This is a genomic window from Aminobacter aminovorans, assembly GCF_900445235.1.
Taxonomy (GTDB): Bacteria; Pseudomonadota; Alphaproteobacteria; order Rhizobiales; family Rhizobiaceae; genus Aminobacter; species Aminobacter aminovorans.
This window is the reverse complement of record NZ_UFSM01000001.1, coordinates 3998854-4056524: the sequence shown is the minus strand read 5'-3', so window position 1 is coordinate 4056524 and position 57671 is coordinate 3998854. Positions and strand designations below refer to the sequence as shown.

The following is a 57671-nucleotide window of genomic DNA, read 5'->3' as shown; positions in this document are numbered from 1 at the left end:
TCATCGCTCGCCTGACACGAGTGGATCGTCATCATCGCGTTGTTCTTCATTCCAAGCTGCGAAGCTGCGGGTAGGCAATCCATCGTCGCCTTGATCCAGGGCTATTCTGACCCCGCGCATCCGGGCATCGAAGAGGCTTAGTAATTCAAGGAGAGCAAGGTGAATGCCAACGATACGCCCTTCTAGATCGCGGTCAGGATCGGAACCGGCCTTCACGGAAGCTGCAAGGCTATCGACGTCGCTAGTAAGGCTGTCGACGAGAACTTTAGCATTGGCAAGCATGTGAGTGACGGCCGGGTGGATCTGATCAGGTCTAGAGATGAAAGCCGAGAACGCGACCGTACATGTCATCGCGCGCTGCTTCCAAACGCGAAGCTTTTCCTCATCGAGTGGCTCGCTTCGGTTCACAAGCTCGGCCGCTATGATCTGGCTTTCAAACTGCGCCTGCGCTAGGGAAAATCTTACGTGCCAGGCAGCCTCTTCATTAAGCTCGCGGCGGACGCGTCTCGCCCGCCGGACTTCGGTTTGTGCAACCCAGGTGGCGCCGGCTATCGCCGCAATCGATCCGGCTGCCTGGACCCACGCAGCTGCCTCGGAAGTCCACCCGGATCGCAGGACGCTGACATATGCCGCCCATGCTGAAGTGACAACAAGCAACATTGCGATAACGTAAAGACCTAGGCCTAGTAAGTCGATCGACTTCCGCCAAATTCGCCCGAATATCAGGCTCGCAGCTCTCTTCCGTCCCGAAAGGTTGGCCACCGATGCTCCGCCAAAGGATCTGTTAGGTAGGAAGTTATCCGCAAGAATTGCGATGGCGTCCAGCAGCTGATTCTATTGTTCACCGTTTACACTGACCAAAAAGGACCCGGCAGTACCTCCATCCCTTCGGGAAGAACCAGATGAGGATGGAGAAGAGGCCGTCGCTGTCGCCCTGTCAGGCGACGCCACTGGGCCGTTTCATCGAAGGCCCAGCTGTCATTAGGTGGGCTCTCGGGCATGAAATAGTGCGTATATACGAAGCGGAGAGGCTTGCCCTTGGTGTCAAACCCCTCGGTGTTCTCCATGATTTTCCGAAAGCGAGCGCGTTCGACAGTCTCGTCCTCCAGTGCTTCCAAGCCGATATGCACGATGGAATCCATATCGTCCGGCAGTTGGGCGTGCGCTTCGACAAGCTTCCTGAAGACATCGCGGGCTTTGCCGCTGATCGCCTTTTCTGAACTCGATTTCCACCTCAAGACTACGGCCTGACGGCAGTCGGAAACAAACCGCGGCGACATCCCGTGCTGGAAATGGCCAACCTGGATTATGTTGGCGTAGCGCACGTACCGTCCGGTCAGCAGTTCTTGAATTCTCGTCCCCGCGGAGAGAACCTCATCTCCCGCCTGGAACACCGATCTTATAGGTTCGAGATCCAGTTCGCCAATGACGCCGTGAGAGATACTGTCCGTCCAAAGGAGAGACGGTAACCGGCTCGTATGCCATTCGAGAGCTTTGCGGAGAAAGTAGTCGTCAGGCACGTCTTCCAGTGGGATTCGGAAATCGACGTCGCAGAAAACGCTCCATCCCTCACTTGTTACCAGACTGCAGGCCTCTCGCCATAGCGCTCGCATCCGCGTCCGTTCTCGCTCGTTGTACTCTCCGGTTTCCATCCGTTTGCACTCGACCGCATAGCGCTTACGAGGAAACTTGACGTCTAGATCCCACGACCGGGCTATGCCCCGCTGCTCTGGACGGAACGATACTTTAGCGCCATGCCTGCGATAGGCCGCCGCCACCAGCAATTCGAAGATCGGCCCGTTGGGCTGTCCTTTTTCCGGGCCGACTATCCTGCTGATACGCTCGCCAATGTTGTCCAGATTCGCAATGAGGGGAAGATTTCGCCCGAGCGATGCGAACACGGGAACAACCCTGGAACCGAACATCGGCTCGAAGTTCCATGGGTGGTCGATGAAAGCTTCGGCGAGGAACAGGTACCAAGCGAATGAATCCTTTGTATCGAAGTAACGCCCCTTGGATTCGTCGTGGCTCACACCGAGAAGGCTCTGGTAGAAGCGGAAGAAGGCATCCTTGCGCCGCTGTTCCCATTCGCCAGGTTCCATAGCCGACTTGAACCAGTCTACGGCAGCCCGGACTTCAGGATGATCCGGCATCTCCGTCCCCCGGTTGATCGGCGGTCCGAACATCCTTTCCGGTAGGCTTGGCCAGTTCCCGGGCTCGGCGGTTTTGATGTCGTCTAGTGAAAGGCGCATGATAATACTCGGGAATTCGCTTAAAGATGATACGAAATTTATTGAAATATACGGATGGAGCAATCAAAATAATTTGGTGCGTGCTTGCCTGTTAATTCAATCAATTTCGCAGGGATATACATTGGTAAAGTAGACAAATGTGTTGTTGTGGTTTTGTCCGTCAAGGTGGGTTGCCGTCAACTAATATCGATGGTCAAGTTGGCTGTCGTTCGAGCAACAAGCTATCTTGGGTACGATTTTCGCGATGCACCTTCTCGCGGCTAACGTTGAAAACTTTGTTCGAATTGGCCTAGTATGCGTCGTTGCAATCCTAGTATCGGCATGAAAGTCCGCATCACAATCCTTTGATTGTCTACAGTGGTCCTAATTCGAGACATAGGCAAATCGCCGCTAAAGGCGATGCGTCATCCTGACCCGTTTGGGATCCATCGCTTGGATGTTCGCTCTTGGTCTATGTCGGGTGGCGCACTCGCTTTTAGTTTCGGCGGGCCTAGAAAATCCATGAGTCTTCGCTCCCAGTTGACCCCGCCCTGGATCTCGCATTCCCAAACTACACAGCAGTTCCAACCGGCCACCGCCAAGACTTGTTTAGCAGCGGCATCCCTCTGCTTATTGTATCGAAATTTGGCTGCCCAATATTCAGTGCGTGACTTTGGTAGGTTTGCAATTTTGCAATTGTCGTGACCGTGCCAAAAACACCCGTGAACGAAGATTACCTTGCGCCTACCGATTAGGCATATGTCTGGGCGGCCCGGAATATCTCGGCGATGCAACCTATAACGATAGCCTAGGCGGTGTAGGACGGACCGTACGGTCAATTCGGGTTTGGTGTCTTTGCTGCGAATGGCTGCCATACGCCGACTTCGCTGCTCAGGTGTGAGGGTGTCGATCAAACGGTTGCGCTTTCTAGCAGTGCAAACAAAAAACGATGCATGCGCTGCTTTATGGCAATGGCCGGAGACGGTGCAGGTCTTGTTGTGCACCTAAAGGCGCACGCTCTGAACTGCATCATGCTATCTTATTCCAACTGCCATCATTGCAATAGGTCGCCCGGTAGCGGCGGCAATCTCGTCCGGCCGCCCAAGGGCGGTCTGTCAATTGCTCGGGGAAATGGATCATCGTTATCGCCGCAAATCAAAAGGGCGAACGGTGCCAACGTCAACAGGATGTGGATCACGCCATCGAAGCGGCGCTCCCGTCCTGCGTGTTTGAAGGGGTGGTTTCAAGGCGCTCGAAGCTGCCTACGCGGCCATCTCGAACTCGGCGGTGCGGTTGGCAATGATGTCCTGCACTTGGGCGATGCCCTGTCGCTCCTCCTGTCGAGGCGCGGCTGTCCATATACTACCCGTTCGCCCAACAAGCCGGCCCGGGATGGTTCAAATACGACTACGACATCGCCGCTCGCGGCGATGTCGTAGTCGTGGCGCGAGCCCGTTTTTGATGTATATTATTTCGTTTGTCTCGCTCAAGCGCCTGGCGCCCGCGAACTGTTTCTGGCATAGTCATGTAGAATGCACTAACTAGGTTAGTCTCTGATTCGCATGCCAGCTACCTTGCCGTCCCCTTGTTTCGTCGACGTCTTTGCGGGGTGCGGTGGCTTAAGCCTCGGCCTCAAGCGAGCAGGCTGGAAAGGCCTCTTTGCCATTGAGCGAGACGAGTCGGCATTCGAAACGTTGAGTGCGAACTTTCCTGACGGCGGCTCCCTATCATACAACTGGCCCGAGACTATTGAGCGAAAGGCTTGGGACATAAGAGAACTATTGTCCGAGCGCGGCGAGGTGCTGACGACCTTCGCTGGCAAGGTAGACATGTTGGCTGGAGGGCCGCCTTGCCAGGGCTTCTCTCACGCCGGAAGGCGTCGTTCTGAAGACCCTCGAAATCGGTTGTTTGAGGCCTACCTTGATTTGGTTGCAGCTATTCGCCCCAACATCGTCCTGATCGAAAATGTCAAAGGCTTCACCTCCGATTTTGTCTCAAACAAGGGGGAAATAAAAAACTTTGCACAGGCGCTAAAAGACAGGCTGGATGCAGACTACGACACCACAAGCGCAATTCTTAGGGCGAGTGATTTCGGCGTCCCTCAGGTGCGACCTCGCTTTTTCCTGATTGGCGTGAGGCGTGAACTTAGCGCGGCAGAGCATCTTGGCGCCCTTTTTGCGCAGATGCGGGGTCGAACAGCCGAATTTCTCAGGGCCAGGAAAATGCCTCTTGCACCCTCATCTAGAGATGCCATCAGTGATTTGGAAGTAGCGCACAATAGCACGTCTGAAAGCACTGAAACTGCCGGCTTCCGACAGACCAACTATCGCGCCCCTCGGACGCCATTTCAGATTGCGATGCGCGACGGACATAGCGGTGCACCCAGCGATTTGCGTCTCGCTCGGCACAGCCCAGAAATTCAGGAGCGCTTCTCGTCGATCATCAAAAGTGCGAATGAGGAGGGGCGCTTGAACGTATCAATCTCTGCGGAGGTTCGGAGAGCGCACGGCTTGAAAAAGATGGCTATTCGGGTACTCGATCCCCTTAGCCCCGCGCCGACGATAACGAGCCTACCAGAAGACCTGCTCCACTATGCAGAGCCAAGAGCATTAACCGTTCGTGAGAACGCGCGGCTGCAAACCTTTCCCGACTGGTTTCAGTTCAAGGGCAAATATACCACTGGCGGCCTCCGGAGGCGCACAGAGGTGCCTCGATTTACGCAGGTTGCAAACGCAGTCCCGCCGATCCTAGCAGAACAGCTAGGAATTTCCCTTCTCAATCTTTCTCGGTCACTTGCGCAGGCCGAACTCCTCACGGATAGCGTCGCAGAGCTTGCCTAGGGCCTCTTTTTGAATGCGAAGCTTGCTTCGAAAGTCTGCCATCCAGGCTTCATCAATAACGATTGGCTCTCCGCCATGCTTGATTGAGCGCAACGAAATGACTCCCCTTTCGTCACTGTCAGATTTGGCGTGAGCCAACGTATTCCGATTGTGGATGATGTCGGCTTCGTAGGTATTTAGCGTCGCAAGGGCGTCGTCAGGTTTGTTTTTCAGAACCTTCGCAATGCGACGCATAGTCATGTATTTGCCGGCAGAGCTGAAGTGACGACTATTGGAGACGACAGCCATTATGTCGTTGGCAGACACCAGCGGCTCAAGCCCAGTCACCGCGCTCTTTGCGGTGTCTAGAAGTTTCGCCAACGTTTCTTTCGCCTGATCGGGAAACTGGCCTTCCGAGAATGCAAGCACAATGGTGTCGCCCATGAGAACATCCATTTCGGCGACCTCTGCCATCGCGATGCCTCGCATATGGTTTAGGTCAACGGCCTTTCCAATGATCGTATCAGCCAGACCGACAAAGGCTGCGTCTAAGTCGCGAGTGCGGTCGGCAATGAACACCCCCACGACTTTCTTTTTGGCAAGTTCATTAAAGAGGTCCAAGGTGGAGTCCGACGAGTAGAAGACAATGTCGGTGTACAGCAACTGTCGGCGAATTTGTGCTGCTGCCATGACGCCGTTATTGTCCGTTCGACCCAAATTGTAGTCGACCACGACCAAGTCGAAGTCTTTTCCCGACTTTTTTGCGAGCGTCTTGATGCCTGCTTCTGATAAGTCGGTTGCTATCGTCGTTGATAGCGTAAAGCCCATACCATCCAGATAATCTTTGAGAATGAGGATCGCATCGCTAATGCTATCAGGATGATCGTCGATAATGAGAAGGCGAAAGTCCAGGTTCATGAAGGGACTCTGATCCTCAGGTGTGCGCCATCAAGCTTTTCTGAGAGAGGCTCGGCATGTGCCTCGATGACTCCTCTCATTCCTTCGATTACTTGCTTCACATGATACAATCCTAAGCCCGATCCGTCAGTCGTAGTAATGCCCTTTTCAAAGACACGCTCCAAAGCGTCAAGGCTCTCTGGCCAGCCGTTTCCATCGTCAGCGACCTCTATGACCAACTCTGGCCTTGTTCCGGCGGTGGCGGAAAGACCGAACGATACGATACTTGCCTTTGCCTTCGCGGCGTTCGTGACCAAATTGTCCACGACGATTCCAATTTCGATTGGCCTAAATGTACGAACGACTTCTACTTCATCGCTGCTCACTTGAACCTTGAGCCCTTGCGGCGCCCATAGGTTGGTGATGATTTCGATATAGTCGCGTATGTATGCTGACAGGTCTGCCTTTGTCTCAGCAGACTGCTGCTTGTAGCCTCCTTTGGTAGCAAATCTTGCGGCGGTCAGTATTTGACTGTTTCTGAAGGACATGCGCTCCAGGAAGTCTGTCCAGTCAGCGTTTGTGATAGCCTTGCCCCCTCGCAGGAGCCCCATCATCCGTTTGACCCCGTGATGGACGCTAGATGCGTGGATGATGATCTGGTGGTGGAGGTTCAGGATGGTGTCATGGTCGAGCGACCCAGCTGCGACTAGGAAGGCGTTTCGCTCACGTTCTTCCCCGTATCTTGCCTCCGCTACGCTGGCTGCTGCCTCTGCTGCCTCCGCCCTACTCTCAGCGCGACGCTCTGCCTCACGGGCAGTGGCTTCTGCCTCTTGAATCGCCTTGATCCGAGCACGAGCTTCATCAACCTTCTTAAGGAGCTCAGGATCGCCCGTCCTGTCTGCTAGCAGTTCGAGCGCACCAAGAGATGCTTCAAACTCGCTCGATTTTTCGTCGACAATTCTGACCAGGTCAGGATTGTACTCAATAAGCGTAACCCCATCTGTCGCGGCTAAACGTGCTACGAGTTGGCCAATGAGCGAACTGGATTCGTCCCTCATCATGCGGGAGAGGTCGCCAACCTCCTTATCGAATTTGTCCTTCCAAGTGATGTCGACTACGTATCGTTCAAGTCGACGTATGCACTTGTCCCTTACGCACGTTATCAGCTCCTCAACTTCCGGGGTGCGAATAAGTCCCCCGTCTCTGCTTGTGGCCTCATCGAACCCCTGTACACCTAGGACGTCCACGCGGCCAATAACGTCACGGCCGCCGAGGAAACGCCGCTGGCCTTGTTGCTTACGCTGGTTGAGGCTAAAGAAGTCATCGTCTTCCGCACCTATGGGGAAGACTCGAAATCCGTTTCGGAAGACAAAGATGGAGCCAAACTGAACGGACGGTATCCCCATTCTATGGGCGAAGGTCGATTTGGCGCTGCGATTCAGAAAGTAGATGTCGGCACGAAACCCGGCAGCGGTTAATCCTGGATACGGGCTCGGCTCCTGTATTCGATAGATTAGCTCTCCCCGATCCTCAAGGGAAGTCTCCATGATGTCTCCATGGAGTATATTTACATGTATAGATGTCGTCTTGCGTCCAACGACGTCAATTATATTGTTTTCTATCGGGCCGTTAACAATTGTTCTGGCCGGGCTATCGCTATTGCGAACTTTATTGTATTTTTCATCGACGGTATCGGCGTCGGATTCTTCGGGTGCGAAGAATGAAATCTGAAATCGCGATCCATCACGCCCAAAGGGATCGATAAGCTTGGCAAGCTCACGCTTGAGGCTTTGAAGTTTTGACCGATCCCAAGCGCCCCGTAGTCCGCTGATGTTGAGTACGGTGCCGGTGTCTCCTGGTGGCATAAGTTTCGCATCCGGAAACTCACCTATCTCCGAAAGTTCAACAAGTATCGTCCCAAACTCGTCGCGAGGGCGACCTTCATATTGCTTCCAGTCTACCTCTAGGAGTTGAACTGGGTGGCCGGCAGCGCGAGAGCTTAGTGTCAACGTCGAACCAAGTCGGTCGCACGAGAAACGCCCCACGCCTTTTGCCCCTGCGAAAGTGCGGGCAGCAGTGATCTTATCTCGATAGTTCTCGTCTTCGGTTCCCTCGCGCTTCGCTGAATACGCGACAAACAGCCAGCGCTCGAGAATGGCGTCGCGCGACATGCCCTTGCCGTTATCGGCGATTATGATGGCATCTTGGGAAAAATGGAGGTGAACCCTTGTCGCGTGAGCATCGTACGCGTTCTTGACCAGCTCGAATACCGCAACAAAGTCATTGGTGATGAGATCGCGCCCAATAAGGTCCTTAAGGCCTGAGCTAACCCTGAAGGGTTGAAGTTCTTTCGTCGACGCCATTACCTATGTGTCTCGCCCTAGTGATGCGTGAAACGGCTCTTGCGCTGGGCCGTTACGAGGTAGCCAGAGAAGATGCTAATAAATCCCTCACCACAATCGGACGCCGATCCACAAAAAAATGATTCGATTGTGCGTCGGGCTCAAGCATTCGCAGAAAATGCGCATGGTTCAATCGGTCATCTAAGAAAATACACCGAAGATCCCTACACCATCCATTTGCATGGGGTGGCCGAACTTGTGGCTAGTGTCCCTCACACCGAGGCAATGGTGGCGGCGGCGTTCTTGCACGATGTCGTCGAGGATGTTGCCTCTGTAAAAATTTCGGACATTGAGAACGCCTTTGGTAAAGAGGTGGCAAGCCTAGTATGCTGGCTAACCGATGTCTCAATTGGTCATCCTGGCAACCGCAGAATCAGAAAGACCCTTGATCGGGAGCACATTGAGAGGGCGCCTGCCGAAGCGCAGACGATTAAGCTTGCAGACATAATTGACAACGCTGCTTCAATCCGAGCGGGCGATCCAAAATTCTGGGTAGTGTACCAGGGGGAGTGCCTCCAGTTGCTATCAGTCTTGTCAAAAGGTGATCCTGTTCTCCGACAACGCGCCGCTAGCGCGCTCATCGATAACCTTTAGCTCGGGGAGGGGCGCCAGCTATTGATGCAAGTTACTCGCGTCGCAGTTCATCTCCTCTCCTTAGGATGTGACGCTTTGCATTGCTTCCAGATCAACGTGTGTGCAACCTTCCTTGGACCTGGGTCTCAACGCAAGTGCGATCGAGCCAGCTCCATCGATGTTAGCGGTCGGCAGTGCTTGGCTGCTTCGCTTCTGTCTTTCCAGATGCTCAAGGGCGCACTCACGGGCCGGGCCAGACGTATTGGCCAGACGTATTGGAATGACTTTCCATTGCGCCACGCGAGGCCAAAACCGTTTGTCAGTGCCAGTTGTGCGTCTTCGGAGGTCGGTTCATCGTCGATCACGATCAGTAGCGCGTGCCGGCCTGACGGGCTGCCGATAGTCGAGCAATTGTCCCATTGCAGCTCGGAGGGCAAACCTGACAGTTGCCGGCTCAGTCGGCTTCACCTCACAAGCACTGAACCTCGTTCGGGGTCGCGGTAGCGCAGGTTCACTCGGCCCATGTTCTCCTGCACTCCGGGCATGCCCTGGTTCGCGAGGGGCCCGCGAATGCTCCCTGGAGCCTGGCATGGAGCGGCGAGAGGACAATCTCGTTCTCTTCAAAGGGCGGGGCGGCGTTGCCTTTTGCGACCCGCACGAAGACTTGGGCAGGCCCGCACTTCGTCTGGACCGTGAGCGGCCAGCCCTGTTTTGAACCCAGCCTATTAGCCGCTCACTTGCCGGGCAGTGGCAGCGGTGTCTCGCTCAGGGTCCGGAGATAGGCGATGAGGTCGGCGCGCTGGGTTTCGTCGGCCAGGCCGGGGAAGGTCATGTCTGTTCCAGGCAAGGTCAGGGCGGGGTTGGCGATGAAGGAATTGAGCTCCTCGAAGCCCCAGACGCCTCCGGCCTGCTTCAGGCTCGCCGAATACGCGACGTCGCTCTCCGAACCCTTCTGCCGTCCGACGATGCCCCACAGATTGGCGCGTTTCGGAACCTTGAGCCCGGGCGCAACAAGATGGCAGGCCGCGCAGGTCGTGCCGAAAATGTCCTTGCCCGCCTGCGCATCTGCCGAGGCAAGTCGGGGCGAAATCGGCACGACTGTCGGTCCTTGGGCGCCGTGGCTGTTGAGATAGGCGACGACGTCGTCGTGGCCGGCGAGCTTGGCCAGATGGATCGGCGGACTGCCATTCGACGTCAGGGCATTGACCTCGGCGCCGGCCTCGACGAGCGAGGTCACGCAGGCAAGGCAGCCGGCCTCGGCCGCCACATGCAGCGGGGTCTGCCCTTTCGCCAGCTGGTTTGGATCGGCGCCATGGCCGAGCAACAGCGTGACGATGTCGGCGAAGCCCGCCTTGTTGGCGGCGTAGAGCGGCGTTCGCTGCCAGCTGACGGGCAGGTTGACGTCGGCCCCACGCTTGACCAGAAGTTCCGCCAGCGCGGCATTTCCGGTTTCGCAGGCGATGTAGAGCGCCGTGACACCGTCGATTTCGTCGATGGCCGCACCCTTGTCGAGGGCCGAGGTCACCGCCGCGACGTCGCCGCTCCTGACAAGATCGCCGAGCTCGTTCGCCTGGGCCGGCAGCGCAAGAAGACACAGGAGCGGAACGGCCCCGATCACCGACAAGGCCTTTGTTACCGGCCAGGCCCCGATTGCCAAAAAGCGTGCCAGCTTGATCATCGCATCCTCTGAGCTGAGGAGTTCCATGACGGGCGCATCTTAGGCCAACGGCCTGCCGGCGACAACGCCGGTGCCGGCGGACGAGGTTGCGGATTGCCGGAAGTCGGATGGCCGGAAGTCGGATGTTTGGAAGTCGGATGGCTGGAACATGACCGTTCCGCAGGCGGCGCAGCCGCCGGCCGGTCCGGTCCGGAAAGGCGCGCCGGATCCGGTCGGCCGCGCGCGCCGGCTGTTGCCGTCGCTCAGCGCGCCGCCGGCCTCAGCGACCGGCGCTCGGCTCGCCGGCCCCGATCTTTCCATTCAGCATGGTTGCAAGGCGCGGCCCGCCCCTGGACAGGGGCGGGCCCGACGCCGTCAGCTACCAGTGGCGATACCAGACCCAGACACGCCGCCTGTAGCAGCGCGTCACGCGGCGGCCGCGGTACCAGTGGTGGCGGCAGAAGCGGCGCCAGACGCGGCGCCGGCGCGGCCGGCGGTGCCAGCGGCGGTGGTTGACGGGTGTCGCTTGCTCACGGTTTTCCTCGCGCTCGGGCTGAGCATCGAGCTCGTCAAGGATGCCGCCGCGCGGCGTGGAGCGCAGCGGCAAGGCCTGGATCGGCTGGGCGAAGCTGGTTGCGGCGGCGACGCCGGCCACGGCGAGCATGCCGGTCAAGAACGATCGACGGTCCATTGGAACCTCCTGAAAAGTCGACATGACATGCTGGTCAACCGGATTTCGGGCGGATGGTTCCTTGACGGGGGCACGCCGGCGGTGCGTCGGCCGGTGAGAGGTGCAGGGTTTCGTGGCTGAAATCGCGACGCTGCCGGCGGCTCGGTGGGCCGGCCGCGGGGCGCGGCCGAGCGCGCCGACATCGCCGCGATGTGGGGGATGCAGATGGTGCGGCGATGCGGGGCGCGCCAGTCGGGGGCGGGTGCGACCGGCTGCCTTGCCATCCCGGACAATCGGCAACGCGGCTTGGGGCACCATGGCGGCCTCGGCGCGACCCGGCCCATTGCAGGCCGTTCGGCGGCCCCGCCCGAACGACCGGACCGGCGCGACGGGCTGCGGTTCGCAGATTTCATTAGCGCCAACGTCCGCTCCTGATATCAATAGGGCATAGTCGTTCGAGGAGCGATCTTGCAGCGATGACGAGCGCGCATGACGACAGGTTCGGTTTCGCGTCTGCCGATGATGCGCCGATCCCTTACATGCAACGAATCCGCGATTATTATCTGGCGCTTGGCTATGGCGAGCCATACCGGTGGGCACACTATGCCGCCGTGCCGTTTCAACCGCTGCAAAAGCCGCTGAAGCACTGTCGCGTGACCATCGTCACCACGGCAGCGCCCTATCAGCCCGGCAAGGGAGACCAGGGACCCGGCGCAGCCTACAACGCTGCGGCGAAGTTCTACACCGTCTATTCCGGCGATAGCTCCCAGGACCACGATCTGCGCATTTCGCACGTCGCCATTGACCGCAAGCACACCACGGCGGAGGATTCCGGCACTTACTTTCCGTTGCCGGAAATGCGTCGCGCGGCGGAGCGCGGCCGTACCGGGCCAGTGGCGCCGCGTTTTCACGGGCTTCCAACCAATCGCAGCCATCGCACGACACTTGAAGTCGACTGTGCGGAAATCGTAACGCGCTGCCGCAGCGATGCCGTCGACGCGGCCATCCTGGTCGCCAATTGCCCCGTGTGCCACCAGAGCGTCAGCCTTGCCGCCCGCGCGCTGGAAAGCAACGGCATCGCCACCGTCGTGATGGGCTGCGCCAAGGATATCGTCGAGTTCGTCGGCGTGCCGCGTTTTGTGTTTTCGGATTTTCCGCTTGGCAATGCCGCGGGGCGGCCCAATGATCCGGCTTCTCAAGCCGCAACGCTGCAGCTTGCCCTTGACGTGCTCGAGCGCGCGCCCGCTGCCCGCACGACCGTGCAATCGCCGCTGGTGTGGGGCGCAAGCCCCGACTGGAAGCTCGACTATCAGAATGTGGACCGCATCTCCGCCGAGGAGATTGCGCGCCGTCGCGCCGAGTTCGACAAAGCCAAGGCCCTGGCCAGGACGCTGCGCGAAAACGCCAAGCCGGACCCATCTGCCGTGCCCACGCACGATCCGCTTGCCTGACCAAGCCGTCTGCAACGCCTGGCCCGCCTCTGCGGAGCGGCGTGAGCCGGGTTCGACGTCACCGAAAGAGTCGGTCGACGCAGCCGGCCATGTCGGCCGCGCCAGCTACGGACCGTGATGCGAAGCAAGCGATCGGCCCGGGCAATGGCTGGGCCGACCCTGGCCGTGCTGCTGGAGCGCTATTCCTCGAATCGCGGAAACTCTCCATCTTCTTGTTTTGCGCAATTACTGCGGAAAACCGCGACACGCTTTTCGTGGATTGCGCCGGTCCTGGAATAGCTCTGGTCCTGGAATAGCGCCGGTCCTGGAATTGCTCGGGGCAACTACCGGTGGGCGAGCATGGTGTCGCCGGGCGAACTGATCGACTGGCTTATTTCTCTCACCATCTTCCACCTGAGCGCCAACGCATAGTCGCGCGCGGTGGACAGCGGCATGACGAAGGCGTTTGGACCGCCAATCACACTGTCGGCGAAATACCGGGTGAGATCGCGTGGAATGCCGCGTATCACTTCCGGCAGAGCGATTGCGTTGATCGTGCAGCCATTGGCGATCGCCCGCAGCCGGCTTTCTTCAACCGGCACGCCATCGTTGTTGGTGCCATTGGCCGAGATGTCGATGATCTTGCGGGCGGCATGCCCAGGGTAGCTCTCAAGCAGCAGAACGCCCAGATCGATTGCGAACGAAATGGATGTCGCACAGTAGGTATGACATCCATAACCCCTGTCGCCCTCGTTGCGGATGCCGGATGCGACAGCTTGCGCGTCCGCGCCGCCGCAGACGCTTGTCCACGGCACCACCAGGCGCATTTGTCCCTGGCTCGACCATTCGACATAGGTGATGGCGATGCAGCCGCTGCGGCTGCGGGCAATGGTCGCGACAACCTCGGGTGAGGAGATCGCTGCGGCATGGCCGTCGCGCTGCAGGACGGCCGTGCTCGGATCGATGGATGCCGAGACATCGACTGCGAACACGATCGCTGTGTCCACATCGGTGGCATGTGCCGGCGGAGCCCAGGCCAGCGTCATGCCTGCGAGTATCGCCACTGACCGGCCCAGGGCGTTCGCGGCCGCAACTGGAACCGCAACGACGCCCGCCGGTCGAAACCCGTCAACGCCCATCTTGCCCCCCAATCCCTCGGGTGACCAGGTCGGATGCTACGCCACATCCTTGGCGCCTGACAGGTGACCGAAGGAGCTAGCTGCAAGCGGATAGCGGGCAGGCGGATGGCGGGCAGGCGGATAGCGGGCGGCGCGTTGCGACCACACGGGGACGCAGGCAGGCAGAGTGTTCGTCCCCTGGCCGCAGCCTTGTTTTCGCTTTCCAGGCAGGCGTCATGATGTGCCGATACGCCATGTGGGCCGCCATTCTGAACGTGCCGCTTGGCTCAAGCCGACAAGGCCCATCTCTCCAATCGGCTTGAGCCAAGCGCGGCCATCCTCGCGCTGGCACAGGCGTTGCAACCGCTGCGCCACCATGCGGGATCGAACCGAAGCGGCTATGGTCGTGGCGGGGAGCATGGCGGTCGCAGTTTCGTGTGCCGAAAGGCCGTCATGACCAGCAGCGGGAGAAGTTCGAATTGACCCTGACCAATCACGACCTTGTCGAACTGACGGCCTGGCGCAGGCAGCTGCATCGGCATCCCGAGATCTCCAATGAGGAAAAAGACACCGCAGCAGCCGTGGTGGCGTTCCTCAGCGACAGCGGGCCCGACAAGGTGCTGACCGGGATCGGCGGGCATGGCGTCGCTTTGGTCTATGACGGTGCAGCACCAGGGCCGACGGTGCTGTTTCGCTGCGAGCTCGATGCACTGCCGATCGAGGAGCTGTCGGGCGTAGCCCATGCCTCGCTGGTGCCTGGCAAGTCGCATATGTGCGGCCATGACGGGCACATGGCGATCGTTGCCGGGCTCGGCCGACGCTTCGGGCGGCAACGCCCGGCACGCGGCCGCGTCGTGCTGATGTTCCAGCCGGCCGAAGAAACCGGCGACGGGGCGGCCGGCGTCGTCGCCGATCCGCGCTATCAGCAGATCGCGCCCGACTTCGCCTTTTCGCTGCACAATCTGCCCGGCGTGCCGCTTGGCGAGGTGCGCCTCAAGGCCGGCACGGTCAACTGCGCCTCGCGCGGCATGCGGGTGCGGCTGAAGGGCAAGACCGCGCACTCCTCCATGCCCGAGACCGGCACCTCGCCGCGTCTCGCCGTGGCCGAGCTGATCACCGCATTTCCCGGCCTCGGTGTTGCGACCTTCGCCGACGATGGCTTTCGCATGGTCACCGTCACGCATGCGGCGATGGGCGAGGCGGTGTTCGGCATCGCGCCGGGCTATGCCGAGGTCTGGGCGTGCCTCAGGACCCGGCAGGACGACAACATGGCCAGCCTGTGCGCGGCCGCCGAACAGATGGTGGCGACGACGGCAGCAGTGCATGGCCTCGACCACGCCATCAGCTATCACGAGATTTTCGTCGCCAGCGTCAATGCCGCGGACGCGGTCGAACATCTCAGGCAGGCGCTGGACGAGGAGGGCATCCGGCACTCGGAAGAGGCGCTGCCGATGCGGGCATCGGAAGATTTCGGGCTGTTCGGCCGCTCGGCCAGATCAGCCATGTTCTTCCTCGGCGCCGGCACCACGCACCCGTCGCTGCACAATCCCGATTATGACTTTCCCGACGACCTGATCCCGATCGGCGCGCGCGTCTTTGCCCGCGTCGCCGACAATCTGCTCGGCTAGAGCAGGAAAAGCGTGCAGCGCCTTTCCCAGGAATTGCGTAAAAACAAGGGGATGGAGCGGTTCTTCGATTCAAAGAACAAGCGGGATCGCTGGATGACGAAGGGTGGGGGCGTCGTCGCGGGCTTAGAGCCGGTTGCCGCGAGCGGCCTCTCCGCTTCGTCATCCCAGGGCGAAGCAGGAGCGCAGCGACGCGGAGACCCTGGGATCCATGCCGTGACCTTGCGGCAGCGCACAGGCGGTTCAGGCCTGCTCTTTCTTCTACCGGCATCACGCTCCTCAACCGCACAACATTGCAACTGTGTTCAAGCGAGCAAACAGGTGATCTTTCTTCTGCCCTCTCCGCATTCCTCACCTTCACGGCATGGATCCCAGGGTCGCCGCGACGGAGCTGCGCTCCTGCTTCGCCCTAGGATGACGAAGGGCGGGGGCGTCGTCGCGGGCTTAGAGCCGGTTGCCGCGAGCGGCCTCTCCGCTTCGTCATCCCAGGGCGGAGCAGGAGCGCAGCGACGCGGAGACCCTGGGATGACGAAGGACGTGGGCGTCTTCGGGCGGGGGCGTGGTCGCGGGCTTAGGTGGTGAGCCGGTTGCCGCGAGCGGCCTCTCCGCTTCGTCATCCCAGGGCGAAGCAGGAGCGCAGCGACGCGGAGACCCTGGGATCCATGCCGTGACCTGTCGGCAGCGCAAAGACGGTTCAGAACCCTGCACGTTCTTCCACCCGCCTCACATTCCTCACCCGCACGGCATGGCAACTGTGTTCAAGCGAGCAAACAGGTGATCTTTCTTCTGCCCTCTCGACATTCCTCACCCTCACGGCATGGATCCCAGGGTCGCCGCGACGGAGCTTCGCTCCTGCTTCGCCCTAGGATGACGAAGGGCGGGGGCGTCGTCGCGGGCTTAGAGCCGGTTGCCGCGAGCGGCCTCTCCGCTTCGTCATCCCAGGGTCGCCGCGACGGAGCTGCGCTCCTGCTTCGCCCTAGGATGACGAAGGGCGGGGGCGTCTTCGGGCGGGGGCGTCTTCGCGGGCTTAGAGCCGGTTGCCGCGAGCGGCCTCTCCGCTTCGTCATCCCAGGGCGGAGCAGGAGCGCAGCGACGCGGAGACCCTGGGATCCATGCCGTGACCTGTCGGCAGCGCACAGGCGGTTCAGGCCTGCTCTTTCTTCCACCTGCATCACGCTCCTCACCCGCACGGCATGGCAACTGTGTTCAGGCGAGCAAACAGGTGATCTTTCTTCTGCCCTCTCGGCATTCCTCACCTTCACGGCATGGATTCCAGGGTCGCCGCGACGGAGCTTCGCTCCTGCTTTGCCCTAGGATGACGAAGGGCGGGGGCGTCTTCGGGCGGGGGCGTCGTCGCGGGCTTAGAGCCGGTTGCCGCGAGCGGCCTCTCGCTTCGTCATCCTAGGGCGGAGCAGGAGCGAAGCGACGCGGCGACCCTGGGATCCATGCCGTGAGGGTGAGGAATGTGGCGCGGGTGGAAGAATGAGCAGGCGTTCTGAGACGTCCGGGCACGGCTGCAATGTCACGGCCGCGCCGTCAGTTCGAGGCCTTCAGGCCTGATTTTACCCCCCGAAAGGGCGATGACGACTCCGCGCTGCTCATCAGCGAACACATCCTGTTCTTGGAATCGAAGTTGAAGCCGGCGCAGGCCTGTTCCTTGGCGCAGGCCAGGACACAGCCGGTATGATCCGCCACAGCGCTGGCATAGGATTGGCCGACGACCACCGTGTCGCTGGCAAACACCAGGGTCGAAAACGTGATGGAGGGTTCCAGGACCTTGCGCGCGGCCATCATCGCTTCATCGCTCCTGACCAGGATCGAGGCGTCCGACTTGAGGAAACAGGCGCGGTATTTCTTGTTGTAGGTCACGGCGAGGCACTTGCTGTCGTCCTTGCAGCGGGCCTGGCACTGGTCGAAGGAGACGTTCCTGATCGGTACACTGAGCATGTCGTTGCCCAGCGCATCCCAGCCATCCCGGGTCACGAACTCCTGCACTGCCTCCATTTCCCGGCTTTTTGCGAAGCTGGGCTGGAAGTCGGCGCTGGCGAATTTTGCCTCGTCCAGCCAGGGGCAATGGCTGGCGAGCGCGACAGCCTGGGCGTCGTCCAGGCCGGCGGAGGCAAGGGTCGGAGCCGGCGACAGCGGCGCCTGGGGCCGGGCGGTCGGCGACAGCCGGGCGGCAAGGTCGATGTTGACGTCGATGCCGTTGACGACCTTACGCGTGTAACACCAGGCATTGTCCCAGCTCTGGTCTTTCTCGTCCTTGAAATAATGGCCCGACGTCAGTTTCCAGGTCTCGCCCAACAACGGCACGTCGACATTGAGAAACTTGGTGTAGTTGACGGTGGCGACGTCAGGCTCTCCGGGCGCCTCCGGCGGGGCAGGCAGCTCCGGCGGGGCTGACGCTTCCGGCGGGGCGGGCCTCTCGGTCGGGATCGGGATTTCCTGCGCGGGGTCGGCTGGTCTGGGCGTGTCGGCCGGGGGCAGCTCGGCCTGTGCCGTTTCCGCCTGGGACGGGGCACCGAAGTCGGTGGCCACAGGCGTCGCGGCAGGCCAGAGCAGCGACACGCCGATGCCGATGCCGATCGCGGCGATGGCGATGGCGCCGCCCGTCGCCAGCCGGCGGAAGCCGGTGGCGCGTGCGATCCTGTCCTGAGCGGCGGCTTGCGCCTCGAGCGTCGGGATGGCCGAACGCTTGACCAGCAGGTTGACCGCCTGTTCCAGAAGCTGGGTGTTATGTCGAACTTGCACGCCGCCGCCGCCCATTCTTTGCCCAGACACCGTCCGTTGCCGAGACGCCGTCGGTTGCCGTAACCCCGTCGGTTGCCGAGGCCCCATTCTCTGCCGAGACCGTGTCCGCAACCCCGTTCCTGGCCGCAACCCGGTTCCTGGCCGAGATCTTGACCAGTTCCGCGACATCGGACGGCAGGTCCGCGTCCAATGCCTTGCGCAGGGCGTCGGGATCGTCGGTCAGAAGCGGAACATAGAGGATCTCCTTGACCACCCTTTCGACCGGCACCTCGACGCGCTTTTCGACTTCGCGATCGACGGGAACCTCGACCGGCACGGTGATTGTGCGGGTCCGGCGCCAGCGCCATTTGAGCAGCAGGGTGCGGATGAGCCGCGACAGCCTGCCTTCGACCCGATGTTCGGCGCGCGCCGCGATTCGCTGCAGGCCAAGCGCCACCATCGCCGTGATCGGCCCGGCAAGGGCGGCGATCAGCGCCAGCGAGCCGAACCAGATGACCGACACGCTGCCGGCCTGGCTTTCTGAGACCTCTTCCGGCTTCACGCCATACCAGCGCCCGGCAATGCGCCGGACCTGGTCGGTCCTGGCGATCGGGATACGCTGCTTTTCATCGGCGACGATCTGCGTGGCGATGGCGTCCTGCCGCAGCTGATTGGCCGCCGCGGTCCTGGCTTCGTTTGCTTCCGCCTCCTGGGCATGGGCCCAGCGCTCGCGCGCGTCATCCTTGCGCGCCTGCCAGTCCGACGCGGTGCTGGCGTAGAGACGTTCGAGCCCGTCCTTCTGGTCGGTCAGCTTGTTGCGCTGCGCTGCCGTCATCGCAGGACCGGAGGCGCGGAGACGATCGAACTCCGCCCTGAGGCGGTTGAGATCGCCATCGAGCGGCTCGATCGTCTGGTCGAACTTGGCGATGATGCGCGGCCGCGGATTGGCCAGCTTGGCGACCTCCGCCTCCAGCCGGCGCGCCGAGTCGGTGTCGCCGGCGCTGCGGGCCATGGCGATGCGTTTGTCGAAGCTGTCGCGCTGGCGTTCGAAACCGTCGCCGGCTTCCTTGGCCTCCCTGTCCCGTTGCGCGAGCAGGGCAGCCCTGGCCTGCTCCTTTTCGTTGATCTGGTCGCGAACGGCTGCTGCCGCCGGCGTCAGTGCCGTGGTTGCCAGAAGTTCGGTCTTGACGTCCTCGATCTCGGCCTGGATCGCCGCAAGCTCGCGATCGGCCTGCGCCACCGTCTCGTCCATCACCGACTTGGCGTCGGCGACACGATCGGTCTTCCGGGCGAGCTCGTCGGCGGCGGCCAGTTCGCTGGCTTCCGCCCTGAGCTGATCGATCCTGTTGGCAAGCTCCTCATACTGAAGCTGGCGCAGCGTGGCTGCCCGCTCGAGCCCCATGAACACCGTCTCGAAGGTGATGGCGGCGAGCACGAGCAGAAACGCCAGGATCACCGGCTTCCACAGCCAGGAGGCGCTGAACAGCAAGGTGGCGATCGGGATCTTGGTCAGTTCGGCGATCGCGACCATGAAAAACGGCGCGCTGGCAAGCGTCAGGTCCATGGCGGTTGCGGTCTGGCTGGCGGAAAACGCCTGCAGACCAAGGGCAAGGCCGGTAGCCAGGCCGATCGTCGCCGCGGCGATTTCCAGCGCCCAGGCACCGCGATAGGTCCACTGGCCGTAGCTGGCCAGCTTCTCGCTCATCGACGCATGCATCCTGATCCCCCAAAGCCTGTCCCAGGAAACAGTTTGCCATCTCGGGAGCGGCTTTGCATTACATTGTTCTGAGCTGAGCCAAGAGAACAATCGGCCTGGTGTTGGACGACAGCTCGTTGGACGCACGCCCGCAAGTAAAACGGTGCCGTTCGACATGGTCGTGGGGCAGGGGCTGCCGGCATTTCTTCTCGACTGTGGCCTGACCGGCCTTGCCGTTCGGCCGGGCCGTCAAGCCGCCGCCAAGATGTCAGGCCGCACGTGTCTCGGCGGCCGAACCGGGAGGCCTTTGGCCCTGGAGTCGCTGACCTAACGTTATGTTAAGTCGATGCTGATATAGGCAGGCGGATCAATAGCCTGCGGACGCCATGGTCGTACAGAGCCACCCCCGACCGCTGACCTTTCAAGTGACGCTGACGGTGTTGGCGCTTGCCGTTCTGGGCCTGGGCCTGGCGGCAGGCTTCGGATTGCTTGCCACCCTGCAGGTCGATCGCACAGCCCTCGACACTGAGCGCACCTTCGTGGTCAACGGCCTGAAGGAAGAAGGCGAGGCCCTCAGGCGCGAGCAGGAAAGCGTCGCCGTCTGGGACGATGCCCTCACTTACGCCAAATCGGGCAACCAGCAATGGATGACCGAAAACCTCGGCGCCTGGATGTATTCCTACTATGGCCATGACCGCGTCTATGTGCTCGACGATCACGACCAGCCGGTTCATGCCATGCGCGATGGCCAGACATTGGCGGCGGACGTCTTTTCGGAGGACCGCAATGCGATCCTGCCCGTCGTTGGCCGCATCAGGCAAGTGCTGGCCGGCAGTGCCGGATCAGAAGACACAGCCGGTAAAGCCGCCGCCGAAGACCTCGTCACGATCGGCGACAGGCCGGCGATGCTCAGCGTCATGCCGCTGGTTCCAAGTTCGGATCGGGTCGCCCAGTCGCCCGGCAGCGAATTCGTCCACGTCGCCGTGCAGTTCATCGACGATGCCCTGACAGGCAGGATTGCCAGCCGATACCAGCTGAAAAACCTCCATGTCCTGCCCCGCCTGACCCAGACAATCACCGACGCCACCGTCCCGCTGATCGGCACCAATGGCGTGATCCTGGGCTATGTCGGATGGCAGCCGGCGCGCCCGGGCAGCAGTCTTGTCCGCGAAGCCGTGCCGGCGCTGTTTGGCGCCATGGCGATATCGGCTGCGGTGCTGATCTATCTGTTGCGCCGGCTGCGCCGCGCCTCCGGCGAGTTGCAGATCAGCCAGGACAAGGCGCGCTATCTGGCCTTCCACGATACGTTGACAGGGCTGCCCAACCGCGCGCTGTTCGAGGATCGGCTGCGACGGGCCCTGGTCAATGCCGACCGGGACAAAGGCCGCGTGGCACTGCTCTATGTCGATCTCGATCGCTTCAAGCATATCAACGACACGCTCGGCCATCCCGCCGGCGACGAACTCGTGCGCCAGACCGCGGTGCGGCTGGTGCAGTCGGTGCGCGAGATCGATACCGTGGCACGGCTGGGCGGCGACGAATTTGCCATCATCCTGAGCGGCGTCAAGGACGCGCGCAATGCCGAAGACTTCTGCGACATCATGCTGGCGCAGTTTTCCATCCCGTTCCAGCTGGCCGACGACCAGGTCTTTGTCAGCACCAGCATCGGCATTGCCCTTTCCCCCGATGTCGGAGCCGATCCTGACGACCTGCTGCGCAAGGCCGACATTGCCCTTTACGAGGCCAAGAAGAATGGCCGCGGCCGCTACCAGGTGTTTGCCGGCGACATGGACGAAATCCTGCTGCGCAAGCGCCGCATCGAAAGCGAGTTGCGCGAGGCGCTGACGTCAGGCGACCAGATCAGGCTGACCTACCAGCCGATCTATGCCGGCGACTGCCAGACCATCGTCGGCGCCGAGGCGCTGCTGCGCTGGGCGCACCCCATCCACGGGGCACTGCCGCCGGGCAATCTGGTGGCACTCGCCGAAGAGCGGGGCATGATCGGGCTGCTTGGCGACTATGTGCTGCGGCAAGCCGCGCGTTTTGCCGCCACCAGCACGTTGCCCTGGGTGGCGGTCAATGTGTCGCCGCTTCAGCTGCGCGACAAAAGCTTTCCCGAACGCCTGGCGCGGCTGCTCGAGGAAACTGGCCTGACGCCATCGCGCCTGCAGCTCGAGATCACCGAAAGCGTGCTGTTGGCCAACAACGACACGACCCGCAGCGTGCTCGGCGCGCTGCGCGCGACGGGCATAGTCGTCGCACTGGATGATTTTGGCACGGGCTATTCGGCGATCAGCTATCTCAGGCATCATCGTATCGACAAGCTGAAGATCGACCGCTCCTTCATCCAGACCATCGGCAGCGACGACAGTGCCGCGGCAATCGTCAAGGCCCTTGTCGACCTGGCACTGGCACTGGAGATCCGCGTCACCGCCGAGGGTGTCGAGACGGAGGCGCAGAAAGAGCGCCTGATGGCCATGCACTGCCATGAATTCCAGGGCTACCTGCTGTCGCCACCGCTGGAGGCGGCAGAGCTCTCCGCTGTGCTGGCGGGTGGTGCACAGCCATTGCACATGGCTGGATCCAGAGACTAGCGCAGCTGTGACCCGGCATCGATCGGGCAGGATCGTCAGCGCCTCCTTCGCCACACCGCTTCACGGCCCCGCGGTGGAAGACCATGCGCTTTGCCTTGTCTCGCGGCACGGCAGCTGATCGACGAGCAGGGGTGGGGCATGCGTCATGGCTCGCATGGTCAAGCTCTGGATGGCAGGCAACCGCCAGCATCGGTTACGCCGACGGCGCCTTCATCTCGGGCGACGAACTGGCCTTCGATTGCGGGGTGCTGACTGTCGATTTCTCCAAGGGCGTGACGCGCGGCCGCGAACGGAAATGGCAGCCGGTCGAAAACTCGATCGGGTCGCTGGTCGCGGGCGGCAGTGGCAGGCCTTCGTCTCGGCCATCCGCACCACCCCGCCCGTAACCGCCGAGGCATGCATGTCGTCGCCTGCATCGAAGCCGCCTTCAAGGCCTCGCGGGAGGGTCGGAAGTGGCGGTGGGGGGGGCTGGGGGCTGGCGGAATGTCTGGGGGCGATCTGGTGGGCATCAGCGGACGGTCCGCTGCTGTCAGCAACGAGCGGCGTTCCGCAACCGACTTCATGTCAGCCATGCACCGCCATTGTATGCCGGCGAATCTCGAAAGCCATGTAACTTATCTTCACGTCGGAATAGTGCATGGTTCGGATGTCATGGAGGTGCATGATGATTAGGACCGCCAGCAAAGAATGCGTAGAGAGCGTCGGGCGGCCTCTGTACCTGCTGATCAACCAATCGCGCTCGCACCCGCTCGGTACCTTTTCTCAGGTACGCAGTGCGGCCATGGCGGTTGTTGCGCACCTGGCATACTGCGCGATCGGCAACGAGGACCGAGCCAACGTCGAACGTGCCACCATCGTTCCCTCATTGGTGTATCAGCGTCTCGTCCAGTTGGAAGGCGGGTTTGACATCGTCGCCGCATTCACCGGACTCGACTTCGCCGATCCAATCATTGTCAGAACGCGTAGGTTCGTAGCGGTCGGCCTGCTTGCTGGGTCGGAGCTTTGGATTGGCGTGAGGGGTACGGTCGGCGCCTATGACTGGGCGCTAAATGCGCGCATCTGGCCCCGACGCAGCCGCGAGGCGAACCTTCCGATGTTTTTTCATTCAGGCTTCCTGTCCGAAACGGCGCTGCTTGCGACCAAACTCAAGGCCGCTATTGCAGGACACCGGAGAAGCGCAAGTTTGCGACGGATCTATCTGAGTGGCCATTCACTAGGTGGTGCGATCGCTGCTATCCTTCAACTGCGTGGCGACCTTGTACCGGACATGCTGCAGTCGATGTGGCGCGACCCTGGCGACTGCTACATCTTCGGCGCGCCGCGCGCGGTATGGCGCGACGGCACCGTGTTCCTCAGTCAGTCCTTTGCCATAAGGCGGTCTGCAGACTTCGTCCCGCGTGTGCCTCCTTCGATGATTGGCTACGAGAATTTTCGGCAGCAGCGGTACCCGGACGGGGAACCCTTTTACGATCAGACACCCTTTGACTGGTGGCCGTTCTTGAAGTGGATCAGTGTGCTGACCTTCGGCAAGTTCATCGAGGGCCATTCAATGGAGAGATATCGTGCGGAAGTGCTGGGGTCTGCCGCCTGCCATCCTGACTTGCAGCCTTACTGGAGTCGGAACTTCAACAACTAATATGGTGGAGTGCAACATTCGTCGCTTCCGAACCGCTGGGCTGCGGCCTAGCGAACTTGCTCTAATCGCCGCCGACATTCTTGGATAGGATAGGGTGGCAAAGCTGCACGTTTGCCCGCAACGGGGCCGGCGGTGGCGGCCGAAATTAGCTGCGAAGATCGGCAGCAGATGAACGATGAGGTCGAGCGGCCCGAAACATAAGTGATGGACCCACCGCGCCTGCGATTAGCTGTTGACTGGTCGAGTGCTGCGGAAGAATGCACTAATCTCAAAATGGAAGAAGTTCCGGCACCGGTCGTCAATCGATTCGGCGGGGGTACGCGACCGATTCGCGAAGTGCAATTAGGCTAGGAACGAGTTCGAAGAACATGCTGACCCCGGGGGAAATATACTCCAATCTTGACGACCTCGCCGCGAAACCTCCATCAGGAGGCGAATTCGGTTTGGCGTTGATGGAGGCAGTAGGCGCGCCGCGTGCTACGATCACGAAACTGCGCGATACTGCAAAAGACGGGGCATTCTTGTGGGCACGAATGCTCCGCTTCGAAGCCACCGGACCGGGAGGAGCGGACGCGGCGCTGGATCGGATGCGTGCAGAGGCTGAGGCTTCGCCAAAAGGACGTCGTCCGCGCATACTCCTCGCCTATGACGGCGAGAGGATCGCTGCCTATGATACGAGCCCGAAATTCGACGAGGAGCCGCTGCGCGTTGGCCTCGATATGCTCTCGCTGGAGGGCGACGTTTTTTTCCCGCTTGGTGGGCACGAGAGATACGTTCCGAAAAAGGAGCGCATGGCCGACGTGCGGGCGACGCGCTTCATCTCGCGCTTCCATGACGCGGTGCGCGATGCCAATCTCGGCTGGGCGACGGAAGCGGATCGCCACGCGCTCAATATCTTCATGGCGCGTATTCTGTTTTGCCTGTTCTCGGACGATGTCGGCATCTTCGACAAGGACGTATTTGAGACCGCTATGCGGCAGTCGAAAGTGGACGGCAGTGACCTTGCCGCGTTTCTGGAGAGCGCCTTCAAGTACATGGACACACCGCCAGAGAAGCGATCGTCAGAGACGCGTCCTTGGTCCAAGCTGAAGTATGTAAACGGCTCCTTGTTCGAAGAAGACGTGCCAATGCCAGCGTTGGATGGGCGTTGCCGCAAGCTGCTGCTGGACTGTGCAGGGCTGAATTGGAAGCTCATCAATCCTGACATCTTCGGCTCCATGCTTCAGGCCGTCGTCGACGTGGAGAAGCGCGGCGAACTGGGAATGCACTACACCTCGCCTGCCAACATCATGAAGGTGCTGGAACCCATCTTGCTTGATCCGCTTCACGCAGAGCTAGAGCGAGCCGGAGCGAACAAGGGGCGCCTGCGCGATTTCCTCGATCGCCTCGGCCGCATCCGGGTGTTTGACCCAGCCTGCGGCTCTGCCAACTTCCTGATCCTTGCTTACAAGGAGCTGCGGACTCTGGAAACTGAAGCCTTGCGCCGCCTCGCCATGCCGCGCCTTTCGGGCATTGCGCTGGAGCAATTCTTCGGAATTGAGATCGACGACTTCGCGTGCCAGGCAGCACGATTAGGCTTGTGGATCGCAAAGTACCAGTGCGACCAGCAGCTGGAATTGGACCTGGGCCAGCGCACTGACTTCCTGCCGCTTCAGAAGGCTGGAGTGATTGTGAAGGGCAACGCGGCCGAGATCGATTGGCTAAAGGTTTGCCCCCTCGATGCAGGAGCAGAAACCTTTGTGGTAGGGAACCCGCAGTTCCGCGGCTCATCCTACTGGTCGCCCGAGCAGAAGGCCGACATGGCACGCGTGTTCAAGGGCAGGGTCAAGAACTGGGGCAATCTCGACTACGTGACGCTCTGGTTTGCGAAAGCGCGTGACTATGCTCTGGCCGCTAGCGCGCCCTTCGCCTTCGTGACGACCAACTCGATCGTGCAGGGCGTGCAGGTGCCTGAGCTTTGGCCCCACCTGCTGAAAGACCTCGAAATTCGTTTTGCCCATCGTTCATTCAAGTGGTCCAACCTCGCCGCCCACAATGCGGGCGTGACTTGCGTGATTATCGGGATGGGGCCGCCCGTCGCTGCCGCCAAGCGCCTTTTCGATGGCGACACTGTGCGCGATGTGGACGTAATAGGCCCCTACCTCGCGCCCGGCACTACTGTGATCGTGGCCAAGGCCAGCAAGCCGCTCGCACCGGACCTTGACGCCATGGTGTTTGGCAATAAGCCTACCGATGGCGGCAATCTGATTATGGATCGCAACGAACGCGACGCGCTACTGGAGGTGCACGCGAGTGCGGCGAGATTCGTGCGGCGGCTATACGGCTCTCAGGAGTTGATGAAGGGTATAGAGCGGTATTGTCTCTGGGTGGCGGATGACCAGGTCAATGAAGCCAAAGCTATCCCAGAGCTGGCGCGACGGTTCGAAGCTGTGTCTCGCGACCGCTCCAAGGAGGATGCTTCCGACATCTCCAAGGCGTTCGCGGACAGGCCTCATCGCTTCCTGCAACGAGCTGGCGCTGCGACGTCGCATACAATCATGGTACCGGGAGCAGCGAGCGAGGACCGTCATTGGCTTCCCGTAGACGTGAAGGACGCAAGCAATGTCGTTTCAAATCTTGCCTTTGGCATTTTCGACGGTGATATTTGGCAGGCTGCCGTTTTATCCTCGCGTATGCATCGACTTTGGCTGGAAACAGTGGGCGGACGTCTGAAAGAGGACCCACGTTACTCGAATACTCTCGTATGGAACACCTTCCCGCTGCCGTCCCTTTCAGAACGCCGAAAGGCGGAGTTGGAAGAGCACTGGTGGGCAATCGACGAGGCGCGTAAAGAAGCGGGTTTCGGCCGTTCCCTCGGTGAGCTTTACGTCCCCACCAAGATGCCACATGCACTGCGGCGCGCCCACGAAGAGTTGGACGAGACAATGGAGATCATCTTTGGCTCACGTCGGTACCGCTCGGATGCCGACCGGATCGAACACATGTTACAACTTTACGAGCGAATGGCTGCGGGGAAAGAGAAGTCGTCCAGCATCAACGAGGAGGTGAACGTATGAGCGAGGCGGGGAACAAGGCGGGCGAGAACGGTCTCGGCTCCATCACGCTCAATTATGATGGTACGGGCGCATCCAAGACGACAAACCATCTCGGCATGCGTGCCATGCAGGCCCGGGTATGGGACAAGCGGGACGCGCAGCATCTATTGGTGAAGTCGCCACCTGCCTCAGGCAAGTCGCGTGCGGCAATGTTCGTGGGGTTGGAGAAGCTGCGCACCGCAGCGGTCGACCGCGTGGTAATCGCGGTGCCCGAGCGATCCATCGGCGCCTCATTCCGAGACACAGGCCTTGCGGGAGGTGGTTTTCACTCGGACTGGCGACTTGACCTCGATCTCTGCACCATAGGCTCCGAGACGGGCCGTAAGGTGGAGGAGTTGATCGGGTTCCTGCGCGGCGAGAGCGGCGGGCAAACTGCGCTGTGCACCCACTCTACCCTGCGCGCCGCCTATGCCAAGACCGACGACGTGACCTTGTTTGACCGTGCGCTCGTCTGTGTGGACGAACTGCACCACGCTTCCTCGGACGAGAACAGTAGGCTCGGCAACCTGCTACGCGGTTTAGTCGACCGTGCCGGCGAGGCCGGGCCTGACGCTGCGCATATCCTCGCCATGACTGGGTCGTACTTCCGTGGTGACGGCACAGCAGTGCTCCATCCGCAGGACGAGGCCCGTTTCGAGAAGGTAATCTACACCTACTACGAACAACTCAATGGCTATGAGTACCTGAAGACTTTGCGGATCAACTTCCGCTTCTACCAGGGCAAATACCTAGATGCGATTGGCGATGCCCTCGACCCGCACATGAAGACGATCGTGCATATCCCTCATGTTGGCTCAGCCGAGGGCAGCGGGGTCAACAAAATGTTCGCGGTGGACGCTATCGTGGATGCGATTGGCGATCGCTTGGGCAAGACACCCAATACCAGTGTCGACTCCGCGACCGGCTTTGTGCATCTCACGGCCGGCGGCTATACACTGAAGATCGCGAACCTCGTGGACGACAGCGCCGATCGAGAGAAGGTGCTGGCGAGCCTTCGCGCGGTAAAAGAACGCGACGACATCGACATCATCATCGCGCTCGGCATGGCCAAGGAGGGCTTCGACTGGGTGTGGTGCGAGCACGTGCTCACGGTCGGATACCGAGGCTCGCTGACCGAAGTGGTACAGATCATCGGTCGAGCGACGCGGGATGCACCCGGAAAGAGGCAGGCGCAGTTCACCAACCTAGTTTCCGCCCCCTTCGCAAAGGACGAGGCAGTCAGCCGCGCCGTCAACGATATGCTCAAAGCCATATCGGTATCGCTGCTGATGGAGCAGGTAATGGCGCCGGTCTTCAAGTTTCGCACGCACAAAGGTGCGGACCAATTCGACGGCTCGCCCAGCGACGTGTCGAAGCTGGAGCAGGTGACAAATGCGGGCGAGATCGAAATCGTCGGCATGCCGGAAATAGACGAGAAGGCCGTCGAGGCGATCGAAAACGACTTCAATGACCTGTTTGCAGATGTGCAGAATGACCCACGCACGTTGACGGTCATGATCAACCCCGACGATCACCACACGGACGTGATGTACGACCTTGTGGTCACGGACGTTATCAAGAAACGGTATCCAAGCTTCTCAGATGATCAGGTCCGTGACACGGTGGGCCTCTTCGGCGTGCGCGCCGGACTGGGCCGCGAAGTCGCTAAGGACCCGAGCATTATCCAGACGCCCGGCATGTCCGAGGGAGAGCAGTCTCTCTTTGCCGGGCCAGACAATGGCACTGACGAGAATGCCCCGAGGGCATCGAGCTCCGGCGACAGGTTTGTGCAGCAAGCCAAGCGGTTCATAAACGTGCGGGAATTGCAGGTTGATTTACTCAGCGGTCGGCGCGACTTTGATGATGCTTACGAGCTGCTGTCCAAGGAACTCTCTGAGGAGTTGCTCGCGCGCCTTCACGGTGAGGTTCGTGCGTTGAAGGTAAGCATGACGCAGGATGAGGCTGAAAAGCTCTATCCCCGCATCAAGGAATTCATCCAGCGCGAGGGTCGCGAACCCAACCTGAATTCTCCCAATGGTCGCGAAGTCAGGCTGGCAGAAGCGCTGGCCTTCATGCGCAAACTTTCGCGGGAGAAACGTGCTGCCATGGTGGGCGCGGACGTAGGACAGATCGATGCCTGAGAAGATCGACTATCTCACCGACGAACTTCTACTCACACCTGACGAAAAGCCTAAGGCAGCGCGAACGCCCCTCCTCGCCCGTGCCATCGAGGTAATCGAGCGCATCAACGCCTTTGTAGATGAGACGGGTGTCGAGCCGGTCTCTGAGCCAGGGCGCATTGTACGAGAACGCATGCTTGCCAATGAACTAGCCGGGCTGCGGGCTTCGAAAGCGGACTTGGACGGGCTCGCATCTTACGACACGCGTCACCTTGTATTCGGTGGGGCGACCGGCGTCGATCCTCTCGATGATCCGTTGCTTTCCGACGGCCTCGATATCTTCGAGGTGCGCGACGAACTGAAGCCGATGGCACGACCTGACTTCGTCGCCGACCGGCGCCCATGCTCGGATTTCGAACGTTTCGAGCCGCTGTTTGATAGCATACGCAAGGCTGTCGACGAAGGGACGCGCAGACCCCAGCCTTTTCGGCAGGAGCGCGTCGAGCTGGGCGAGTTCTTCGTTCTCAAGGGGCAGCTCGTCCATGTTGCGGACCTTCGCGACGAGCATCGGCGCAACGGCAAGCCGGACGCTCGCCTGCGCGTCATTTTCGATAACGGAACAGAATCGAACCTGCTCATGTCATCGCTTGTGCGGCGGCTCTACGAAGATAAGGATGCGCGACGCATCGGTAGCACAAATACCGGTCCACTGTTCGAGGGCGCGCGGACTGGCTTCGTTTACGTGCTGCGTTCCCGATCGGACAAACCCGAAGTTCAGGGGCTGCTGAAGGTGGGTACCACATCGGGAGCAGTTGAGGATCGCATCGCGCATGCTGAAACGCAGGCCACGTTCTTGTTTGCACCGGTGGACATTCTGGTAACGTTCGAATTGGTGGGGCACTCGGCGAAGGAAGCTGAACAGCTTATCCACCGGGCGCTTCGAACGTATCACGTCGCTCTGAGGGTGACGGGCCCAGACGGACGATCCTTCAGTGCAACAGAATGGTTCAAATTGACGCCAGAGCTGGTGGAAAAGGCCATAGAAGAAGCGCTCGGTTAGGGTCATACCATTCCCTTTCTATCCCTGGACTTTCTCAAATGCCTGGCTATCGGTTCTGCAGGGGCAGCGAGCGGAGAGGCACACCCATTGGCGCTCATTTTGAAGTAGTGCTTGCGTGGTGTTTCCCGTTGGATCGAATAATACAGGTCAGGGGGAGGCACTATGAATCTGAATATTGGCAAGACCTACGAAGCGATCCGCGCAGCCGCGAAGCAAAAGCGCTTCTTGACCTATGGTGAGGTGGCGGCCGCGAGCGGCGTCGAGTGGAACAAAGCGCGGCGCCCCATTCCTCAACACCTCGACCAGCTTGTGAAGATTTCGCACGAACACGGTTGGCCGCTCCTTTCGGCAATCGTCGTCAACAAAGAGAATGTTGAGACCGGGGAACTGGCCGGGGAGTCGCTTGCAGGCTTCCTCGCTGCTGTCGATAAGATCGGTATTGCTGTTGAGGACGCAAAGACCTTTCTGAAGCAGCAGCAACAGGCCGTGTTCGCTTGGGCGGAGACCGCGCCTGAGAAACTCTCCGATCTGACAGTTGCATCCCCAAACGGTTCGGCTGGGCCTCGCTTCGTGCATTATTTCAACCCGGTTCTAGATGCGCTCCGTATGCTTGGTGGATCAGCTCCACCAGAGGGCGTGTACGATTGGATTCGCGGTCAAGTCCACGTTCCCGTCGAAGAGCTGGAGGGGGTGAACAAGGGTGGCCAGTCCAAGTTCCATAACAAGGTCGCTTGGGCGCGCTTCTATCTGGCCAAAGCCGGACTAATTGATCCCTCCAAGCGCGGCGTGTGGGCTCTGACGCCCGAAGGGATCAATACGATCCTGAGCCATGCCGACGCGCTCCAGATATTCCGGAGCATCCAGAGCCAGTTCAAGACATCCGCAAATGAGGAAGAGGAAGCACCTGACTTGATCTCGACAGAGGAGCTGTTCGCCGATCCCGGTCGACGGTTCTGGTTCGTAGGCGCGGCCTGGGGTGGCACCGATGACCAGACGCCGCGTTTTCTGTCCGATGGCATCTGGCAGAATGGCTTCCACAACAAATTCGCGGACGAGGTCAAGAGCATGAAGCCAGGCGACAAGATCGCCATCAAGGCGGCCTTCGTCAGAAAGAATAATCTTCCTTTCGACAATCTCGGGAAGTCCGTATCTTGTATGAGGATCAAGGCAATCGGGACGATCACCGAAAATGCCGGAGACGGGAAGACCGTCAGGGTCGACTGGGACGCGCTTGATCCGCCCCGAGACTGGTTCTTCTACACCTACCGAGTGACCCTTGTTGAGGCGGATCGAAATGATGAGCTTGCCCGCAAGCTGATCGCCTTCACGTTCGCAGGACGAAAGCAGGACTACGATTTCTGGATTAACGAGGTCCCGTACTTCACAAAAAAATACGGGCCGATCGCGCGCCCTGCTAGCGACGAGGATGTGCTGGCAGACGATGAGTCCGAAACGGAGGAGGAAGCGGCGGCGCCCTCCTATACCATCGAAAATATCATCGAGGATGGCTGTTTCCTGGCGGCTGAGCAACTCGCGGACATCCTTGGTCGCATCCAAAGCAAAAAGAATCTCGTCCTGCAGGGACCTCCCGGTACTGGAAAAACCTGGCTGGCTAAACGTCTTGCCTATGCGATGATCGGATCGAAAGACCCCAAGGTCACACGAGACCGATTGCGAGTGGTCCAGTTTCACCCGTCTCTGTCGTACGAGGATTTTGTTCGGGGTTGGCGGCCGTCTGCCGCTGGTAAACTCGAGCTTATCGACGGCCTGTTTCTTGAGATTGTGGAGGCAGCAAAAGCCGAGCCCGATCGGCCATTCGTACTGGTGATCGAGGAGATAAACCGTGGAAACCCTGCCCAAATTTTCGGTGAAATCCTGACACTGCTTGAGGATACCAAGCGCAGCCGGGACGAGTCGATGGAGCTCGCCTATAGGCGCGAGCCCGGAGAGCGCATGTTTGTACCGAAAAATCTCCATGTCATTGGCACCATGAACATTGCAGACCGCTCTTTGGCGTTGGTCGATCTTGCTCTTCGTCGGAGGTTCGCATTCGTGACCCTCGAGCCGATGCTAAATGATCTTTGGCGCGCATGGTGCGGTGAAAGAAGCGGGATGCCTGCGGACGCGATAACACTCGTGAAGCAGCGTATCGATGAATTGAACGACGAGATCGAGAGCGACCGATCGCTAGGCCCGCAGTATCGGGTCGGTCATAGCTACGTCACGCCACCGGCCGGGCTTATGGCCGAGAAGGCTGAGAGTTGGTTTAGTGATTTGGTTCGCACCGAAATTGTACCACTTCTCGAGGAGTATTGGTTCGACGCTCCAGACAAGGTGAAGGCTGCAAAGCAGAGGCTGCTGGCGGGGTTCTGATGCTCCATGCAGGGAATGACGCGCCACTGGCGCCATCTAGCCAGTTGATTGGCCGCATTCCAGTGCGCAACATTTGGCTGCTGTTTCTCTACGCCCATAACCTTGCAAAATTTTATGGCCAACATGCCGCACAGGTGGAGGAGTCCCCGGACTTCCCGTCGCTGGTGGCGCGTATCCTTTGCTATGCGGTGGAACGCCGCCTGCACCGAAATCTCAGCCGCGGCTACGTTCAGCGGCGTGATGCACTGTCGCGGGTACGCGGGCGTATCGACATCCTGGAAACCTTTTCTGATGATCTGCTCAAAAAGGGCATGATTGCCTGTCGGTTTGAGGAATTGACTTTCGACACGCCCCGCAACCGGCTCGTCAGGGCCGCTCTCGATGCCCTGGCGAACCGCATAAATGATGGGCTTCTTGCTCATCAATGTGCATGGCTTGCCGGTGATCTCGGGCGGCATGGAGTTGATGGCGCAAGGCCCGGTCGCGCAGAACTCAGCGCTGATCGGATCGGCAGACACGACGCCGATGACTTGCTCATGGTCACCCTCGCGCGCATAGTCTTCGACTTGGTATTGCCAACCGAGGACGCCGGCAACAGCGCACTCACTCGGGTCGAAAAGGATGTTTTCCTCGTTCGTCGATTGTTCGAGAAGGCAATTGGGAACTTCTACGCCGCTGAGCTACCGGCATTGGGGTGGAAGGTGTCGCAAGGGAAACGCCTGTCGTGGCAGATCGAAAACGCCACATCTGGTATTGCCGCAATAATGCCTGGCATGACCTCGGACATCATCCTCGAGCACTCCAGCCAACACCGGCGCATCATAATCGACACGAAGTTCACCTCAGTTTTCGGCGCCTCTCAACATCGAGCTGAGATCCTCAAGAGCGGCTACATCTATCAGCTCTACACCTACATCCGCAGCCAGGAGCGGGAAGAGGACCCGCTCTCGTGGACTGCTTCAGGGATGTTCATCCACCCGTCGGTCGAAAGCGAGTTGGACGAAACGGTTAGAATACAGGGGCACGATCTGCGGTTTTCAACTATCGATCTCGGACTGCCGAGCACCGAGATTGTGAAGCGGCTGCGCGCGCTCGTCGCCGAGTGCAGCTAATCTTGCTAAGCCACCAGCGGACGCAATTCGAGGGCGAGAAGGGGGTACACCACTGTTCCTGCCGGCAACATCCGCTTCCAGGAGGTGTGCACACAACGACCGACGACTAAAATGGCGCGCCGCCGTCCGTGCCTGCGGTTGCCGCATCTCCTGGGCTCAGGCAAGTATGCAGCCCGCTCACCCGCCGCCGGCATCGAGCGGTTGAACCGGTGCGCCTGGAAAAATCTTCTGGAGGTTGCCGGAGATGATCTTGTCGCCTTCCTTGATGCCTGACGTCAGCGTCACCAGGTTGCCGTCGGTGGGGCCCAGGGCGACGACGCGTTGTTCGACGAGATTGTCCTTGCCGACGACATAGACATATTTGCCGAACTGGCTGGAGCCGAGGGCCGCCTGCGGCACCATCAGCGCGTTGGGCAACTCCCTGATGTGCAGGCGGATGCGGACATATTGGCCGGGCAGCAGCGACAGGTCGAGATTGTCGATCGTCGCGCGGGCGGCAATGGTGCCGGTGTTGCGCTCGACGGCATTGTCGATGAAGGTCAGCTTGCCCAAACGTGGCTTCTCGTCGCTGCCGGGGATGATGACTTCGGTTTCAACCGTGCCATTGGCAAAGGCCTGCTGGATCTCGGCCAGCTCGGTCTCGCCAGGGTTGAAGGTGATGTAGATCGGCGCGAGCTGGACGAGATTGTTGAGCGGCGTGCCGGCGGCGCTTGCGACCAGCGTGCCTTCGGGGGCCTGGTTGCGGCCGAGGCGGCCGGCGAAGGGGGCACGGATCTCGGTGTTCTTCAGATTGATCTCGGCCGTCCGCAAGGCCGAACGGGATATGGCAAGGGCAGCTTCGGCCTGTCGCACGGCGCTGCGGCGCTGGTCGAAGCCGTCCTTGGCGAGATAGCCGTTGTCGGCGAGCTTGTTGCCGCGGGTGAGGCTCGACTTGAGGTATTCGAGCGAAGCCTGGTCACGCTCGATCTGCGCCTTGGCCTGATCGAGCGCGGCCTGATAGTCCGAGGCCTCGATCCTGTAGAGCAGGTCGCCTGCCTTGACATCAGTGCCGTCGGATACCGGCTGTGCCTGCAGATAACCTGACGCCTTGGCGCGCAAAGTCACGTTGCGGATGGCTTCGGTGCGCGCGGCATATTCGAGATAGATGGGGATCGTCTTCTTGACCACGCCGACCACCGGCACCGGCATGGCCTGGGGCACTTGTGCCGAAGGGGCTGCACCGGCAGTCGTGCTGCCGACGCCCCAGCCCTGTTGAGCAAGCAGGTAGCCGCCCGCCACAGCCAGAGCGAGAAGGCTGGCGTTCAGACCGAGTTTGAAAATGCGCATCTGGATACTCCTGATTATTCGGCCGGCTCGACCGCCTGGGCGGGCTGCGAGCGGCGCGCGAAACGTTCACGCCAGGTTTCAAGCACGACGTAGAAGATCGGCACGAAGGCAAGCGTCAGCACGGTTGCGATCAACATGCCGCCGAAGACGGTGGTGCCGATCGACTGCCGGCTTGCCGCGCCGGCGCCCGAGGCCAGCATCAGCGGCACGACACCGAGGATGAAGGCGAAGGCCGTCATCAGGATCGGGCGCAGCCTGAGGCGCGCAGCTTCCACGGCGGCAGCGACGATCTCGACACCTTCTTCACGCCGGCGCCTGGCAAACTCGACGATCAGGATCGCATTCTTGGCGGCGAGGCCGATCAGCATGACAAAACCGATCTGCGAATAGACGTCGATCTGCAGGCCGCGCAGCCAGATCGCCAGCAGCGCGCCGAGCAAAGCGAGCGGCACGGCGAGCAGCACGACGAAGGGCATCGACCAGCTTTCATACTGCATGGCCAGAACCAAAAAGCAGAAGACGATGGCGAGACCGAAGACCAGGTTGGCGATCGAGCCGGCGCGGATCTCCTGATAGGTGATGCCGGTCCATTCGAAGGCGAAGTCCCGGGGCAAGGCGGTTGCCGCGACACGCTCCATGGCAGCGACCGCCTGGCTCGAACTGTAGCCTTGGGCGGCGGCGCCATTGACGAGGGCGGAGGGATAATTGTTGTAGTGGGTGACCGTTTCCGGTCCCGAAACTGCCTTCAGCGCGCCCAGCGTGCTGAGCGGCACCATGTCGCCCGTGTTGCTGCGGACATAGAGCCGCGAAATGTCGGTGGCAGAAGCGCGCGCCTGCTGTTCGGCCTGAAGCGTGACGCGGAAGGTGCGACCGAACAGGTTGAAATCGTTGACATAAAGCGAGCCGAGATAGATCTGCAGCGTCGAGAAGATGTCGGGCAGGTTGAGGCCGAGCAGCTTGGCCTTGTTGCGGTCGAGGTCGTAGGAATATTGCGGTGTCGAGGTGCTGAAGGTGGTGAACAGGGTGAACGGGTTCAGCTCCGGCTGCTTGCGGGCTTCGGCAAGCAGGGCCTGCGTCGCCTCGTCGAGGGCAACCGCACCGCGGCCGGTCAGGTCCTCGACCTGGAACTCGAAGCCGCCGGTCGCACCCAGACCCTGGATCGAGGGCGGGTCGAAGGCGAGCACCAGGGCTTCGGGAATCTGGATCAGCTTGCCCTGGGCGATGTTCTTGAGCTCGGTCGCGCTTTCGCCGGCGCCGCGCTCGTCCCAGGGCTTGAGCACGGCGAACTGGACACCGGCATTGGACTGGTTGGCGAAGGTGAGGAAGGAGAAGCCGACGACGGAGCCGACGGATTCGACGCCGGGCAGGGCGCGGAGAATTTCCTCCGATTTCTTCGCGACCGCCGCCGTGCGTTCCACCGAGGCCCCGTCCGGCAATTGCAGCACGACGAAGAAATAGCCCTGGTCTTCGACCGGCAGGAAGGTGGAGGGAATGCGCTGCGACAAGGCGTAGGTTGCGGCGAGAGCGAGCCCGAACAGCCCGATGAAGGCCCAGCGCCAGCGCACGAAGCTGCGGATGCTGCCGGCATAGGCGTTCGACATCCAGTTGAAGCCGGCATTGAACCAGCGGAACAGGATGAATTTCGGCGCGCCGCGATGGCGCAGGAATACAGCACTCAAGGCCGGGCTCAGCGTCAGCGAGTTGAAGGCCGAGATGGCAAACGAGATCGCCACCGTCAGCGCGAACTGGTTGTAGAGCTGGCCGGCGACGCCGGGGATGAAAGCGACAGGCACGAAGACGGCGAGCAGCACGCCAGTCGTTGCGATGATCGGGCCGGTGACTTCCTTCATCGCGATCTTTGTCGCCTCGAGCGGCGGGTGGCCGTCTTCGAGCTGGCGTTCGACGTTTTCGACGACGACGATGGCGTCGTCGACGACCAGGCCGATGGCCAGCACCATGCCGAGCAGCGACAGCATGTTGAGCGAGAAGCCGAGCAGATACATCACCGTCAAGGTGGCGATCAGCGACACCGGAATGGCGATGATCGGGATGATGGTGGCGCGCCAGCTCTGCAGGAAGATGAAGACGACGAAGACGACGAGCAGCAGCGCCTCGACGAGCGTGGTGACCACGTCGTCCATGGCGGCGGAGACGAAGCGGGTCGTGTCGTAGAACATGTTGTAGGACATGCCGGCGGGGAAGCGGCTCGACAGCTCGTCCATCTTGGCCTTGACGCTGCTCTGCAGGTCGAGCGCGTTGGAGCCCGGGGCCTGAAGCACGGCGAGCACGACGCTGTCCTCGCCGTCGAGGCTGAAGGACGACGAATAGGACAAAGCGCCGAGTTCGATGCGCGAGACGTCGCGCAGATGGATTGCGGCCTGCGTTTCAGGGTCGACGCGCAGGATGATCTCGCCGAACTGCTTGGGGTCGCTGAGGCGGCCGACGGCACTGACCTGCATCTCGAACGGCGTTCCTGACGGCGCCGGCGACTGGCCGATCTTGCCGGCTGCGACCTGGATGTTCTGCTCCTGGATGACGTTCTGGACATCGACGGCGGTGACGCCGAGGCTCGCCATCTTGTCGGGGTCGAGCCAGACGCGCATCGAATAGCGCCGCTCGCCAAAGAACTGGACGTCGCCGACGCCGGGCAGCCGCTTGATCGGGTCGAGGATCTGCAGATAGGCGTAGTTCGACAGCGTGGTGAAATCGACCGACTTGTCAGGCGAGCTGAGATTGACCAGCACGTTGAAGTTCGGGTTCTGCTTGATGACGGTAACGCCGGTCTGGTTGACCAAAGCGGGCAGGGAAGGGGCGGCCTGCGAGACGCGGTTCTGCACGTCCATGGCGGCGATGTCGACGTCGTAGCCGACCTGGAACGAGATGGTGATGCGCGCCGAGCCGTCGTTCGAGCTCGTCGACGACATGTAGAGCATGCCCGGCACGCCGTTGAGCTGTTGCTCCAGCGGCGTCGTCACCGTATCGGCCACGACCTGCGCGCTGGCGCCGGGATAGTTGGCGGCGACCACGATCTGCGGCGGGGTGATGTCGGGAAACTGCGAGACGGGCAAAAGGAAGTAGGAGATGGCGCCTGCCAGCACCATGATGATGGCGATCGCCGAAGCGAAGATCGGCCTCAGGATGAAGAAGTTGACCATGATGGCTCTCTCCGAGGCGGCTCGTGATGGTCGATGGCTGCCTTGGAAACGGCAACGAAAAACCGTTGCAGCGCACGGAACCGTGCGCTGCTCCTGAACAACCCGATATTGACTTGCGATGGTGGATGTTACTATCTAGTAACAGGATAAATGTTACGGATCGGTAACATTGTCAAGGGCGTTCCAGCGACAAGATTGGAAGCGAGGAAACGTTGATGACAGCTGCTGTCAGATGTCCACCACGGGAACGGATCATCGACGCTGCGCGCGACCTGTTCAGAAAGCACGGCATCAAGGGCATCGGTGTCGATGCCATCGCCGAGGCCGCAAGCAGCAACAAGATGACGCTCTACCGCCACTTCGGCTCGAAGGACGACCTGGTGTTTGTCTGCCTGCAGGAGGCAGCAAGCGAAGCCGATGCCTTCTGGGAGAGCATCAAGGCCGCCAACCCCGGTAATGCCAGGGCGCAGCTGAGCGACTGGGTTCGCCGTGCCGGCGAATTCGTCACCGTCGAGCACTGCAATTGCGAGCTTCTCGACGCCGCAGCGCAATTGATGGAGAGCGACCATCCGGCGCGGCAGTTCATCGAGGACCTTCGCGGCCTTTACCGCAAGCGGCTGGTCGAGCTCTGCCGTGCCGCAGGTGCTGCCGACGCCGAACTGCTGGTCGATGCGCTGACGCTTCTTGTCGAGGGCGCGCGGACCAACTGGCGCAGCGCCGGGCCCGGCGGCGCCGCAACGCGCTTCGTCAAGGTCGCGGACATGATCGTCGGCGATTTTCTGGCGTAGCCTGGCGGCATCCGGGCGCTGCCGGCCGGCCGCCTGGAACCTCGCACAGATGTCTGCTTCAGGGATCTGAGATAAACGATCCGAGGGCGCGAGCATTCACCGGTCTCAGCCGTAGCTGGCGCGAAGGCAAGTTTGCCTGAACGTCCTGTTCGAGGCGCGTGACCACCAAGGCGCGTCGGGCCGGCCCGCCTTGCGATACGGTTGCAGGTTCGGCACCCGGCCGCCGCAGGCCTGAGAGTGGCTGGACAAGCCTAAGCCGCGCCCGCCTTGTCGCGGAGGTCGAACATCCACAGGCCGCCATCGTCGACATGAGGCGGATGATAAGGACGGTCGGCCGGGATGGGCTCGAGCTGCACGCCGGTTTCGTCGGCCAGGTAATCATAGCCGATGGCCTGGTCGCGGCGGTCGGGATCGAGAAAGCTGTAGAGATCGCGCCGCGCGCCGCGCCGCGCCGGGTCGATCATCTTCAGATGATAGAGATTGAGCCCACAGCGCAACTCCCTGAAGCCGGCGTTCCTGGGGTACCACAGATCATGCAGGCCGGTGTCGGTCCGTTCGGCCGGGTCGAAGGCGCGAAACAGGCAATGGCGGATCTTGGACCCCCAGATCCCGTCGATGCGGTAGCTCAGCGGTGCATAAAGCTCGCGGAAATTGAAACCCCAGGCGATCCGTCCCTTCATCCGGGTCAGGTCCGACATCTCAGCTGCCACGGCGACTTCAAAGCGCTCGTCGGGATCGACGGCGAGGATCCAGTCGGCGCCGGCCTGCCGCGCCGCCTCGAGCAGGCATCGCCGGCGCCCGACTTCGCTGCTGAACACGCCGGTCGAGGCACGGTCGTCGAAGGCCACCCAGCCGTCGACGAAGGGATCGATATTGGCGAGCAGGTCGGGGACCAGATGCGCGTCGAAGCGGTAGCTGAAGACGGCGATCACCCTTTGCTTGCGCCGCAACAGCGTCTTCCACCGCGGCAGTTTCGGCTTGATTTCCGAGGAGATCATCGAGGGGAGGCCTGTCGCGCGGTGATGGCTGAGGTGGCTGGATGTGGCCTGTCGGCAGACCATTGCGACACCAGCACGCCACAGGCCTTGGCGGCCAGGGTGAGCCAGAAGATCGGCATCGACAGCCTGACATAGGCCAGGTCGCTGCCACTGAGGCCGGCGCGCGCAAGGGTTCGTGCCGGCCGCCACTGGCGCAGCACGTCGCGGGCAATCCTGGCATGGGATTTTCCCAGGATCCGGTGCATGTCGCGGCCATGGCCGATGCCGCGCCGGAACTGATCGATCATCAGCCGCAGGAGCCGCGTTTCGTTGAGGTGGATGGTCTGGACATCAGGCTCCCAGACGGGCTGCAGCTCAGGCGGCAGCCGTTTCAGGAACTCGGTGTCCTCGCTTGCCGGAACGGATTCGTCGAACCGGCCGTAACAGTCGAACAGCGCGCGGTCGAACGACGCGCCGAAGCGGATCGCCATGGTTTCAGGCAGGCCGGGCAGGCGCCGCATGAACATGCCGATATAGCCGGCACAGGCGACCAGGTTGCGCGGGTGGCTGTTGGCGATGGCGCTCGCCACTGCGCGCGCGCCGGAGCGGTGGCGGACCAGGCGCCGTTCCACCCAGCCGGGACAGGCGCGACAATCACTGGCAAGGAAGGCAATGAAGGGCGCCTTGGTGTTGTCTATGCCGCGATTGCGCGCCGCCCCGACATAAAGCCGTTCGGGATATTCGATGCAGGGGACGGTGATGCCGGCGCGCCTCAGCACGGCGTCGACATTGCCGCCGCCGGAATTGACCACGACGATCTCCGTCGGCAGGTCCTGGTCGAGCAATGAGCGCACGGCGCCGACGACGTCTTCCGATGCCTTGTAGCAAAGCACAATTGTTGCAAGTTCGATCTGTTCAGCAAGCACGCGCAATAAGCTCCGGGGGACAGCCTGGATAGGCCGCCCTTTTAGCCAAAAAAGAACAATCTGCAATAGGTATCTGTTGCAACCTGAATCAATCATGGGTTGTGGTGCGGTGAGGAGCGACGCGTTCCCGTCGCGGCGCTCACAGGGCATGAACCGGTTGCAAAATAGCGGTGGTTTTGCGTTGCGCCTGCCGCTGCCGCGATGCAGGATGCGACGCGGTCGATCAGCCTGTTTCAGGGAGCCTTTGCATGGCGCGCTTCTTCTTTGGCATGAACCAGTCCCTGGATGGTTTTGTCGATCACGATCGTTTCCCCTACGCCCCGGGGCCGGTGCTCTATCGCCGGTTCGTCGACCAGACACAGAACCTCGCCGGCAGCCTCTATGGCCGCCGCCTCTATGAGACGATGCGCTACTGGGACGAGGATCAGCCCGGCTGGGATGCGGAAAAGCGCGCCTTTGCAGCGGCGTGGCGCAAGAACCCGAAATGGGTGGTCTCGCGGACGCTGAAGACGGTCGGGCCCAACGCAAGACTGATCGGCACGGAGACCGAAGCGGAAATCCGCCGGCTGAAAGTCGAACTGGAGGGCGAGGTCGAAGTCGGCGGCCCTGAGCTGGCGCGTTGCCTGACCGAATGGGGCCTGATCGACGAATACAGGATCTACCTGCACCCGGTCGTGCTCGGCCACGGCACGCCCTTTTTCGCCAGCCCCCGGCCGCCGCTGCGCCTGATCGACACCGAGCGCTTCGACGGCGATGTCATCCGGCTGAGCTATGTGCCGGCCTGATTGTGCCCCCGGCATGGCTCAGCGGCGCGATCCGGCGGGCAGGCGCATAGCGGGACGCTTCACCAGGCGTAACGCAGCACGCCCTTGCCTGAATAGGACCGTGTCACGTCGGAGAATTCGCCTTCGAAGCCTGCCGTCGCCGACCAGCCGTTTTGCCATCTTGTCTCGACCGCAGCGCCGACCAGCGCCGTGTCGCGCGCCATGGCAGCGCCATTGACGATGAAAGTGGCGCCGGGCAGCGTCTGGAAGGTCGCGGACAGGCTGCGCTCGGGATCCAAATGATGGGCCCAGGCAAGGCGCCCGCGCAACGTCACCACGGCCTCGGCCATGGCAAAGGATTTGTCGAGGCGCAGGCCGAGTTCGGTGCGGCTGTCGGTGAGGCGCTTGCCGTCGTAGGACAGGGCGAACATGTCTGCGCCTGCAATCGCCTGCTCGGCATAAGCCGGCATGTCGAAGCTGGTGAACTGGCCGGCCGCGTAAGGTGTCATGCCGATGCCGCCGGCGTCGAGGCGCAAGCCGCCTTCGAGGCGTCCGGACCAGGCATTGGCGTCATATCGGGCGCGCAGGTGGTCGGTGCCGGAGATCGTCACGAACCTGTCGGTGGTGATGTCCTGGCGGCCATAAGCCAGTGCGCCGGTCATATAGGCGGGCCCGGCATCGTGGCGGAAGAAGGCGCCGGCCTGGAACAGATCGCCGCTGCCGCTGCCGAGGCCTGCGACGCTGAAGCTGGTGCCGCCGCCGGCGAGCGCAAAGCCCAAAACGGTGTCGGGCGACAGGCGATAGTCGGCGCCGACGGCAACGCCATAGAGCCTGGTGCTGAGATCGCTGGACCCGGTGGCGGCGTTGCCGTCACTTGATTGCGAGCCGCCATAGCCGGCTGCCCATGCGCGCCAAGGCCGGTCGGCAGGCTGGCTCTTGCCGGGCAACGTCCTGTCGGGCGATGTGATGGCCGTCAGGGCCGCATCGGCTGCACCCTTGCCATCCTTGGCATAGGCGAGACCACCAGAATTGGTGCCGGCTTCGCCGGCCGGTGCGCTGCGCCCGGCGACGAACGGGTCGGTGAGCACGCCGAGGAACTGGTCCATGGCATAAAATGTCGCCTGCTGCGCGCCGGTGGCGGCCTCGCCGGAAAGCTGCGTCAATCCGGCCGGCGTCAGGGCGCCAAACACCATCGGGATGCTGCCGGTTCTGTCGAAATAAGCGACGATGGCGTCGCCGACGTTTCGCTGGTTGCTGGAAAACCCGGTCCCTGACGGCGGCACGAAGTTCAGCTCGAGATCGAGATAGGCGCGCGTGGCGTCGTAGCTCAGCGTGGTGTGGAAGCCCGACGGCAGGTTGCTGTCGACGGTGGTGGGGTTGAACGTGCCGGTGATGCTGCCGGCGGTCAGGATCGTGTATTGCCTGGCGACATAGGTGCCGCTGGCAAAAAGCGGAGCGACTGTTGCGCCGGCGAGCGAGGCGTTGCCGCTGACGGTGGCGGAGGACGAAGCGCCGGGATCGAGGACCACCGCATAATAGGCGCCCGGCTCCATCGTCAGGCTGGACAGGGTCATCGACGTAGCAGGCAGGCCGCGGCCGGGCGCAAAGATGCCGCCTGCCTTGATGCTGGTGGCGCCGACAAAACCGGTGCCGCCCAGAATGCCGCCGCTTTCGACCGTGGTCAGCGACGACGCGGCGATCGAGCCGTCGACAACAAGCGTGCCTTCATTGACGGTGGTCGCACCCGTATAGGAGCTTGTGGCCGTCAGTATCAGCGTGGCGATGCCTGATTTTGCCACCGATCCGCTGCCTGATATGGCCTGGTCGAGGGTCGAGCCCGTCGCCTGGTCGAAGGTCAGCGCGCCGGTGACCGAGATCCGGCCGGTGATCCCCGATGTCGCATTGGCCAGGGTAAGCACATTGTTGCCGCCGGTGAAGACGATGGCCTCGGCCCGGGTGCCGCCGTCGCCGCTGAGCCCGCCTGATATGACGCCGCGATTGATGACGGTCAGATTGCCGCCGACCAGGCCCGCGCCGCCCAGACCGGGCAGCGGTCCGCCAATGCCGCCGCCGCGAGCGCCGCCATCGCCGCCTGTAACAGTGGTGTCGATGGTGATCATGACCCCGCCGAGATTGGTCAGCAGCAGCCCGGTGCCGCCGGTGCCGCCGCTGCCGCCGACAAAGGCGGAGCCGCCATTGCCGCCACGACCGCCTGTTTGCGCCACGCCAAGCGTGCCGAGATCGCCCGAGCCGGTTGCCACCGCACCGAACCCGCCGGCGCCGCCGCCGCCGCCAGAGCTGACACCGTTGCCGCCCGCGCCGCCATTGCCGCCGTCGCCGCCGGTAGAGACGGCGAGGGGAAGGCTTATGCCGACAAAGCCATGGGCGCCGCCGCCGCCGCCGCCGGTACCGTCCCAGCCTGGGTCTGATACACCGTTGCCGCCATCCGCTCCGGCCGACGGCCCGCCGGCGCCGCCCGCGCCGCCAAGACCGGCTCTGCCATTGCCACCGTTGCCACCCACGGCACCGGCGCCACCACCACCACCGCCACCGCCGACGCCGCCCGGTCCGTTGCCGCCATTGCCGCCGGTGCCGGTGGCGCTGTCGGCACCGCCTGGCGTGTTGAAGTTTCCGCCCTCGCCGCCGCCCGCGCTGGCCGGGGCGGGGGACAGCGCTGTCGCTGCGACAAGGAGAAAAGCGAGACACACGCCCTGGGTCAGCACAGGCTGAGGCCGATGAATCCTTTCAAGCCGGCCAGTCGGGTCAATCCGGCAAGTCGGGTCAATCCGGCAAGTCGGGCCGGCGCTGCAACCGTCGGACAGGGCAGCCCGCGACAACCGGGCGAGGTCGGTCCGCACGCCTGCCGTCCTGGTCTTGTCCATCCGCCGCCCCCGCTGAAACCTGCCGGACAATTTGCGTTGGCCGCCGGGGCTGCAAGGGCGGGCAACGGGATTGAGACGACAGGTCGAGAAAATGAGACGCCAGGCAAAGCCGGGCCCGGCTTGCGCGCCCGCAAAGGCCGCTCTACGCTTGCATCAAGGGATGGAGAGGGAGCACGCCATTGGACAGGCCGGCGACGGATTCGCACGGCAGGAGGCCATCGTCCCGCCTGGACATATCAGTGCGTCCGGGCAACGCGCGTGATTTCGATCTGCTGCGCCTCGGCATGTCGCCGCTCTACGAGATGGATGCCGCCGACGCGCAGGCCCGCGAAAGCTTTGCCGCCGAAATGACGAGTTATCATTTCGCCGACATCGCCATTGCCACCGGCTGGGCCTCGGCCGCCAGCTTCGAGCGCTCGCCGCTGACCATTGCCCGCGGCGGGCTCGACAATATCTGCCTGCTTGTCTACGCCGAAGGCGGCTGCGATCTGTCGGTCGAGGGGCGGTCCTCCGAGGTCCATGCCGGCGACGTCTGCCTTCTCGACATGACCCGGCAGTCGAGCCTGCGCGCGCCGCGCTACCGCAGCCTCTCGCTGGTTTTGCCGCGCGCTCTGCTGGCCCCGCTGGTCGCCGATCTCGACGCCTTGCATGGGCGCATCCTGCAACGCTCGACCGCGCTCAACGCCATGCTGGCCCGCCATCTGGGCGCGCTTTACGACGAAGCCCCGGTGCTGGCTGCGAAGGACGCCGGTGCCGCCGCCCACGGCACGGCAGCCCTTGTGGCGGCCTTCGCCGGCGCCTCGGCCCAGGGCCGCGAGATGATCGAGCAGGCATCCGCCGGCACCTCGCTGCAGGCCGCGCGCCGGCTCATCGAGGCGAATGTGCCCGAGCCCGATCTCGGGCCGGAATTTTTGTGCCAGCGGCTCGGCATGTCGCGGGCCAAGCTCTACCGGCTGTTCGAGCCGATCGGCGGCGTCGGCGCATATATCCAGCAGCGGCGCCTGACGCGCGCCTACCACGCGCTGACCGACCCGGCCCAGGCTCATGTCTATGTCGGCGTCATTGCCGCAAGATGCGGCTTCGGCAACGCCTCGGTCTTCAGCCGCGCCTTCCGCCAGGCCTTCGGCCTGTCCCCGACCGACCTGCGCGCCACCCATCACCACCCCGACGCCGACAACACCAACCACGCCGACGACAACGCGTTTACCAGCATGCGGCGGCAGTTGCTCGGGATGGGGGCGGGGCGGGGGTAGGGGCGCGTGGATGGGGTGGGGCGTCTAGGGAGCAAGCCGATCTTGCCTCGCCAATTCGAATGGTGGTCTTGGGCGATCGCCAGGCCTTTAAGCTGAAGATCGCGATGGTTGCCTCACAGGAGGGGCCAGTTACTGCATGACGAGAGAAAGAAAGACGGGCACCTTGAGCATGGCCATGCTGACGGTCCACGATAGCTGATATCATCCGCAAGCCGCTATTTTGTTGCGTAAACTATCGGAATCGAGCATTCGACTTGCATTACATGCGTGCCCTCTTCGATCTCAGCTCATCATCATTTTTCTTGACAAGGGGCTCTCAGTATCATTTGATACCAGCATTAAGGGTTGGAATGGCAGAGGTTGAGATCAGTGACGCCATCAGGCGAATGCTCGCGACAAGGTGCTGCTCCAAGCGCACCAGAAGTGCGATCTTCTCGTATAACCAACCTACTGATTGGAAGCCTGGCTCTCTGCGCGATCCGAGAGACCCTGATGAATATTTTACGGAAGATTCTGCCTGGAATTTCATATCTGAGCTTCTCAACGGCGGTTGCGAAGTTGAGATCGTGGTGCTCGAGAAGCCTCCCGGGAAGACTGGGTATGTCATCAAGGTCGCAGGATGCCCCCCAGTTTCCCATATCTATATCAAGCTTCAATTGGGGGCAGAGCGGGTCATCGGACGCAGTTTCCATGAGAGCTATGTTCAGACTTCGTAGTTGAAAAGGATCAAATGATGCAGCGTTGTGAAATTTGTGAAGCAAACGCCGTCACGGTTCGCTGGTATGAGGAGAAATTTGCTTATGGTTCCGGCGATGATCAAGTCCTGCTCTCAGCTGTGGTTCCGGTATACGAATGTGGCGAATGCGGCGAGATGCACACTGGCCACGAGGCAGAGGAACTTCGCCATGAGGCTGTCTGCAGGCACCTTGGACGCTTGACACCTCATGAGATTAAGGCGATCCGGGAAAGCTACCATTTGACCCAAGAGAAATTCGCGGACGTCAGCGGATTTGGTGTTGCTTCGATCAAGCGTTGGGAACTCGGGAATCAGATACAGGGCGAATCAGCGAACAATCTTCTTTTGTTGCTTCGCATGCCCCATAACCTTCGCCTTGTTCAGGAAGCTAACAAGAAAGAGGCATTCCAGCCGACATTCCGCACGAAGCTTTCGGAGTCAACGCGCCAGCGGTCTCTTGTATTCAAACTCCGGGCTCCTGTCACATTCGAAAAAGCAGCCTGATGTTCGTCATCACTTTCTATTCCTACAAGGGCGGCGTTGGCCGCACGATGAGCCTCGTTAACGTTGCATCCGAGCTTTCGCAGCGTGGTCGAAAGGTTCTCGTGATCGATTTCGATCTTGAAGCCCCGGGCATTCCTAGCTTCCGGCAGTTCACTGCAAGCGAAAGCCGCGTAGGGATAGTCGATTACGTTTCGCAGTATATAGAGACGTCTGCCGCCCCCGATGTGAGGGACTTTATTGTGGAGGCGCAGTTGGATACCCAGACGGAAACACTTCCCATCTGGGTTTTGCCCGCGGGACGACGTGATCAGCATTACGGTACGAAACTCTCGTCCATCGACTGGCAGGACTTGTATCAAACGCGAAGCGGATACCTGCTTTTCGAAGACTTGAAGCAGCAGATCGCAAACGATACCAGGGCCTTTGATTACGTCCTGATCGACAGCAGAACCGGTCATACCGACGTCGGGGGCATCTGCACACGTCAGCTCGCGGACGCCATCACCTTCATGTTCTTCCCAAACAAGCAGAACATTTCTGGTCTCAAGACAATCGTGGACGAAATCCGCTCTGACGCTCACGTCAATGTGAAGCGGACCAAGATGTTCTTTTGCCCTTCCAACGTTCCGGACTTAGACGATGAAGAGGGCATACTCAGATCTATGTTGGACGAAGCCAGCAGAGAGCTTGGCTATGATGAGCCGGCCGCAACCATTAGACATTACAACAGCATGTCGCTGGTTGATCAGAAGGTTTTTGTCATAGACCGGCCCAAGACAAAGCTGGCAGCCGAGTACCGACACCTGACCGAAGAGCTTATGAGCTCAAATGTAGATGATCGCGATGGCGCCATACTATACCTTCAGAAAGTAATTTCTGGATTCCGTGGCAGAGCGAAGAAAGGACCCAAGGGGGCTACAGCCCGCTCCTTACCGCTAGACGAGATCACTGCGGAACTCGAGAGGATTAACTCGAAACATAGACATGACGGCGAGATATGCTGGCTCATGGCCGCGCTCTATAACCATCTTGGCGACTTCGCGAATGAAATGGAGGCCCTGGGCGGTGCCATCAACGCTGGATTCGACGTGCAGAAGGCACATCTCAAGCGGGCTTTCATACTCCTAAGCATGTCACGTCATGAAGAAGCAAAAACAGACCTCCTCAACGTCCTCCGTTCCGTCGACACGACACCGACGGACTTACGATCCGCGATCGAGGCCTTAAAGTCGTTGGACTCGGATTGGGTTTCCCTCATCGAAGAATCGCCGCTTCTGAAGCATCTTGCGCCGGAGGACGTCAGCATTATTTCGGGTGCGCTTCAATTCGACGCAAAAGCCGTTCCTCTGGCTTCGCGGCTTCTAGAGAGAGCATACGGGGAGATAGACAATTCCGCCGGAACACATGGGCAGCTCCGCTCAAATTTGGTCCTATCGTTGATATCTAGCGGTCAGTTCCAAAAGGCGATGGACATCATATGCTCAAACAGAGCGCAAGTTCTGTCCATTGAAGATATCCCGGATATCTTTAACTACGCTATGGCGGAGTGGGGCCACACCAACATCCCGCCCGAGGATTTGTTCGAGCATGCGCTGGAGCTTGCCGAAGTGCCCTCGGACGTCGATGCAAATTTTTATCAGTGCTTGGCGTTGGCGAGCGCAGTGATTGGCGATACGAACCGTGCACTCGATTTCCTGAACACAGCAAGGGATAAGACTCAACAGGGCGTGATATTCAGTTGCTGGACCTATTTGTCTAGACGACGAACAGCGATGCTGTCCGATCTCGATGCAATGGAGGCGGCGTTCAAATCGGGCACTATTGTTCCTCCTGTGATAAGCAGGGACGCCAGAGCGTATACGTCCCACTGACCGGACGACGGGAAATATTCGACATGTGGGGCTCTCGGGAATGAAGATAGCGTAAAGCTGGCTGGGAGATGCTCCCTCCACGACATACATTCGTCGACGCGTCTCGCCGTCAGTCTGTTGCTTTATGACCTTCGTACAGCTAACGGGGTTCCAATGTGCCCCTACGGTTGCATTGCCGACATTTCATCGGCCGCAATATTCGCTCTACAAATCTCTGTCATTAACTAAGGTTTCATCCAGCAGAGCTTTCGGTGTGGACCGCTGTTGACGCATTCCCCCCACTTAGCGGTCGAGTGCCACGTTCGCTTTTGGCTGTCTACGGGCAATGTGGCGTCTTCAGGACTGCATTGATCAATTTGCGCAAGATGATGCCGGAACACCGCCACTAGCAGACCGAGCGCCGTCATGACCGTCATGATGGTTGCAACCCCGTCGACGCTTTGGGTCCGCTTAAGTGTTTCGCGAGAACGCCCCTGCGATCCATGAACTTCCGCCGCAAGCACCGGTTGTGCTAGAGGGAGGCATCCGGGCGTCCTGCCATATGTTCGATCACACGGAGGTTCAGTTGGTGTTTGCAGCCGATGTCGCCGAATGTGCGTGCGGAACACTCGAGGCGCTTTCGCGGGAGCCGTCGATCCCCATCGTCTTCGATGCCGAGCTCAACGAGTATCACATCGTCGGCGCGGGCCAGGAAAAGGTCATGATCTATCACTGCATCTCCTGCGGCGGGCGGGCGCCGGCCTCGCGCAGGCCTGAGCTGTTCATGCATGTCAGCCTTGAAGAGATGGAAAGGCTGAGGCAGGTGACGCAGGGTCTGAAGACGCTGGACGATGTCATACACGCCTTCGGGCCGCCTGATGTCGACCAGCCAGGCGGATACAGCCACACCGAAGCGGCCGGTTCCGGCCCGCGCCGAACCACCTGGCACAGGCAGATGGTTTTTGGTGCCGTGTCGGACACGGCCAATCTCCACGTCGCCATAGGCCTGGACGACAAGGTTCAATTCAGCTTCATGCCGAAGGCGCGCGACTGAGCAAGGTTGCCCGGCGCCGAGCTAATGGTGCGCCGAAACCGGCCCGGCGGGCAGGGCCGGCATCCCACTCTGTTTTCGGGGCCGTGGCGGTCGGTGCCTTGCCGCTACTTCTTCTTCGGCCTCAACACCCGCGGGCCGATATTGTCGTAAACCTGTTGTGCCGGAAATGCGCCGGCTCATCGAGGCGAATGTGCCCAAGCCCGATCTCGGGCTGGAATTTTTGTGCCAGCGGCTCGGCATGTCGCGGGCCAGGGCTCTACCGGCTGTTCGAGCCGATCGGCGGCGTCGGCGCATATATCCAGCAACGGCGCCTGACTCGCGGCTACCACGCGCTGACCGACCCGGCCCAGGCGCATCTTTATGTCGGCATCATCGCGACAAGATGCGGCTTCGGCAGCGCCTCGGTCTTCAGCCGCGCCTTCCGCCAGGCCTTCGGCCTGTCCCCGACCGACCTGCGCGCCACCCATCACCACCCCGACGCCGACAACACCAACCACGCGACGACAACGCGTTTACGAGCATGCGGCGGCAACTGCTTGGGATGGGAGCGGGGCGGGGGTAGGGGGAGGCGGGGTCGGGCAGGGCTGGGCAGGCCGTCAAAGTCAAAGCAATCGGGTTGGAGCCGGCGGAAGACACCGCCCACAGGCCGTCACTTCCCCTTGAGCAGTCTGGATCACGAACGGCCGCTGTCTGGACTACGTCTCGCGACCGCCAGCGTCCGCAATCAGGCGCGGAGCGGAACGACGCTTATACAGCCGTGTTTCGGCCTTTTGAGCCGAGTTCCCGTGCTAGCTCAACGAATGCTCTGTGCGCCGCGGATGGATTGCGTCGTCCCGGGTAATAGATGCAGAGCTCGTCGGAAGGCGGCATCCATTCCTTCAGAACGCTGATCAAGCGCCCTGCCGCAATATCCTCGCGCACGTCACGCTCCATTACGTAGCCCAGCGCCACGCCTGCAAGCACTGTGCCGCGGGAAAGGCTTGCCTCATCCAACGTCATCGGACCGTCCACATCGATCAATAGCGGTTCCCCATCCTTCTCGAAGCGCCAGCGAAAGAGCGCGCCATTCGGCAGCCGGATACGGATGCACCGGTGTTGAAGGAGGTCAGTCGGTGTGGAAGGCGTGCCATGGCTTTTGAAATAGTCGGGCGAGCCTATGACCACATTTCTCTGCGGCCGACCCAGCGAGATCGCAATCATGTCACTCGGCACGAGGGTGGCGCGACGCACGCCCAGGTCGAAGCCTTCCGCGACGATGTCCAGGAGCTGTCCCTCTGTGACCAGATCGATATGGACCTGCGGGTAACGCCTGACGAACTCCAGGAGCAGGGGTGAAAGGATTTCTCGCGCGGCCGTGGCATAGGAATTGATGCGGAGCGTTCCCGTGGGGTTTGCCTGCTTTGAGCGTGCTGCATCCATGGCATCGTGGATGTCCTGCAACGCCGGACGGACGCTCTCGACAAACAGGCGCCCGGCATCCGACAGAGATACGCTGCGGGTGGTTCTATTGAACAAGCGAACGCCGAGATGAGTCTCCAGCTTGCCGACGGCATTGCTAAGGGCAGTCGTCGACATCCCCAGTTCAAGCGCCGCGCCGCGGAAAGAGGATCTGCGAGCAACGGCTACGACAGCTTCCAGATCGTGAAGGCCAGGCTTCGTCATTATCCCACTTTCCGCAATTCGACATCCATGTTTATCCCAATTATCCGAACATCGGAATACGCCTAGTTGTGGAGCGAACAATCCCCAACAGGAGACGAGAGATGAAACTCCCTCAGGCAATCCAGGCTTATTTCGAAGCGGATCGGATGAACGACCGCGAGGCTCTGCTGGCCTGCTTCACGTCGAGCGCCGCTGTCCATGACGAGGGACGCTCCCACTCCGGGCATGATGCCATCGGCAATTGGTGGGAGTACGCGAAAGCCATGTACCGGCATGTCGCCGATCCGCTCGAGGCCCTCACCGATGAGCATGGGACGAAGGTGATCGCCAGGGTCACCGGCGAGTTTCCCGGCAGCCCGGCAAATCTCACCTACGTCTTCCGTCTGGTGGGCGACAAGATCGCAGCCTTGGAGATCGGCGCATGAACGACTTCCTGAATCTATCGGGCAAGCGCGCCCTGATCACTTCCGGCACAAAGGGAGCCGGTGCCGCAACCGTCGACCTGTTCCGCAAATTCGGCGCGCGTGTGCTGACGACGGCCCGCTCGGTCCCCGCGAACGCGTCAGCGGACCTTTTCGTGGCTGCCGACCTTTCCACGAGCGAAGGCTGCTTCACGGTGGCCGAAGCCGTCAGGGGGCAGTTGGACGGCGTCGATATCATCGTTCACATGCTCGGCGGTTCTTCCTCGCCGGCAGGCGGCTTCTCGGCCCTGGGCGACAGTGATTGGCACAAGGAACTCGATCTCAACCTGTTTCCCGCCGTGCGGCTCGACCGAGAACTGATACCGGGAATGATCGCGCAGGGAAGCGGCGTGGTGATCCACGTCTCTTCCATCCAGAGGCTGCTCCCCCTGCCGGACGCCACGACCGCATACGCTGCTGCGAAGGCGGCGTTGTCGACCTACAGCAAAAGCCTCTCCAAGGAGGTGTCGCCGAAAGGCGTGCGTGTCGTTCGCGTGTCTCCGGGCTGGATAGAGACCGAGGCTTCCGTCAAGCTCGCCCGTCGTCTCGCGGATGAGGCAGGCACCGACGTTGAAGGCGGCAAGAAGATCATAATGGACGCCCTCGGCGGAATCCCCCTCGGTCGCCCCTCAAGCCCGGCCGAGATCGCCAATCTGGTTGCCTTTCTGTCCTCCGATCGCGCCTCTTCGATCACGGGTGCGGAGTACGTAATCGACGGCGGAACCGTGCCCACAGTGTAAGAAGCCTCCCATGCCTGCCCGCTTGGGTCGTGCTCGTCCCAAGCCCGTATCGTCATGGATCGCGTCACGCAGTTGCCTGAGAAGTCCTGCCGCTTGGAGCCGTTTGAGCAAGGGCCTCAGAGTGCTCGCCTCCAGCGCGAGCCTCTCGGCGATGGCGCCGATTCCGAGGCGGCGGCAACGAACCACTGCGGCCATCAGGATAGGCGTCACGAACGGTGGTGAACATCGGCACGCAGCCATACGCGGTAGGGGCTTTGCCTTTGCCGACTAGGGCGGCGGGACGTCACGCTGGCCAATTGAGTTTTTCGCGCCTGTTAGTACTCCCTGACCTTCCAGCATGATGGCCGCGACATCAGGCGCGGGCGAGGCGGTGAAGGTGTCGCCGGCGACCATCGATTTCGTCAAGCGTTTCCTGGCCCGGGACGGGGTTGCCGGAGTGAGCCCGATGGCGCGCGGCGTCGCCGACAGCGACGAGTGTGAATAGCTGATCGATCGGAAAGAAGCGGGGCCGGCGCGCATCGCGCCGAAGTCTCCAGCTGTCGATTCACAGGCCGTTCGCAGGCAACCGACCGGGAACGAACGGGCCGGCGAACGGATTGCCTGAGGTAACCCGAAACGTCATGTTATGGTCTCGATGGCGCGGTGCGTCGACAATGTGCCGCTCGGCTGGGGGCTGGTTCGGCAGCCCTTTTGGCTTCACCGGTTCGTTCAGGTCATAAGCGCTTTTCAGGCTTCGTCACGACTGCCAGAAGCGGGCGCGCTTCATGCGGTATCCGGCCTGCTCGCTGCCACCTGGCTTTTCGATGTCGGGCTGATCGGGGTTTGGCTTGTTCCGGTTTGGCTGGTCGGGGTTTGGCCGCTCAGTGCCTGGCGGGTTCTGGCCGTCGGCGTGACGGGTCTTTTCGTTGGTCTCGTCGACAGGCTCGGTGTTGCCGTATCTGTCGGCGGGTTTCCTGTTTTCGGCGGCTTCCTGGCTGACGCCGTCATCTTTTTGACTGTCATCGGGCTTTGGACTGTCATCGGGCTTTGAACTGTCATTGGGGTCGCGATAGTTTGGTGCCGGCTTGCGGGCCGCCATTGCTTTTTCGTGAGGCATGATTGGTCTCCTGCTGTCCCTGAGACAACATGCGGTGCGGCGTAAGGTTCCGTTTCAGCGGGGCAGGGTCCTGGCGTGGCCTGCCCAGGCGCTCCGGCCCCAAGGACGCCACCCCCGGGCCATCAGCTCATGAGGGACGTATTCACCGGCTGGTCACAGGCTGCGCGTCGGGCCGCCACGGGTAGACCTGACCTTGAGCTGAAAGTCGCCGTCATAGATCCGGTTCAGGATCGAGCACGCAGATGTGGCGCTTTCAAACGAACGCTCTACAAGGACGGTATTGCCAAGTGCTGCGGGCCGGTCTTCGGCATCATCCCAGACCTGCCATGATCCATTCGGCTCCTGGATGCATCTGAAACGTGGAACAACTGCGGTCACGGGCTGCCCCTTTGCTCTATGGCTGGGCTCGATGGCTTGATGGTTGCCTTCCGCAACGCGCGAAGCGCGCATTCGTTCAATCATGGCGCCCGGTCGCGCGCCTGGCTGACAACCAGGAGGACGCAGGGTCACATCCTGCGCCCAGGTCGGCCGACGGGACGAGGCCGGCGCTTCCGGCTTATGCGGTTGCCGCCAGAATGTCGGCATCGAGGCAAAAGTCGAGAAATGCCTGGCGCGCCTCTGCCGTTGAGATTTGCCCGGCCTCTGCCCGCGTCAAGGCAATGCCGGCCAGATGCGCCATTTCGGTGTGGAGCCCGCCGGGCCATTCAGACAGGAAGGTCCAGGCCTCGTCGATCGAGGAAATGGCGATGGTGCGGCCGTCGAACGCAATCCAGACGATGTCGAATTCCATGGCGGGCGAGGCTCCAGACCGGGGCGGGCCATCTCTTGGCCAAGGGGAGGCGGGCGGATGGCGCCGGGCGCGAAACCCGAACATAATCAGTAATTGCTGAGCCGCTGCCGAACAAGGGCAGCGCAAGGGCTCTGATTGGTCGGAGACACGCTATGGATATTCGATCGACACTGATGGAGTTAAGCGACGCTTTCAACGCGCATGATCTCGATCGCATCATGGCGTTCTTTGCCGACGACTGCATCTTGGAGATGCCAAGGGGAAGCGCGCCATGGGGCGCACGTTTCGAAGGCAAGCCGAGCGTGCGGCAGGCACTGGCATCCCGCTTTGAAGGTCTGCCTGATGTTCACTATGGCAATGGCGAGCACTTCGTGGATTCGACCGCCGAAACCGGCATCTCGAAATGGACCCTGACCGGTACGACACCCGACGGCGTTCAAAAGGATGTCCGTGGCTGTGACTTCTACACGTTTCGCGACGGCAAAGTGATCCGCAAGGACTCTTACTGGAAGATTGTGGAGTGAAGCGTGGACCCAGGTCGGCATCGTGCCGCCGATGCCTGGCTCCGGCATCTCACTGAACTTCCGGGTCAAAGGGCGCCCGTCAAATGGGCGGGGTGACAGCTTCCAACCTTGCTCTTTCCAGCCGCTCTTCTGTTCGTGCTCTATCGCGACGGTAGTAGATCAGCGCTACCGCAATTGCTCCGGCGATCTCAAGTTGGACTATGCTCAAACCAAGCCAGCTGGGTATGGTGAGTTGCAAACGAAACAGCGCTACTGCGAACGAGAACAGGAACGACACGGCAAACGATATGGCGAAGTGAGCCAGGCTACCGACTATGACTGCTTTTAGAATAGGAATTGGGGCAACTCCTCTCTGGTTTGGGCGCGTGGAATCTAGCCGAGTTGAACGCTATTTGCGAGGGAGGCGCACATGCTCCCGTGACGTAAGCCACCTGTCGAGATGAGTTCCCGGCCGCTGCCGTTGCAACGGCAAGATGTGGCCGAAGCTGTAGCTGACCGGTCAATCGGCTCGCGTGATCTGGCGGGCGAAGATGCCAAGGCTGGTGCCGCGACCTGTCAGGATGATGTTCATGCCCGGCGCCAGGCTGTCCCTGACAGCTTGGGGAACGCCACAGGCGCGGTCGAACAACATGGGCAGGCCTTCCAGCTCCACGGGTGAAGGACAGCCTTTCACCCTGCCGCCATCGGCGCGTTCCACACTGAACTGCAGCTCGGTCTCGTCGCCCGCAACAAGGGCAATCGCCATCGGGCCGGTCACGTCGACGACGTTCTTGCCGATCATGAAGCCAAACAGCAGAGCAGCACTAGCTCCCGCAAACCTCCACAGGTCAGTGTCCTTTTCATCCCTGGGGGCTTTTTGGACGACCCAGAGCAACAGCAGTGCCGTTGCCAGGCCGGCAACAAGGCCATAAGTGCCCGCGCTGGACGCCCATTGGGTCGAAGGCACGAAGCCGGCGCCAACGATCATCCTGGCCAACATCGGCAACAGGCCAAGCAGGACCCAGACGAGGATCAGGATCGCGACCGTCTTGCCAAGCGGCCACCTTGCCTCAGCCACATCAGCCCCTTTTGAAAAGCCCCGGTGCAGCAAAGCAAAGATATCCTGCCGCGGCAACAAGCGCCCGGTGAGGGGCAGCTGATTTTACCGCAGATCAAAACGGGATTGCGTCCGGGTAACCTGATACGCCATACAGGAACCACGATGGCGTAGTGCGTCGATTGAGGGCTGCTTCGGCGGCCTTTTGCTTTTCAGATTGCCCGGCAGGGCAGGCAGGCCATATCAGGAGCAGCGGATGTCGCGGTCCCGGCGCAGGACGCCCATCGTCGGCATGACGACCGCTGAGAGCGACAAGCCTTTCAAGGTGGCCGAACATCGCCGCGAGCGACGCAGCGTCAGGTCGGCAATCAAGGCCGGCGACGACAGCCCCACGGTTCGGCTGTTTGGCAATCCCTGGGCTTCCGACAAGGATGGCAAGCAGTGGCTTGGCGACCGTCACCCCGATCTGATGCGGAAGTAATTACGGCTTTCGCCAGGCGGGCAGGCCAAAAGCCAGCGCAGCACATGCCGGGCCGATAGAGGCGGCGCACCCTCGGATAGCAGCGCTTTTTGTATAGCTGAAGACTTTCGCCCCGCTTTCGCAGCCGGGCGGTCTTGCCGTGCGGCTTCGATGCCGCGCCAACACGTCTCGACACCCAATCCATGAGGACGACATGAAAAAGCTCGGCAGCCTGCTGCTGATGGTATCGGCCTATCTCCTGGCCTTCTATGGCATCGCTTCTGCAAATGTCGCGGTACCCGCCCAACCCTACAAGAGCCACCAGACTTCCTGCAACCTGATCACGCCATTCAAGATCGGCGAATGGGATCTGAGCGGCGATGGCGCCAATGAGTGGGTCTATTACGAAAAGACAGCGCTCGGAAACTGGGCGAACCACATCGTCGTCTTTGACTTCCAGGCCGGCTGCACCTTTTACCCGCTGGACGACAGTCTTTCCGGCGATCCCAACGCCTTCTACACGGTGTCGGCGCTGCAGATGGATGGCACTGCCGGTAACGAGCTGGTCGTGCGGCCGCGGCCGGGTGGCAGCGTCGGCGGAACGCCGACCTGGAGCCACCGCACCAGGGTGATCAAACAGAGCACCAGGGTCTATTATCTCGTCGACTATGGCGCGGTCGGATACCAGGCCTACAACGCCACCGACTACAACGCCCAGGCCGGCACGGACATCAGCGCGCTAGGCAGCTTCGTCGATTTCGCCGGCAACGAATCCTATTATTTCCACGTCTTTTCGCTACTGCCGTCGCCGGCGTTCCGCCAATACGACTATCGGGCGACCGTCAGCCTGCCCAACTCCCCCTTCGCGGT

At 61.2% G+C, this 57671-nt stretch carries 43 protein-coding genes and 2 pseudogenes (1 of these 45 running past the window's edge); 25 read left to right on the top strand and 20 right to left on the bottom strand.

All coding sequences use genetic code 11. From position 1 onward, the window contains the following. The 3 genes from DY201_RS19900 to DY201_RS19890 all read right to left on the bottom strand — a co-directional run bounded on the left by DY201_RS19900 (position 1) and on the right by DY201_RS19890 (position 3235). Positions 1–762: a hypothetical protein gene (locus DY201_RS19900; RefSeq protein WP_115732698.1), complete on the bottom strand. Its 762-nt coding sequence runs from the start codon at positions 760–762 to the stop codon at positions 1–3. Positions 763–848: 86 nt separating this feature from the next. After that, a complete protein-coding gene (locus DY201_RS19895) occupies positions 849–2252 on the bottom strand; it encodes a transposase (RefSeq protein WP_115732697.1) in 1404 nt (467 codons plus the stop codon). 404 nt (positions 2253–2656) lie between these two features. Then, on the bottom strand, positions 2657–3235 hold the full coding sequence (locus DY201_RS19890; RefSeq protein ID WP_280959931.1) for a very short patch repair endonuclease: 579 nt from the start codon (positions 3233–3235) through the stop codon (positions 2657–2659). Positions 3236–3793: 558 nt separating this feature from the next. On the opposite strand from DY201_RS19890, the gene DY201_RS19885 reads away from it, so the two are divergent. Next, entirely contained in the window at positions 3794–5071 is a 1278-nt protein-coding gene (locus tag DY201_RS19885; protein WP_115732696.1) for a DNA cytosine methyltransferase, read from the top strand. On the opposite strand, the gene DY201_RS19880 is transcribed toward DY201_RS19885, so the two are convergent. Together DY201_RS19880 and DY201_RS19875 are read right to left on the bottom strand one after the other, a co-directional pair. Beyond that, the gene (locus DY201_RS19880) at positions 5021–5968 is read right to left on the bottom strand and encodes a response regulator (protein ID WP_115732695.1); all 948 of its coding nucleotides are present in this window, start codon (positions 5966–5968) and stop codon (positions 5021–5023) included. The two genes, DY201_RS19885 and DY201_RS19880, sit on opposite strands and share 51 nt — an antisense overlap. Continuing rightward, positions 5965–8310, bottom strand: coding sequence for an ATP-binding protein (locus DY201_RS19875; RefSeq protein ID WP_115732694.1), 2346 nt, complete (start codon positions 8308–8310; stop codon positions 5965–5967). Before DY201_RS19875 ends, DY201_RS19880 begins: the two co-directional genes overlap by 4 nt. Positions 8311–8382: 72 nt before the next feature. Between DY201_RS19875 and DY201_RS19870 the strand changes: the two genes are divergently transcribed. After that, on the top strand, positions 8383–8943 hold the full coding sequence (locus DY201_RS19870; RefSeq protein ID WP_115732693.1) for an HD domain-containing protein: 561 nt from the start codon (positions 8383–8385) through the stop codon (positions 8941–8943). Between the two features lie 712 nt (positions 8944–9655). On the opposite strand, the gene DY201_RS19865 is transcribed toward DY201_RS19870, so the two are convergent. Further along, a complete protein-coding gene (locus DY201_RS19865) occupies positions 9656–10627 on the bottom strand; it encodes an ankyrin repeat domain-containing protein (protein ID WP_115732692.1) in 972 nt (323 codons plus the stop codon). Between the two features lie 331 nt (positions 10628–10958). Further along, positions 10959–11270 (bottom strand): twin-arginine translocation signal domain-containing protein, encoded by a 312-nt coding sequence (locus DY201_RS19855; protein ID WP_115732690.1) that lies wholly within the window; start codon positions 11268–11270, stop codon positions 10959–10961. 455 nt (positions 11271–11725) lie between these two features. Between DY201_RS19855 and DY201_RS19845 the strand changes: the two genes are divergently transcribed. Next, positions 11726–12700, top strand: coding sequence for a glycine reductase (locus tag DY201_RS19845; protein ID WP_115732688.1), 975 nt, complete (start codon positions 11726–11728; stop codon positions 12698–12700). Between the two features lie 323 nt (positions 12701–13023). Here the strand turns inward: DY201_RS19845 and DY201_RS19840 are convergent, their stop codons facing one another. After that, positions 13024–13743: a DUF1194 domain-containing protein gene (locus DY201_RS19840; RefSeq protein WP_245432049.1), complete on the bottom strand. Its 720-nt coding sequence runs from the start codon at positions 13741–13743 to the stop codon at positions 13024–13026. A gap of 533 nt (positions 13744–14276) precedes the next feature. Between DY201_RS19840 and DY201_RS19835 the strand changes: the two genes are divergently transcribed. Beyond that, entirely contained in the window at positions 14277–15425 is a 1149-nt protein-coding gene (locus DY201_RS19835; RefSeq protein ID WP_115733891.1) for an amidohydrolase, read from the top strand. A 1533-nt stretch (positions 15426–16958) separates the two neighbouring features. Here DY201_RS19835 and DY201_RS19830 read toward each other — a convergent pair. Continuing rightward, positions 16959–18173 (bottom strand): PAN/Apple domain-containing protein, encoded by a 1215-nt coding sequence (locus DY201_RS19830; protein WP_131922173.1) that lies wholly within the window; start codon positions 18171–18173, stop codon positions 16959–16961. Then, positions 18157–19857 (bottom strand): coiled-coil domain-containing protein, encoded by a 1701-nt coding sequence (locus DY201_RS19825; protein ID WP_131922171.1) that lies wholly within the window; start codon positions 19855–19857, stop codon positions 18157–18159. The genes DY201_RS19830 and DY201_RS19825 overlap by 17 nt, the downstream gene beginning before the upstream one ends. 377 nt (positions 19858–20234) lie before the next feature. On the opposite strand from DY201_RS19825, the gene DY201_RS19820 reads away from it, so the two are divergent. The 8 genes and pseudogenes from DY201_RS19820 to mcrC all read left to right on the top strand — a co-directional run bounded on the left by DY201_RS19820 (position 20235) and on the right by mcrC (position 33817). Then, on the top strand, positions 20235–22442 hold the full coding sequence (locus DY201_RS19820; protein ID WP_115732684.1) for a putative bifunctional diguanylate cyclase/phosphodiesterase: 2208 nt from the start codon (positions 20235–20237) through the stop codon (positions 22440–22442). 182 nt (positions 22443–22624) lie between these two features. After that, a pseudogene (locus DY201_RS29915) lies at positions 22625–22895 on the top strand (Gfo/Idh/MocA family protein); the annotation flags it as partial. A 208-nt stretch (positions 22896–23103) separates the two neighbouring features. Further along, the gene (locus DY201_RS19810) at positions 23104–24078 is read left to right on the top strand and encodes a lipase family protein (RefSeq protein WP_165915774.1); all 975 of its coding nucleotides are present in this window, start codon (positions 23104–23106) and stop codon (positions 24076–24078) included. A 368-nt stretch (positions 24079–24446) separates the two neighbouring features. Beyond that, positions 24447–27134, top strand: a complete 2688-nt coding sequence (locus DY201_RS19805) for a DNA methyltransferase (protein WP_115732682.1) — start codon at positions 24447–24449, stop codon at positions 27132–27134. Continuing rightward, entirely contained in the window at positions 27131–29293 is a 2163-nt protein-coding gene (locus DY201_RS19800; RefSeq protein WP_115732681.1) for a DEAD/DEAH box helicase, read from the top strand. Before DY201_RS19805 ends, DY201_RS19800 begins: the two co-directional genes overlap by 4 nt. Beyond that, positions 29286–30332 (top strand): GIY-YIG nuclease family protein, encoded by a 1047-nt coding sequence (locus tag DY201_RS19795; protein WP_115732680.1) that lies wholly within the window; start codon positions 29286–29288, stop codon positions 30330–30332. Before DY201_RS19800 ends, DY201_RS19795 begins: the two co-directional genes overlap by 8 nt. 162 nt (positions 30333–30494) lie before the next feature. Then, a complete protein-coding gene (locus tag DY201_RS19790; protein ID WP_115732679.1) occupies positions 30495–32705 on the top strand; it encodes an AAA family ATPase in 2211 nt (736 codons plus the stop codon). Next, complete coding sequence (gene mcrC / locus DY201_RS19785; RefSeq protein ID WP_115732678.1) at positions 32705–33817, top strand: 5-methylcytosine-specific restriction endonuclease system specificity protein McrC; 1113 nt, start codon at positions 32705–32707, stop codon at positions 33815–33817. The genes DY201_RS19790 and mcrC overlap by 1 nt, the downstream gene beginning before the upstream one ends. A 177-nt stretch (positions 33818–33994) precedes the next feature. Here the strand turns inward: mcrC and DY201_RS19780 are convergent, their stop codons facing one another. Both DY201_RS19780 and DY201_RS19775 read right to left on the bottom strand, forming a co-directional pair. Beyond that, a complete protein-coding gene (locus tag DY201_RS19780) occupies positions 33995–35143 on the bottom strand; it encodes an efflux RND transporter periplasmic adaptor subunit (protein ID WP_115732677.1) in 1149 nt (382 codons plus the stop codon). A 14-nt stretch (positions 35144–35157) separates the two neighbouring features. After that, a complete protein-coding gene (locus DY201_RS19775) occupies positions 35158–38298 on the bottom strand; it encodes an efflux RND transporter permease subunit (protein WP_115732676.1) in 3141 nt (1046 codons plus the stop codon). A gap of 215 nt (positions 38299–38513) precedes the next feature. Here DY201_RS19775 and DY201_RS19770 point away from each other — a divergent pair, with 215 nt between their 5' ends. Further along, a complete protein-coding gene (locus DY201_RS19770; RefSeq protein WP_115732675.1) occupies positions 38514–39086 on the top strand; it encodes a TetR/AcrR family transcriptional regulator in 573 nt (190 codons plus the stop codon). 251 nt (positions 39087–39337) lie between these two features. Here the strand turns inward: DY201_RS19770 and DY201_RS19765 are convergent, their stop codons facing one another. Together DY201_RS19765 and DY201_RS19760 are read right to left on the bottom strand one after the other, a co-directional pair. Next, the gene (locus DY201_RS19765; protein ID WP_115732674.1) at positions 39338–40084 is read right to left on the bottom strand and encodes a hypothetical protein; all 747 of its coding nucleotides are present in this window, start codon (positions 40082–40084) and stop codon (positions 39338–39340) included. Then, positions 40081–40989 (bottom strand): glycosyltransferase family A protein, encoded by a 909-nt coding sequence (locus DY201_RS19760; RefSeq protein WP_165915773.1) that lies wholly within the window; start codon positions 40987–40989, stop codon positions 40081–40083. The genes DY201_RS19765 and DY201_RS19760 overlap by 4 nt, the downstream gene beginning before the upstream one ends. Positions 40990–41237: 248 nt before the next feature. Here DY201_RS19760 and DY201_RS19755 point away from each other — a divergent pair, with 248 nt between their 5' ends. Beyond that, positions 41238–41774, top strand: a complete 537-nt coding sequence (locus DY201_RS19755; protein WP_115732672.1) for a dihydrofolate reductase family protein — start codon at positions 41238–41240, stop codon at positions 41772–41774. A 59-nt stretch (positions 41775–41833) separates the two neighbouring features. On the opposite strand, the gene DY201_RS29695 is transcribed toward DY201_RS19755, so the two are convergent. Next, positions 41834–44476 (bottom strand): autotransporter domain-containing protein, encoded by a 2643-nt coding sequence (locus DY201_RS29695; RefSeq protein WP_245518477.1) that lies wholly within the window; start codon positions 44474–44476, stop codon positions 41834–41836. Positions 44477–44874: 398 nt separating this feature from the next. Here DY201_RS29695 and DY201_RS19745 point away from each other — a divergent pair, with 398 nt between their 5' ends. The 5 genes and pseudogenes from DY201_RS19745 to DY201_RS29855 all read left to right on the top strand — a co-directional run. Further along, the gene (locus tag DY201_RS19745) at positions 44875–45888 is read left to right on the top strand and encodes a helix-turn-helix domain-containing protein (protein WP_115732670.1); all 1014 of its coding nucleotides are present in this window, start codon (positions 44875–44877) and stop codon (positions 45886–45888) included. A gap of 730 nt (positions 45889–46618) precedes the next feature. Continuing rightward, a complete protein-coding gene (locus DY201_RS19735; protein ID WP_115732668.1) occupies positions 46619–47128 on the top strand; it encodes a type II TA system antitoxin MqsA family protein in 510 nt (169 codons plus the stop codon). Continuing rightward, positions 47128–48999: a ParA family protein gene (locus tag DY201_RS19730; RefSeq protein WP_115732667.1), complete on the top strand. Its 1872-nt coding sequence runs from the start codon at positions 47128–47130 to the stop codon at positions 48997–48999. Before DY201_RS19735 ends, DY201_RS19730 begins: the two co-directional genes overlap by 1 nt. A 541-nt stretch (positions 49000–49540) precedes the next feature. Beyond that, positions 49541–50032, top strand: a complete 492-nt coding sequence (locus tag DY201_RS19725) for a hypothetical protein (RefSeq protein ID WP_115732666.1) — start codon at positions 49541–49543, stop codon at positions 50030–50032. Positions 50033–50220: 188 nt separating this feature from the next. Further along, positions 50221–50481, top strand: a pseudogene (locus tag DY201_RS29855) (helix-turn-helix domain-containing protein); the annotation flags it as partial. A 298-nt stretch (positions 50482–50779) separates the two neighbouring features. Here the strand turns inward: DY201_RS29855 and DY201_RS19715 are convergent. Next, entirely contained in the window at positions 50780–51694 is a 915-nt protein-coding gene (locus tag DY201_RS19715; RefSeq protein ID WP_115732664.1) for a LysR family transcriptional regulator, read from the bottom strand. Positions 51695–51795: 101 nt separating this feature from the next. On the opposite strand from DY201_RS19715, the gene DY201_RS19710 reads away from it, so the two are divergent. The 3 genes from DY201_RS19710 to DY201_RS29115 all read left to right on the top strand — a co-directional run bounded on the left by DY201_RS19710 (position 51796) and on the right by DY201_RS29115 (position 53379). Beyond that, positions 51796–52119, top strand: coding sequence for a nuclear transport factor 2 family protein (locus DY201_RS19710; protein WP_115732663.1), 324 nt, complete (start codon positions 51796–51798; stop codon positions 52117–52119). Next, a complete protein-coding gene (locus tag DY201_RS19705; protein ID WP_115732662.1) occupies positions 52116–52895 on the top strand; it encodes an SDR family oxidoreductase in 780 nt (259 codons plus the stop codon). The genes DY201_RS19710 and DY201_RS19705 overlap by 4 nt, the downstream gene beginning before the upstream one ends. 337 nt (positions 52896–53232) lie before the next feature. Beyond that, a complete protein-coding gene (locus tag DY201_RS29115; protein WP_165915772.1) occupies positions 53233–53379 on the top strand; it encodes a hypothetical protein in 147 nt (48 codons plus the stop codon). 252 nt (positions 53380–53631) lie between these two features. Here DY201_RS29115 and DY201_RS28775 read toward each other — a convergent pair whose 3' ends face one another. From DY201_RS28775 to DY201_RS19690, 3 genes are all read right to left on the bottom strand, one after another. After that, positions 53632–53991 (bottom strand): hypothetical protein, encoded by a 360-nt coding sequence (locus tag DY201_RS28775; protein WP_131922167.1) that lies wholly within the window; start codon positions 53989–53991, stop codon positions 53632–53634. Positions 53992–54144: 153 nt separating this feature from the next. Continuing rightward, positions 54145–54453: a hypothetical protein gene (locus DY201_RS19695; RefSeq protein WP_131922165.1), complete on the bottom strand. Its 309-nt coding sequence runs from the start codon at positions 54451–54453 to the stop codon at positions 54145–54147. 94 nt (positions 54454–54547) lie between these two features. Further along, positions 54548–54781 carry a DUF982 domain-containing protein gene (locus DY201_RS19690; RefSeq protein ID WP_165915771.1) on the bottom strand — a complete coding sequence of 78 codons (234 nt, stop codon included), beginning with the start codon at positions 54779–54781 and terminating at the stop codon, positions 54548–54550. 152 nt (positions 54782–54933) lie between these two features. On the opposite strand from DY201_RS19690, the gene DY201_RS19685 reads away from it, so the two are divergent. Further along, positions 54934–55305, top strand: coding sequence for a nuclear transport factor 2 family protein (locus tag DY201_RS19685; protein WP_115732658.1), 372 nt, complete (start codon positions 54934–54936; stop codon positions 55303–55305). A gap of 499 nt (positions 55306–55804) precedes the next feature. Here the strand turns inward: DY201_RS19685 and DY201_RS19680 are convergent, their stop codons facing one another. After that, a complete protein-coding gene (locus DY201_RS19680; RefSeq protein ID WP_115732657.1) occupies positions 55805–56362 on the bottom strand; it encodes a hypothetical protein in 558 nt (185 codons plus the stop codon). 235 nt (positions 56363–56597) lie between these two features. Between DY201_RS19680 and DY201_RS19675 the strand changes: the two genes are divergently transcribed. Continuing rightward, on the top strand, positions 56598–56822 hold the full coding sequence (locus DY201_RS19675) for a hypothetical protein (RefSeq protein ID WP_115732656.1): 225 nt from the start codon (positions 56598–56600) through the stop codon (positions 56820–56822). A 193-nt stretch (positions 56823–57015) separates the two neighbouring features. After that, positions 57016–57671 carry the 5' portion of a hypothetical protein gene (locus DY201_RS19670; protein WP_115732655.1) on the top strand. 307 nt of this gene lie beyond the right edge of the window, so the window shows 656 of its 963 coding nt (coding positions 1–656); it begins with the start codon at positions 57016–57018; its stop codon lies beyond the right edge, outside the window.

Coding starts and splice junctions, on each gene's coding strand:
- DY201_RS29115 (WP_165915772.1), top strand. CDS start 53,233: ATGATGGCCGCGACATCAGGCGCGGGCGAGGCGGTGAAGGTGTCGCCG.
- DY201_RS19775 (WP_115732676.1), bottom strand. CDS start 38,298: ATGGTCAACTTCTTCATCCTGAGGCCGATCTTCGCTTCGGCGATCGCC.
- DY201_RS19870 (WP_115732693.1), top strand. CDS start 8,383: ATGCTAATAAATCCCTCACCACAATCGGACGCCGATCCACAAAAAAAT.
- DY201_RS19780 (WP_115732677.1), bottom strand. CDS start 35,143: ATGCGCATTTTCAAACTCGGTCTGAACGCCAGCCTTCTCGCTCTGGCT.
- DY201_RS19845 (WP_115732688.1), top strand. CDS start 11,726: ATGACGAGCGCGCATGACGACAGGTTCGGTTTCGCGTCTGCCGATGAT.
- DY201_RS19865 (WP_115732692.1), bottom strand. CDS start 10,627: ATGGAACTCCTCAGCTCAGAGGATGCGATGATCAAGCTGGCACGCTTT.
- DY201_RS19855 (WP_115732690.1), bottom strand. CDS start 11,270: ATGGACCGTCGATCGTTCTTGACCGGCATGCTCGCCGTGGCCGGCGTC.
- DY201_RS19695 (WP_131922165.1), bottom strand. CDS start 54,453: ATGATTGAACGAATGCGCGCTTCGCGCGTTGCGGAAGGCAACCATCAA.
- DY201_RS19675 (WP_115732656.1), top strand. CDS start 56,598: ATGTCGCGGTCCCGGCGCAGGACGCCCATCGTCGGCATGACGACCGCT.
- DY201_RS19795 (WP_115732680.1), top strand. CDS start 29,286: ATGCCTGAGAAGATCGACTATCTCACCGACGAACTTCTACTCACACCT.
- DY201_RS19725 (WP_115732666.1), top strand. CDS start 49,541: ATGTTCGATCACACGGAGGTTCAGTTGGTGTTTGCAGCCGATGTCGCC.
- DY201_RS19895 (WP_115732697.1), bottom strand. CDS start 2,252: ATGCGCCTTTCACTAGACGACATCAAAACCGCCGAGCCCGGGAACTGG.
- DY201_RS28775 (WP_131922167.1), bottom strand. CDS start 53,991: ATGCCTCACGAAAAAGCAATGGCGGCCCGCAAGCCGGCACCAAACTAT.
- DY201_RS19875 (WP_115732694.1), bottom strand. CDS start 8,310: ATGGCGTCGACGAAAGAACTTCAACCCTTCAGGGTTAGCTCAGGCCTT.
- DY201_RS19880 (WP_115732695.1), bottom strand. CDS start 5,968: ATGAACCTGGACTTTCGCCTTCTCATTATCGACGATCATCCTGATAGC.
- DY201_RS19885 (WP_115732696.1), top strand. CDS start 3,794: ATGCCAGCTACCTTGCCGTCCCCTTGTTTCGTCGACGTCTTTGCGGGG.
- DY201_RS19710 (WP_115732663.1), top strand. CDS start 51,796: ATGAAACTCCCTCAGGCAATCCAGGCTTATTTCGAAGCGGATCGGATG.
- DY201_RS19770 (WP_115732675.1), top strand. CDS start 38,514: ATGACAGCTGCTGTCAGATGTCCACCACGGGAACGGATCATCGACGCT.
- DY201_RS19800 (WP_115732681.1), top strand. CDS start 27,131: ATGAGCGAGGCGGGGAACAAGGCGGGCGAGAACGGTCTCGGCTCCATC.
- DY201_RS19765 (WP_115732674.1), bottom strand. CDS start 40,084: ATGATCTCCTCGGAAATCAAGCCGAAACTGCCGCGGTGGAAGACGCTG.
- DY201_RS19820 (WP_115732684.1), top strand. CDS start 20,235: ATGGTCGTACAGAGCCACCCCCGACCGCTGACCTTTCAAGTGACGCTG.
- DY201_RS19690 (WP_165915771.1), bottom strand. CDS start 54,781: ATGGAATTCGACATCGTCTGGATTGCGTTCGACGGCCGCACCATCGCC.
- DY201_RS19730 (WP_115732667.1), top strand. CDS start 47,128: ATGTTCGTCATCACTTTCTATTCCTACAAGGGCGGCGTTGGCCGCACG.
- mcrC (WP_115732678.1), top strand. CDS start 32,705: ATGCTCCATGCAGGGAATGACGCGCCACTGGCGCCATCTAGCCAGTTG.
- DY201_RS19755 (WP_115732672.1), top strand. CDS start 41,238: ATGGCGCGCTTCTTCTTTGGCATGAACCAGTCCCTGGATGGTTTTGTC.
- DY201_RS19805 (WP_115732682.1), top strand. CDS start 24,447: ATGCTGACCCCGGGGGAAATATACTCCAATCTTGACGACCTCGCCGCG.
- DY201_RS19810 (WP_165915774.1), top strand. CDS start 23,104: ATGATGATTAGGACCGCCAGCAAAGAATGCGTAGAGAGCGTCGGGCGG.
- DY201_RS19825 (WP_131922171.1), bottom strand. CDS start 19,857: ATGAGCGAGAAGCTGGCCAGCTACGGCCAGTGGACCTATCGCGGTGCC.
- DY201_RS19790 (WP_115732679.1), top strand. CDS start 30,495: ATGAATCTGAATATTGGCAAGACCTACGAAGCGATCCGCGCAGCCGCG.
- DY201_RS19715 (WP_115732664.1), bottom strand. CDS start 51,694: ATGACGAAGCCTGGCCTTCACGATCTGGAAGCTGTCGTAGCCGTTGCT.
- DY201_RS19735 (WP_115732668.1), top strand. CDS start 46,619: ATGATGCAGCGTTGTGAAATTTGTGAAGCAAACGCCGTCACGGTTCGC.
- DY201_RS19685 (WP_115732658.1), top strand. CDS start 54,934: ATGGATATTCGATCGACACTGATGGAGTTAAGCGACGCTTTCAACGCG.
- DY201_RS19705 (WP_115732662.1), top strand. CDS start 52,116: ATGAACGACTTCCTGAATCTATCGGGCAAGCGCGCCCTGATCACTTCC.